Source organism: Streptomyces sp. SID10853 (assembly GCF_010548145.1).
Lineage (GTDB): Bacteria > Actinomycetota > Actinomycetes > Streptomycetales > Streptomycetaceae > Streptomyces.
The window spans coordinates 57,672-113,526 of record NZ_JAAGLN010000004.1 but is presented as its reverse complement, the minus strand read 5'-3'; the positions used below and the strand labels follow the sequence as shown (position 1 = coordinate 113,526).

48 protein-coding genes and 1 pseudogene (1 of these 49 running past the window's edge) are annotated in these 55,855 nt (G+C 68.4%); 30 read left to right on the top strand and 19 right to left on the bottom strand.

What is annotated here, in order from left to right:
• The first annotated feature begins 136 nt into the window (after nt 1–136).
• On the top strand, nt 137–349 hold the full coding sequence (locus tag G3I19_RS02570; protein ID WP_203599045.1) for a hypothetical protein: 213 nt from the start codon (nt 137–139) through the stop codon (nt 347–349).
• Nucleotides 350–421: 72 nt separating this feature from the next.
• Here the strand turns inward: G3I19_RS02570 and G3I19_RS02565 are convergent, their stop codons facing one another.
• Nucleotides 422–1,240: a GntR family transcriptional regulator gene (locus G3I19_RS02565; protein ID WP_164258971.1), complete on the bottom strand. Its 819-nt coding sequence runs from the start codon at nt 1,238–1,240 to the stop codon at nt 422–424.
• Between the two features lie 210 nt (nt 1,241–1,450).
• Here G3I19_RS02565 and G3I19_RS02560 point away from each other — a divergent pair, with 210 nt between their 5' ends.
• Together G3I19_RS02560 and G3I19_RS02555 are read left to right on the top strand one after the other, a co-directional pair.
• A complete protein-coding gene (locus G3I19_RS02560; RefSeq protein WP_203599044.1) occupies nt 1,451–2,800 on the top strand; it encodes an MFS transporter in 1,350 nt (449 codons plus the stop codon).
• A gap of 72 nt (nt 2,801–2,872) precedes the next feature.
• Nucleotides 2,873–3,826 carry a nucleoside hydrolase gene (locus tag G3I19_RS02555; RefSeq protein ID WP_164258967.1) on the top strand — a complete coding sequence of 318 codons (954 nt, stop codon included), beginning with the start codon at nt 2,873–2,875 and terminating at the stop codon, nt 3,824–3,826.
• Between the two features lie 27 nt (nt 3,827–3,853).
• Here G3I19_RS02555 and G3I19_RS02550 read toward each other — a convergent pair whose 3' ends face one another.
• Entirely contained in the window at nt 3,854–4,045 is a 192-nt protein-coding gene (locus tag G3I19_RS02550) for a DUF397 domain-containing protein (RefSeq protein WP_164258965.1), read from the bottom strand.
• Nucleotides 4,042–4,887 (bottom strand): helix-turn-helix transcriptional regulator, encoded by an 846-nt coding sequence (locus G3I19_RS02545; RefSeq protein ID WP_164258963.1) that lies wholly within the window; start codon nt 4,885–4,887, stop codon nt 4,042–4,044. Before G3I19_RS02545 ends, G3I19_RS02550 begins: the two co-directional genes overlap by 4 nt.
• A 158-nt stretch (nt 4,888–5,045) precedes the next feature.
• On the opposite strand from G3I19_RS02545, the gene G3I19_RS02540 reads away from it, so the two are divergent.
• The 3 genes from G3I19_RS02540 to G3I19_RS02530 all read left to right on the top strand — a co-directional run bounded on the left by G3I19_RS02540 (nt 5,046) and on the right by G3I19_RS02530 (nt 6,647).
• Entirely contained in the window at nt 5,046–5,498 is a 453-nt protein-coding gene (locus G3I19_RS02540) for an ATP-binding protein (RefSeq protein ID WP_164258961.1), read from the top strand.
• A 103-nt stretch (nt 5,499–5,601) separates the two neighbouring features.
• Entirely contained in the window at nt 5,602–6,207 is a 606-nt protein-coding gene (locus tag G3I19_RS02535; RefSeq protein ID WP_164258959.1) for a TetR/AcrR family transcriptional regulator, read from the top strand.
• Between the two features lie 26 nt (nt 6,208–6,233).
• Complete coding sequence (locus G3I19_RS02530; RefSeq protein ID WP_164258958.1) at nt 6,234–6,647, top strand: Dabb family protein; 414 nt, start codon at nt 6,234–6,236, stop codon at nt 6,645–6,647.
• A gap of 105 nt (nt 6,648–6,752) precedes the next feature.
• On the opposite strand, the gene G3I19_RS02525 is transcribed toward G3I19_RS02530, so the two are convergent.
• On the bottom strand, nt 6,753–7,205 hold the full coding sequence (locus G3I19_RS02525) for a DoxX family membrane protein (RefSeq protein ID WP_164258956.1): 453 nt from the start codon (nt 7,203–7,205) through the stop codon (nt 6,753–6,755).
• A 178-nt stretch (nt 7,206–7,383) separates the two neighbouring features.
• Between G3I19_RS02525 and G3I19_RS02520 the strand changes: the two genes are divergently transcribed.
• Both G3I19_RS02520 and G3I19_RS02515 read left to right on the top strand, forming a co-directional pair.
• Nucleotides 7,384–8,622 carry an amidohydrolase family protein gene (locus G3I19_RS02520; RefSeq protein ID WP_164258954.1) on the top strand — a complete coding sequence of 413 codons (1,239 nt, stop codon included), beginning with the start codon at nt 7,384–7,386 and terminating at the stop codon, nt 8,620–8,622.
• 107 nt (nt 8,623–8,729) lie between these two features.
• Nucleotides 8,730–9,668: an FkbM family methyltransferase gene (locus G3I19_RS02515; RefSeq protein ID WP_203599043.1), complete on the top strand. Its 939-nt coding sequence runs from the start codon at nt 8,730–8,732 to the stop codon at nt 9,666–9,668.
• 18 nt (nt 9,669–9,686) lie between these two features.
• On the opposite strand, the gene G3I19_RS02510 is transcribed toward G3I19_RS02515, so the two are convergent.
• The 4 genes from G3I19_RS02510 to G3I19_RS02495 all read right to left on the bottom strand — a co-directional run bounded on the left by G3I19_RS02510 (nt 9,687) and on the right by G3I19_RS02495 (nt 17,413).
• Nucleotides 9,687–10,439 (bottom strand): glycosyltransferase, encoded by a 753-nt coding sequence (locus tag G3I19_RS02510; protein ID WP_164258952.1) that lies wholly within the window; start codon nt 10,437–10,439, stop codon nt 9,687–9,689.
• A 5-nt stretch (nt 10,440–10,444) separates the two neighbouring features.
• Nucleotides 10,445–11,233, bottom strand: a complete 789-nt coding sequence (locus G3I19_RS02505) for a GntR family transcriptional regulator (protein WP_164258950.1) — start codon at nt 11,231–11,233, stop codon at nt 10,445–10,447.
• 285 nt (nt 11,234–11,518) lie between these two features.
• Complete coding sequence (locus tag G3I19_RS02500; RefSeq protein ID WP_164258948.1) at nt 11,519–15,775, bottom strand: hypothetical protein; 4,257 nt, start codon at nt 15,773–15,775, stop codon at nt 11,519–11,521.
• Between the two features lie 585 nt (nt 15,776–16,360).
• Nucleotides 16,361–17,413: an NADP-dependent oxidoreductase gene (locus tag G3I19_RS02495; RefSeq protein WP_203599042.1), complete on the bottom strand. Its 1,053-nt coding sequence runs from the start codon at nt 17,411–17,413 to the stop codon at nt 16,361–16,363.
• Between the two features lie 232 nt (nt 17,414–17,645).
• On the opposite strand from G3I19_RS02495, the gene G3I19_RS02490 reads away from it, so the two are divergent.
• The 5 genes from G3I19_RS02490 to G3I19_RS02470 all read left to right on the top strand — a co-directional run bounded on the left by G3I19_RS02490 (nt 17,646) and on the right by G3I19_RS02470 (nt 21,963).
• Nucleotides 17,646–18,221, top strand: a complete 576-nt coding sequence (locus tag G3I19_RS02490; protein ID WP_164258946.1) for a TetR/AcrR family transcriptional regulator — start codon at nt 17,646–17,648, stop codon at nt 18,219–18,221.
• Nucleotides 18,222–18,461: 240 nt separating this feature from the next.
• Entirely contained in the window at nt 18,462–18,983 is a 522-nt protein-coding gene (locus G3I19_RS02485) for a toxin-antitoxin system HicB family antitoxin (RefSeq protein ID WP_164258944.1), read from the top strand.
• Nucleotides 18,984–19,120: 137 nt separating this feature from the next.
• The gene (locus G3I19_RS02480; RefSeq protein WP_164258942.1) at nt 19,121–19,963 is read left to right on the top strand and encodes a DUF4097 family beta strand repeat-containing protein; all 843 of its coding nucleotides are present in this window, start codon (nt 19,121–19,123) and stop codon (nt 19,961–19,963) included.
• A 75-nt stretch (nt 19,964–20,038) separates the two neighbouring features.
• Nucleotides 20,039–21,175 carry an ATP-binding cassette domain-containing protein gene (locus tag G3I19_RS02475; protein WP_239073909.1) on the top strand — a complete coding sequence of 379 codons (1,137 nt, stop codon included), beginning with the start codon at nt 20,039–20,041 and terminating at the stop codon, nt 21,173–21,175.
• Nucleotides 21,172–21,963 (top strand): ABC transporter permease, encoded by a 792-nt coding sequence (locus G3I19_RS02470; RefSeq protein WP_164258936.1) that lies wholly within the window; start codon nt 21,172–21,174, stop codon nt 21,961–21,963. Before G3I19_RS02475 ends, G3I19_RS02470 begins: the two co-directional genes overlap by 4 nt.
• Before the next feature lie 73 nt (nt 21,964–22,036).
• Here the strand turns inward: G3I19_RS02470 and G3I19_RS02465 are convergent, their stop codons facing one another.
• The gene (locus G3I19_RS02465) at nt 22,037–22,684 is read right to left on the bottom strand and encodes a TetR/AcrR family transcriptional regulator (RefSeq protein ID WP_164258934.1); all 648 of its coding nucleotides are present in this window, start codon (nt 22,682–22,684) and stop codon (nt 22,037–22,039) included.
• A gap of 89 nt (nt 22,685–22,773) precedes the next feature.
• Between G3I19_RS02465 and G3I19_RS02460 the strand changes: the two genes are divergently transcribed.
• From G3I19_RS02460 to G3I19_RS37960, 9 genes and pseudogenes are all read left to right on the top strand, one after another.
• Nucleotides 22,774–23,553 (top strand): 3'(2'),5'-bisphosphate nucleotidase CysQ, encoded by a 780-nt coding sequence (locus tag G3I19_RS02460; RefSeq protein WP_164258932.1) that lies wholly within the window; start codon nt 22,774–22,776, stop codon nt 23,551–23,553.
• Nucleotides 23,550–24,455: a sulfate adenylyltransferase subunit CysD gene (cysD, locus tag G3I19_RS02455; RefSeq protein ID WP_164258930.1), complete on the top strand. Its 906-nt coding sequence runs from the start codon at nt 23,550–23,552 to the stop codon at nt 24,453–24,455. The genes G3I19_RS02460 and cysD overlap by 4 nt, the downstream gene beginning before the upstream one ends.
• Nucleotides 24,455–26,356 (top strand): sulfate adenylyltransferase subunit CysN, encoded by a 1,902-nt coding sequence (gene cysN / locus G3I19_RS02450; protein ID WP_164258928.1) that lies wholly within the window; start codon nt 24,455–24,457, stop codon nt 26,354–26,356. Before cysD ends, cysN begins: the two co-directional genes overlap by 1 nt.
• Nucleotides 26,357–26,596: 240 nt before the next feature.
• Nucleotides 26,597–26,980: a nuclear transport factor 2 family protein gene (locus G3I19_RS02445; protein WP_164258926.1), complete on the top strand. Its 384-nt coding sequence runs from the start codon at nt 26,597–26,599 to the stop codon at nt 26,978–26,980.
• Nucleotides 26,977–27,771 carry an SDR family oxidoreductase gene (locus G3I19_RS02440; RefSeq protein WP_164258924.1) on the top strand — a complete coding sequence of 265 codons (795 nt, stop codon included), beginning with the start codon at nt 26,977–26,979 and terminating at the stop codon, nt 27,769–27,771. The genes G3I19_RS02445 and G3I19_RS02440 overlap by 4 nt, the downstream gene beginning before the upstream one ends.
• 13 nt (nt 27,772–27,784) lie before the next feature.
• Nucleotides 27,785–28,933 carry a sulfotransferase gene (locus G3I19_RS02435; protein WP_164258922.1) on the top strand — a complete coding sequence of 383 codons (1,149 nt, stop codon included), beginning with the start codon at nt 27,785–27,787 and terminating at the stop codon, nt 28,931–28,933.
• 47 nt (nt 28,934–28,980) lie between these two features.
• The gene (locus G3I19_RS02430) at nt 28,981–30,051 is read left to right on the top strand and encodes a DUF1214 domain-containing protein (protein ID WP_164258920.1); all 1,071 of its coding nucleotides are present in this window, start codon (nt 28,981–28,983) and stop codon (nt 30,049–30,051) included.
• Between the two features lie 518 nt (nt 30,052–30,569).
• Nucleotides 30,570–31,151 (top strand): annotated as a pseudogene (locus tag G3I19_RS37965) (ABC transporter transmembrane domain-containing protein); the annotation flags it as partial.
• 30 nt (nt 31,152–31,181) lie between these two features.
• Nucleotides 31,182–32,081, top strand: a complete 900-nt coding sequence (locus tag G3I19_RS37960; RefSeq protein WP_343234959.1) for an ATP-binding cassette domain-containing protein — start codon at nt 31,182–31,184, stop codon at nt 32,079–32,081.
• Between the two features lie 1,117 nt (nt 32,082–33,198).
• Here the strand turns inward: G3I19_RS37960 and G3I19_RS02420 are convergent.
• Nucleotides 33,199–33,540: a hypothetical protein gene (locus G3I19_RS02420; protein ID WP_164258916.1), complete on the bottom strand. Its 342-nt coding sequence runs from the start codon at nt 33,538–33,540 to the stop codon at nt 33,199–33,201.
• A gap of 227 nt (nt 33,541–33,767) precedes the next feature.
• On the opposite strand from G3I19_RS02420, the gene G3I19_RS02415 reads away from it, so the two are divergent.
• From G3I19_RS02415 to G3I19_RS02400, 4 genes are all read left to right on the top strand, one after another.
• On the top strand, nt 33,768–35,243 hold the full coding sequence (locus tag G3I19_RS02415; RefSeq protein ID WP_164258914.1) for an ATP-binding protein: 1,476 nt from the start codon (nt 33,768–33,770) through the stop codon (nt 35,241–35,243).
• A 63-nt stretch (nt 35,244–35,306) separates the two neighbouring features.
• Complete coding sequence (locus tag G3I19_RS02410; protein WP_164258912.1) at nt 35,307–38,093, top strand: Z1 domain-containing protein; 2,787 nt, start codon at nt 35,307–35,309, stop codon at nt 38,091–38,093.
• On the top strand, nt 38,090–39,100 hold the full coding sequence (locus tag G3I19_RS02405) for a PD-(D/E)XK motif protein (protein WP_164258910.1): 1,011 nt from the start codon (nt 38,090–38,092) through the stop codon (nt 39,098–39,100). Before G3I19_RS02410 ends, G3I19_RS02405 begins: the two co-directional genes overlap by 4 nt.
• Nucleotides 39,093–41,102 carry an AIPR family protein gene (locus G3I19_RS02400; protein WP_164258908.1) on the top strand — a complete coding sequence of 670 codons (2,010 nt, stop codon included), beginning with the start codon at nt 39,093–39,095 and terminating at the stop codon, nt 41,100–41,102. The genes G3I19_RS02405 and G3I19_RS02400 overlap by 8 nt, the downstream gene beginning before the upstream one ends.
• Nucleotides 41,103–41,120: 18 nt before the next feature.
• Here the strand turns inward: G3I19_RS02400 and G3I19_RS37955 are convergent, their stop codons facing one another.
• Nucleotides 41,121–41,252, bottom strand: a complete 132-nt coding sequence (locus G3I19_RS37955) for a hypothetical protein (RefSeq protein ID WP_275402680.1) — start codon at nt 41,250–41,252, stop codon at nt 41,121–41,123.
• Nucleotides 41,253–41,365: 113 nt separating this feature from the next.
• Here G3I19_RS37955 and G3I19_RS02395 point away from each other — a divergent pair, with 113 nt between their 5' ends.
• The gene (locus G3I19_RS02395; RefSeq protein WP_164258906.1) at nt 41,366–41,812 is read left to right on the top strand and encodes a very short patch repair endonuclease; all 447 of its coding nucleotides are present in this window, start codon (nt 41,366–41,368) and stop codon (nt 41,810–41,812) included.
• A 22-nt stretch (nt 41,813–41,834) separates the two neighbouring features.
• Here G3I19_RS02395 and dcm read toward each other — a convergent pair whose 3' ends face one another.
• Nucleotides 41,835–43,799: a DNA (cytosine-5-)-methyltransferase gene (dcm, locus tag G3I19_RS02390; protein WP_343234958.1), complete on the bottom strand. Its 1,965-nt coding sequence runs from the start codon at nt 43,797–43,799 to the stop codon at nt 41,835–41,837.
• A 520-nt stretch (nt 43,800–44,319) separates the two neighbouring features.
• Here dcm and G3I19_RS02385 point away from each other — a divergent pair.
• The 3 genes from G3I19_RS02385 (at nt 44,320) to gltX (ending at nt 49,439) form a co-directional block, all read left to right on the top strand.
• Complete coding sequence (locus G3I19_RS02385) at nt 44,320–46,512, top strand: ATP-binding protein (RefSeq protein WP_239073917.1); 2,193 nt, start codon at nt 44,320–44,322, stop codon at nt 46,510–46,512.
• Nucleotides 46,509–47,744, top strand: a complete 1,236-nt coding sequence (locus G3I19_RS02380) for a hypothetical protein (protein ID WP_164258902.1) — start codon at nt 46,509–46,511, stop codon at nt 47,742–47,744. The genes G3I19_RS02385 and G3I19_RS02380 overlap by 4 nt, the downstream gene beginning before the upstream one ends.
• Before the next feature lie 321 nt (nt 47,745–48,065).
• The gene (gltX, locus tag G3I19_RS02375; RefSeq protein WP_239073916.1) at nt 48,066–49,439 is read left to right on the top strand and encodes a glutamate--tRNA ligase; all 1,374 of its coding nucleotides are present in this window, start codon (nt 48,066–48,068) and stop codon (nt 49,437–49,439) included.
• Between the two features lie 10 nt (nt 49,440–49,449).
• On the opposite strand, the gene G3I19_RS02370 is transcribed toward gltX, so the two are convergent.
• The 7 genes in view from G3I19_RS02370 to G3I19_RS02340 are tightly spaced (at most 23 nt apart) and all read right to left on the bottom strand, a layout consistent with a single transcriptional unit that may run on beyond the window.
• A complete protein-coding gene (locus tag G3I19_RS02370) occupies nt 49,450–50,439 on the bottom strand; it encodes a glycosyltransferase (RefSeq protein WP_164258898.1) in 990 nt (329 codons plus the stop codon).
• On the bottom strand, nt 50,436–51,050 hold the full coding sequence (locus tag G3I19_RS02365; protein WP_164258896.1) for an HD domain-containing protein: 615 nt from the start codon (nt 51,048–51,050) through the stop codon (nt 50,436–50,438). The genes G3I19_RS02370 and G3I19_RS02365 overlap by 4 nt, the downstream gene beginning before the upstream one ends.
• Nucleotides 51,051–51,055: 5 nt before the next feature.
• Complete coding sequence (locus G3I19_RS02360; protein ID WP_164258894.1) at nt 51,056–52,780, bottom strand: carbamoyltransferase C-terminal domain-containing protein; 1,725 nt, start codon at nt 52,778–52,780, stop codon at nt 51,056–51,058.
• Nucleotides 52,781–52,803: 23 nt separating this feature from the next.
• The gene (locus G3I19_RS02355; protein ID WP_164258892.1) at nt 52,804–53,601 is read right to left on the bottom strand and encodes a radical SAM protein; all 798 of its coding nucleotides are present in this window, start codon (nt 53,599–53,601) and stop codon (nt 52,804–52,806) included.
• A gap of 16 nt (nt 53,602–53,617) precedes the next feature.
• Nucleotides 53,618–54,736: a hypothetical protein gene (locus G3I19_RS02350; protein WP_164258890.1), complete on the bottom strand. Its 1,119-nt coding sequence runs from the start codon at nt 54,734–54,736 to the stop codon at nt 53,618–53,620.
• On the bottom strand, nt 54,736–55,848 hold the full coding sequence (locus G3I19_RS02345; RefSeq protein WP_164258888.1) for a radical SAM protein: 1,113 nt from the start codon (nt 55,846–55,848) through the stop codon (nt 54,736–54,738). The genes G3I19_RS02350 and G3I19_RS02345 overlap by 1 nt, the downstream gene beginning before the upstream one ends.
• Nucleotides 55,849–55,851: 3 nt before the next feature.
• Nucleotides 55,852–55,855: the final stretch of a D-2-hydroxyacid dehydrogenase gene (locus G3I19_RS02340; RefSeq protein WP_164258886.1), read on the bottom strand. Its footprint extends 995 nt past the window's final position; 4 of the gene's 999 nt are visible here — the last part of the coding sequence; its start codon lies off the right edge, out of view; the stop codon is at nt 55,852–55,854.

The following is a 55,855-nucleotide window of genomic DNA, read 5'->3' as shown; positions in this document are numbered from 1 at the left end:
GGGCGGCACGGGCGGCGGCGGGAGCGCCGGGAAGCCGACGGACGCACCGGCGTCGCCGAGTACGAAACCGTCCTCGGTGTCGAAGAGCTGCGGCGGCTGGAGCCACCAGGACCCGAACCCCGGCTCGTACGCGTCCATGGCGGGCAGCTACCACATCGAAACCGGGCCGTACCAGTCGTGCCCGGCCGTGGCACTGGCCGCGTCGGGCAAGAAGGTCTGGTTCCACTGCTACGTGACCAACGCGTACGGCAACCGGTGGACCTACATCCGGATCGCCGGTACGAACACCTCGGGCTGGATGTCCAACGACAACTTCACCCGGCAGAGCGGCCCTTCGACCCACTGCTGAGCGAGCCACTGCTGACCGGCCGGCCGCCGGGCGGCACGGCTGAGCGGCCGGCCCCGCTCCGTGGGGCTCGGTTCAGGGCCGCACGGGTGCCGCGCCCGGCTGGGGCGGCTGGAGGATGGAGAGCGGGTCGCTCGTGGGGGCGACCAGGTACTTGGCCAGGTAGGCGGGCCTGCCGCCCAGTTGTGCGGTCTGCGTGATGATGAGCAGCGGGTCGGTGGGGCGCAGCTTGAGGAGCCTGCCGCGGGTGGCTCCGGCGATGCCGGCGGTGATCGTGCACTCGCCGGGGCCGAAGACCGGGCCCAGCATGCCGATCATGGCGCCGAGCAGGGTGCGCGGACTGTCGTGCAGCTCCTGCACCCGGTCGGCCACCACGGGGGAGAGAGCGCGCAGCTCGGATCCGCACGCGATGTGCTCCTGGATCAGGGCCAGTTGCTCGGTGCCGCGGGTCAGCCGGGTCTCGCAGAACCAGGCGTTGCTGCCCTCTTCGAGCCCGAGGCCGTGCAGGACGAAGTCGGTGGTGCGCTGGAGGTTCATCTCCAGGCGCTCGGTGCGTACCGGCTGATCGGGCGTGGTGAGCGTCTCCTCGAAGGGCTGCAGCTGCTCCAGGCCCTGGCGCGGGAGGGTCTGGCTGACGAACCGTCCCACCCCCCGGCGGGTGCGGATGAGGCCGTCCTCCTCCAGCAGCATGAGGGCCTCGCGCACCACCGTGCGGCTCACTCCCAGCCGGGCGCCGAGGTCGGCCTCCTTGGGCAGGGCCGAGCCGAGCGGGAAGACCTGGTCCCTGATGCCGTGCGCGAGGCGTGAGTAGACCGCCACCCGCAGTGGCTGCCCTACGGCGACGGTCATGGGTTCGGCCAGAAACCCGTCGACGGTGGGGACGGTGACAGCCACGGCGCACCTCGCTTCGCTACTGGTGGTCCGGTCCATCTAACCAGAAAACCGTCGGCACTAGACGCATGTCGGACCGAGAGGTATAACATCTCACATCAGCCAAGAGTGTGACTCACTGTAACAATGAGGTTCCTTGTGAACACAGGCAGTCCGGGCACCAGCCCAGGAATCAGCGAAGCAAAACCACTGGAAGCCGCAGAAAAGGGCCTCTTGCACGGCAGGAAGGCGGCCACGCTCGTCGCGACGCTGTTGCTGAGCGTCATCGCCTACCAGTTGAACGCCAGCATGATCACCCCGGCGCTGCCGGAGATGGCGCGCCGGCTCCACGGAAGCGTGGACGGCATAGCCCAGGTCTCCTCGCTGTTCTTCCTCGCCGGGGCGATCACCGGCGTCGTACTGAGCCGCCTCAGCGACTTCTGGGGGCGCCGCAGGATCCTCATCGTGGTCCTGCTCGTGACCACGGTGGGCACGGTCCTCTGCCTCGTCGCCCCGAACCTGCCGGTCCTGCTGACCGGCCGGGTGCTGCAGGGTGCGTCGAGTGCCGCCTTCCAGATCGCGTACGTCGTCCTCAACGAGCGGCTCAGCAAGAAGGTCTTCGCCACCGCCCTCGGTGTGATCACCGCGATCAACGGCGGTGTCGGCGGCGTGGACGGCCTTCTGGGCGGGCGGCTCTCCGACGCCTTCGGCTACCGGTCCATCTTCGCCGTGATCCTGGTGATCGGCGTCGCGGCCGCTGTCTGTGTGGCGTTCGTCCTGCCCAAGGACGGGCGGCCGGACAAGGGCCGGATGGACTGGTGGGGCGCCGCCACCCTGTCGGTCGCGCTGTACTGCGTCACGTACCTCGTCTCGCACGGCTTCGCCGACGGCTGGCACAGCGCGAGCACCCTCGGCTATCTGGCCGGAACCGTCGTCTCCGCCGTCGCCTTCGGCATGGTCGAGCGCCGGAAGGCCACCCCGCTGATCGCGCTCAAGCACCTCAAGTCCCGCGAGGTGTGGCCGGTCATCGCGACGACCGTGATCGCCCTGTCCGGAATCTTCGCGGTCATCAACTTCACCGTGGTCGTCATCAGCCAGAGCCCGAAAATCGGCTTCGGTATGAACGCCACCGAGTCGTCGCTGCTCTTCCTCACCCCCGCGGCGCTGATCGGGCTGGCCGCAGCCCCGATGGCCGGCCGGCTGGCGGACCGGCGGGGCTGGCTGATCACCCTCCGCGTCGGTCTCGTCCTGAGCATCGTGGCCCTGTGCGTCATCGCCTCGTACCCGCTGGAGAAGTGGACCGTCTTCGCGGCGGTCGCCTTCCTCGGCATCACGTACAACGGCCTCGTCCTGACCACGGTGAACGGCCTCGGCGTGCTGAACTCGCCCAAGGACGCGCCCGCCGCGCTGCCCGGCCTCAACAGCGCCGCCTTCGGGATCGGCGCGAGTACCGGCATCGGCATCGTCGCCCCGTACGCGGCCCGCGCCACCCACGCCGGCTACAGCACCGCCCTGTGGATCTCGGTGGGCATCACCGTCCTGGCCCTGGTGGCCAGCCTGTTCATCACCCGCCGAGCGGACTGACAGCCTGTACGCACCACAACCGCCCACCCCCTCCCGGGCCTTCACACGCCCCGAACCCCAAGGAGCCCCCCCATGACGCCCCAGCCGCTCTACTTCGACTGCGACACCGGCATCGACGACTCGATGGCGCTCGCCTATCTGCTGGCCTCCCCGGAGATAGAGATAGTCGGCATCGGCACCGTCAGCGGCAACGTCAACTCCGCGCAGGCGGCCCGCAACACCCTGGCGCTCACCCAGCTCGCGGGCCGCGCGACCATCCCTGTCGCCGTCGGTGCGGCCGACCCCCAGGCCGGTACGTACGCGGGCTCCGTGCCGCACATCCACGGCCACAACGGCATCGGTGACATCACGGTGCCCGACTCGGCCCAGTCGGCCGTCGCACAGGACGCCGCCGACATGATCATCGAGCTGGCCCGTGCCCACCGGGGCACGCTGCGGCTGCTCACCACCGGCCCGCTCACCAATGTGGCCGAGGCCCTGCGCCGTGAGCCCGAACTCACCTCGCTGGTCGCGGACATCACCATCATGGGCGGCGCCGCCCACCAGAGCGGGAACGTCACCCCGGTCGCCGAGGCGAACATCCACAACGACCCCGAGGCCGCCGCCGAGGTCATGGCCGCGCCGTGGGACATCACGCTCGTCCCGCTGGACGTCACCCTCGCCCACACCCTGGAGGAGGAGGACCGTCAGCGCCTGCTGGACTCGGGCCGCCCGCTGCCCACCGCACTGGGCGAGATGATGGACCTCTACTACGACTTCTACCTGGAGACCTTCGGCCGCCGCTGCTGCGCGGTGCACGACCCGCTGGCCGCGGCCATCGCCGTCGGAGGCGTGGTGCCCACGCTGGCGCCGAACGTCGATGTGGTGGTCGACGCGACCCAGGGTCCCGGCCGCGGCCAGACCGTCTGCGATCTGCGCGGCCAGTTCCTCGACTACCCGCCGCAGGAAGGCGCCCACTGCCGGGTCGTGCTCGAAGCGGGCCCGGACTCGGCCGCCCACCTCGTCCAGCGGCTCCTGACGCTCTGACGTCCCGGACCGCTCCGCCCGCCCCCGTCAGCCCTGGCCGGCACCCGCTCCGGCGGCGAAGGCCGCCCAGGCGGCGGGGGAGAGGGTGAGCGCGGGGCGCCGGATGTCCTTGGAGTCACGGACGCGGATCGCGTCGGGGAGGATGGCGACCTCGACGCAGTTGTCGCCCTCGCTGCCGCTGTAACTGCTCCTGAACCAGTCCAGCCTCACGCCGCTCATAGCGCTCCTCGCATTCGTTTCAGCAGGTCCACCGTGGCCCGGCAATCATGCGCCTGAGCACGCAGCTTCCCATAGCGCTGGAGCAGCACGCTCACATCCTTCGGAGCCGAGATCAGATTGCTGGATCGCTGTCCTTCCGTGTATCCGATCCACCGGTGGTCCGCCGTCTCTGCCAGATACATGTGACCGTCGACGCCCACGTGGTCTTCCTGACGGAGCGGCATCATCTGGATCTCCACGTTGCGCCAGGTCCCCATGTGCAAGAGATGGTCGATGACATCGGCGGTAACGCTGTCCCCTCCCATCCGGCGTTCCAGAAGCGCTTGTTCGAGGACGAAGCTGAAGGCGGTCTCCGGCCTCTCGGTGAAGATTCGCTGCCGGTCGAGCCGTGCGGCCACCTGGCGCTCAAGCTGTTCTTCCGTAACGGGCGGAAGCCGCCGGTCATAGATGGCGCGAATGTATGTCTCCGGCTGCAGCAACCCGGGAATGCTGCGGGTCTCGTATGTGTACAGCGAGATCGCGTCCTGCTCGACCCCCGCCCACTTCAGGAACCACGAGGCCAGCCCCGCCCGGCGCGTGAGGCTCCGCGCGGCGGCCGCCAGCACGCGCCCCGCGAGAGGCCCGAGCGCCGCCTCGCTCCGCTCGATCAGCACGCCCGGCGGGAAGCGTTTGCCCTGCTCGATCTTGGCGACATAGTGCGCCGAGTACCCCACACGTGGCCCGAACTCCTCCTGTGTGAGGCGTGCTTCCTCCCGCAGGGCCTTCAGCACCACACCGAAGGTCTTGAGACTGTCCGACATCTCGGGTTCGCTGTTCGTGCCGCCGCTGCTGTCCGCCGCCATCGCCGTCCGCCTTTCGGTCCCGTACTCCGGGAACGCGCTTCGCAGGGGCATCGTTACGCGCAGTGACCCGCCCAGTCCAGGGCGCCCACCCATACAGATCCGGTTGTACGGGTGCCGGGCCTGTCGGGTGCCGCTGTGATCTGGCAACTCTGGGACCCATGACCCTCCCTGCGGCCCAAGTGCCCTCCCCTGTCCGCACGTTCGCCCAGCGCTTCTCCGCCACCCGGCGTGGCGCCCGGCTGGCCCGGCGTCTCGCCGCCCATCAGCTGGACGCCTGGGGTGTCCCGTACGGCAGTGCGGCGTCGGATTCGGTGGCCCTGCTCGTCGCGGAGCTGGCGGCCAACGCGGTGCTGCACGGCCGTGTCCCCGGCCGGGACTTCGCGCTCCGGCTCAGGTACGACGCCGGTACGGGAGTGATCCGGATCGAGATCTCTGACACGCATCCCGGACTGCCGGTCCGCCTCTGTCCTCCGGGTGACGCGGACGGCGGGCGCGGACTGCTCCTCGTCGAGGCAGTGGCGGCGCGGTGGGGCGTACGAGAGCGACTGGGGCCGGGCAAGACCGTGTTCGCCGAAGTGGAGATGGAGGGGGCGGGGGCGGGTTCCCGCTGACGCGGACGGGGCCCCCGCCTCAGGCCCGGGCGAGCGCTTGACAGATCCGCCGCCCCGCAAAATACTAACGGCGTTAGAAGTCCTAACGCTGTAAGGAGTTCGGGTGGGAAAGCGGGAAGAGGTACGCCGGCGGACCTTCGCCGAAATCCTGGACACCGCGGAACGGATGGCGGAAGGGGAGGGCTGGCAGGCCGTCACGATCCGGCGGATCGCCGCCGAGATCGGCTACAGCGCGCCAGTGATCTACCAGCACTTCCCGGGCAAGGACGCCGTCCTGCGGAAGCTGCTGGAGCGGGTCAACGCCGACCTGCTGGAGCGGATGCGGGCCGCGGTGGCCGGTGAACCGCCGTCGCGTGGGCCGCATGTGGCGGCCGCCGCGTACCTGGAGTTCGCCCGGTCGCGGCCGGGGCTCTACCAGCTCATGTCGGGCGGGCCCGGCACGGACGTCGACGCCTCCACCCGCCGGGCGGCCGCCACCGACGTGCTCGTGTTCACACAGGAGATCATCCGCGGGTGGGCGGCCGGTGCCGGAGCGGAAGTCGGACCCGCCGGTATCGAGGACGCCTGCGACCTGCTGTGGGGCTCGCTGCACGGCCTGGCCGGTATCGGTGCGATCGAGGACGTCGGATTCGACCGCGCCCTGCACCTGGCCGACCAGGCGGTGTCGGCCTTTCTCCGCTTCTGGGCCGACCCGCCCGCGCAGCCATGAATGTGATGACCCATCAGGAGCCAGAAATGATCTACCACCACAATCGTTTCGCCTTCAAGGAGACAGTCGGCGCCGAACAGCGCGAGGAGGCCCTGGCCGCCCTGCGGAACCAGGGCGAGTCGATCGACTCGGTCGTGCGGTACGTCGTCGGCCGGGATGTCGGCGGCGCGTTCGAGTACGGCGCCGTCTTCGTCATCGAGGACCTCGACGGGTACGGGGAGTACCTGATGGCGCCCTCGCACGCGCACACCGACCGGATCGGCCTGCCCCTGCTCGAAACGTTCGTCTCCTACGACACCACCGACAGCGACGACCCCGAGATCGCCGAGAAGATCGCCGATCTCCACGCGCGCCGCTACGCGGGCGACCCCGCCCTCACCCGGCTGGTGGCCGATCTGCCCTCGTACACCGGCAGCAGCGCCCCGGGCGGCCACGCGTAGCGCCACGCCCGGCGCCCGCTCGCTCCCCGGCGCTCCCGGACGGATGTCCACCGGGGGACGGCCCGCCGGGGGGTGGCCCGGCGCTCTCCTGCCGGGCTGCGTCGGCTACCGCAGAAACAGCCCCAGGGCGCCGTCCACCGACCAGCTCTGCCAGCACATGGCGAACAGTCCCACGGCTGAGATCAGCATCATCATCAGGTTCTGTCCCTGCTCGGCCCAGTCGTGGATCATCAGGACCAGGTAGATCAGGTTCAGCAGCAGGCCGGCCACGAGGGCGATCGGTGTCAGGAAGCCGAGGATCAGGCCGAGGCCGAGTGCCAGTTCCGCGTAGGCGACCACGTACGCCATCAGGCGGGGGTTCGGTTTCACGGTGCGCTCGAAGCCGCTCCGTACGAACGTCCAGCGGTGCTTCGCGGCTATGCCGGCCGCCCAGGTGACGCCGCCCCCGCCGAACCAGGTCTTCTTGTCCTTGTGGCGCCAGCTCTCCAGCCACCACAGCCCGAGCCCGATCCGCAGTACGGCGATCCATTCGGCCCCGCTGAGCCACATCGTCTGCATGAGGCGCTCCTGCCGGTCGACATAACCTGATGGGTCGTCAGTTCAGCGGAAGGTGAGCGATCGCGCAAGGGGTGAGTTCGGTGCTACCGCTTGTCGGTACCGGAGTGCGTCCGTACCCTTAAACTGACGGATCGTCAGCTCAGGTTCGACAAACCGGCAGGTAGCTGAGGGGAAGCGAATGATTAGCAGTCAGAACGGTGCCACCGAACTGCCCAGGATCATCAGCGTGGACGATCACGTGATCGAGCCTGCGCACCTCTTCGAGACGTGGTTGCCCAGCAAGTACCGGGACTTGGGGCCCAAGCCCTTCACCGCCGGGATCGGGGAACTCGCGTACGTCGGCGGGAAGTACCGGTTCACCACCGATCCGGAAGGGCAGATCACCGACTGGTGGCGGTACGAGGGGGAGATCTTCCCGTACAAGCGGATCATCGCTGCCGTGGGCTTCTCGCGGGACGAGATGACCCTGGACGGCATCACCCGCGAGCAGATGCGGCGCGGCTGCTGGGATCCGGCCGAGCGGCTCAAGGACATGGACCTCAACCATGTCGAGGCGTCGCTCTGCTTCCCGACGTTCCCGCGGTTCTGCGGGCAGACCTTCGCCGAGGCCAAGGACAAGGAAGTGGGCCTGGCCTGCGTCCGGGCGTACAACGACTGGATGGTCGAGGAGTGGTGCGGTGACAGCGGTGGCCGGCTCATCCCGCTCTGCCTGATCCCGCTGTGGGACGTCGACCTGGCGGTCGCCGAGATCAAGCGGAACGCGGCGCGCGGGGTCCGGGCTGTGACGTTCAGCGAGATCCCGACCCATCTGGGGCTGCCGTCGATCCACTCCGGGTACTGGGATCCGTTCTTCGCCGCCTGCGAGGAGACGGGCACGGTGGTGAACATGCACATCGGGTCGTCGTCGCAGATGCCCGCCGCGTCCCCGGACGCCCCGCCCGCCGTGCAGGCGTCGCTCTCCTTCAACAACGCGATGGCGTCGATGATGGACTTCCTCTTCTCCGGGGTGCTGGTGAAGTTCCCCCGGCTCAAACTGGCCTACAGCGAGGGCCAGATGGGCTGGGTGCCGTACGCCCTGGAACGCGCCGACGACGTCTGGGAGGAGCACCGGGCGTGGGGCGGGGTCAAGGACCTGATCCCCGAGCCGCCGTCGACGTACTACTACCGGCAGATCTACTGCTGCTTCTTCCGCGACAAGCACGGTGTCGATTCCATCGAGACGGTGGGCGTGAACAACGCGACGTTCGAGACCGACTATCCGCACGTCGACTCGACCTGGCCGAACACCAAGGAGGTGGCGACCGACCACATGGCCGGGCTCTCGGACGAGGTCACGTACAAGCTGGTGCGGGGCAACGCGATCCGCATGCTGGACCTGCCGTTCGACCGGGACCTGAGGACGACCACCACCGGCTGATCGCGGCCCGGCCGCGCCGGAGCGTTGAGGGCGGGCGGTCCCTCAACGCTACGGTTCAGGTGTCACCCTGACATCGTGACACCCTGGCCCTGCGGAGAGGCGATCGGATGCGGGACTCGACTGTGAGGGATACGGCATCGGAGGCGCTGGTCACCCTCGGCCGCTGGTATCTGCGCGACGCACCCGGGGCGCTCGGCAAGGAGTGGCTGGCGGGCCGGTATCTGAATCCGCGGCTGCGCGAGCACCCCAGGCGGCGGGTCTCCGAGGACCGGTCCGGTGCCCGGTTCGCCCTCGACACCCAGGATCTGATCCAGCGCTATCTGTACTTGTTCGGGGGCTGGGAGCCGAACCTGACCCACTGGCTGAGCAGCAGGCTCGGCCCCGGAGACACGTTCGTCGATGTCGGGGCCAATATCGGTTACTTCAGCGTGCTGGCCTCGCGCCTGGTGGGCGACCGGGGCCGGGTGGTGGCCGTCGAAGCGTCTCCCGCGTTCCACCAGCGGCTGCTGCAGCATGTCCGGCTCAATGAGTGCACCAACGTCCGTGCCGTGAACACGGCCGTCGCCGACGTCCGCAAGCAGCTGACCTTCGTCCTCGCCAGCTCGCACAACATGGGGGCGAACAGCATCGTCCCCTACGACGGGACCGCGGAGTCCACCTTCGACATCGAAGCCCTCCCGCTGGCGGAGCTGCTGCGGCCCGAGGAGATCGCGACGGCCCGGGTGATCAAGGTCGATGTGGAGGGAGCCGAGGGCAGCGTCATGCGGGGCCTGGCCCCTGTCCTGGACCGGCTGCGGCCCGATGCCGAGATCACCGTGGAGGTCACGCCCAGCCGGATGGCGCAGCTCGGGGACTCGGTCGGTGAGCTGCTGGACACGATGCGGGAACGCGGTTACCACGTCTACCGGCTGGCCAACGACTACACCCCGGAGAGCTACGCAGCGGCGCGGCGCCGGCCGCCGCCGGCCCCCGTGCGGTGGCGCGGACCGGTCACCGGCGAGAGCGACCTCGTCTTCTCCCGGGCCGACGCCGATGTGCTGCCGTAAGGGCTGTCCTCCGTCCGCTCAGGCCGGGTAGCCCCACCCGAGCTGCTCCAGCGCGCGCGACCTGGCTTCCACGACCGCCATCCGCGTATCGCGCTCGGCCGTGTTGGTGTGCGCCTCCTGGCTCGTGGCCTGCCCGGGCCACTTGCGGTACCTGAGGCCGACCTCGGCCGAGAACCAGCCCCGGCTGACCGCGTTCATGGCGAGCAGCAGCCCGGTGTCCTCCGAGGCGGGCAGGGCCATCCAGCCGCCGAGGGCGAGCAGCAGGTCCCGGCGGACGAAGAGCGTCGCCGGGTGGACCTGCGCCCGGTAGCCGTTCGCCTTCCAGTGGGCGAGCACGGCTCCGCGCTCGATCGGCCCGTTGGCGGGGTCACCGTCGAAGCCGACCGTGGAGCCGTCGGGGAGCAGGTCGAGTACGCGTGACGTCGCCCAGCCGATGTCCGGGTTGTCCTCCAGGGCGGCCAGGTCGCGGGCCAGTGTGCCCGGGGGCAACTGGTCGTCCGCGTCCAGGACTTTGACGTAGGCGCCGTCGGCGTGTGCGAGGGCCATGGTCCGGGCGGTACCAGGACCCCCGGCCCGGCCCTGCCGGAAGGTCACCCGCTCGTCGGCCGGTACATACGGAGCGACGTCCGTGCCCTTGCCGTCCTCCTGGATCACCCAGTGCCAGTCCCACCCCGCGGGCAGCTCCTGCTCGCAGAGCGACTTGTACGCCTCGGGCAGGAACGGGGCCGACGGGGCGTGGACGGCGGTGACGATGATGATGCGCCGGCGCACGGCACTCACCACCTTTCCAGGTGAGTGGTGAAGAGCAGTTCCGTGCGGTCGCCGGGCAGCGTGATGTACGACAGCTCCACCGCGCGGCCCTCGGTGTCGAACGACGTCTTGCGCAGGACGACGACAGCCGTCCCGGGCGGGAGGTCCAGCTCCTCCGCCTCCTCCGCCGTGGGCGGCCGGGCGGTGACCCGTTCCTCGATGCGGTCGATCTCGATGCCCACGGTGGAGAGCTGGTTCCACGTGCCCCCGGGCCAGGGCTCGTTGGTCTCGTCCAGCAGATCGGGGTTGCCCGCGATCATGGCACGGACGAGATGCGATGTGACCAGGCTGAAGGGCGCGTGCTCGGCGCTGTACCGCGTCCGGTAGGACCGCTCGACGATCTCGGTGCCGGGCGCGATCCCCAGGGACTCCGCGATGTCCGGGTCCGCCGTGATCTCCCGGTACGCGGCACGGAAGACGAGGTCGTCGACCGTGAGCCCGGTGTCGTGCTCGGTCGCCCCGGTGCTGGCGCGCCTCTCCTCGGGCTGGTGCGCCCGGTCCTTCTCCCACTGGTGCCGTGAGTTGCTCCGCTGTACGAGGGTGCGGGCGCGGCGTACGAAGTTCCCGCGGCCGTGCACCTTCTCGATCAGCCCCTCGGCCTGCAGCAGGCGCAGGGCGTCCCGCACGGTCGGCAGGCTCCGCCCGGACTGCTCAGCGAGCTTCGTCTCCGCGGGAAGCCGGTCGCCGGGCTTCAGCCGGCCGGTGCGGATGGACTGTCTGAGCTCGTCCGCGATCCGCTCGTACGCCTTCGCCATGGGTGGCCACCGCTCCCTCGATACGTGGCCCTCACCCTATGACTCCTCAAGAGGTCCTGACGAGTGAGGGAGTGTCAGCCGGCCGCGTGTCATGAAAGCGCCCGACCGCTGGCGACGGGGGATGCACCAGCGATCGGGCTGTATCCAACAGTAACAAGTGGCGGGGCGCGGCGAGAACTGCTCAGGCATATCAAGGAGTTGTGATTGAGGTCACCTGGTCAGCGGGGCACCGGGGCCCCCGTCCGGCCGTCCGCCCCCCGTCCCGGGGTCCACCCCCGGACCCGGTCACGTGCCGCAGGGCGGCCCGTACGACAGCCGGGGCAGATACTCGTGCCATTTCTCCGGTGTCAGTACGCCCCGGGTGGCCGCGCAGATGCGGCTGACCGCCTTGTCGGCGTCCAGGTCCCAGAGCCGGACGGTATCGGCGCCGCTCGACACCCCGAGCAGATGGCTGTTGGGGCTGAACGACAGGAAATTGCCCGTCTTGGCGTTCGGGCTGAGCGACTGGCCGATGGGGGCGGCCTTGGCGGGGTGCGCGACGTTCCAGAGCCTGACCGTGTCGTCGTTGCCGCCGCTCGCCAGGGTGCGGCCGTTACGGCTGAACGTCAGCGACACGACCGCTTCGGTGTGGCCGGTGAGCGTGGCGACCGGCCCGGCCGCCCCGCGCGGGGCCGCGACGTTCCACAGCCGGACCGTTCCGTCGTCGCTGCCGCTGGCCAGCGTGCGGCCGTGCGGACTGTAGGCGAGCGCGTTCACCGGACCCAGATGGCCCTTGAGCGGGGCGCCGAGCCGGGTCGCGTGCCGGGGGTCGGCCACGTCCCAGAGCCGGATGGTGCCGTCGGCGCTGCCACCGGCGAGCGTCCGTCCGTCCGGGCTGAACACGAAGGTGTTGACGTAGCCCTTGGGGCCGGTGAGCGGCGCACCGAGCGGTACGAGGTGCGAGGGATCGCTGACGTTCCACAACCGGATGGTGCGGTCGTCGAGAGCGGTGGCCAGGGTGTGCCCGTCCGGGCTGAACGCCAGCGCGTCGGGGCCCGCGAACCGTGTCCGCAGCCCGACGGGCGGACCGTAGGGGACAGGCCGGGCCGGGTCGTCGACGTTCCACAACTGCACCGCACGGCTGCCGGTCAGCACCGCGAGTGTGCGGCCGTCGGGGGAGAAGAGCAGCGAACGCGGGTCGCCCTTCCCCGGCCTGAACGCTCTGCCCAGCAGCGCGGGCCGGTTGGGGGACCTCACGTTCCACAGCCGGATCTTCTCGTCGCGTGCCGCCGTGGCGAGCACCTTGCCGTCCGGGCGGAACGCCCCTATCCGGCCCGTCATGTCCGCCGTGGGGATCGACCAGAGCCTGACCTTGTTGTCGCCGCTCCCGGTGGCCAGGGTCCGACCGTCGGGGCTGAAGCCGACGGCGTACATCTCGCCGCTGCTGCCGGCGAGCGGCTCGCCGACCTGCGACGGGTACGCGGGATTGCTGACGTTCCACAGGCTCGCCGTGCTGTCGGCGCTGCCCGCCGCGAGCATCGTCCCGTCGGGGCTGAAAGCCACCGACCAGATGGGTCCGGTGTGACCGGTCAGCGGCTGGCCGAGTTCGGTGGCGTGCCGGGGGTCGGACACGTCCCACAGCCGGATGGCGTCGTCCGCGCCGCCGCCGGCGAGTGTACGGCCGTCGGGGCTGAACGCCACGGAGTGCACCGTGCTGGTGTGGCCGGTCAGGACCCGGCCGACCGGTTCCGGACGGCCTGGACCGGCCATGTTCCACAGCCGGATCGTGCCGTCGTCGCCACCGGCCGCCAGCGTCCGCCCGTCGGGGCTGAACGCCACCGAGCGCACGGCGGCGGTGTGGCCGGTCAGCACACCGGCGGGCTTCGGCCGGCTCGGGTCGTCCACCGTCCACAGCCGTACGGTGTGGTCCTCGTTGGCCGAGGCCAGCGTGTGCCCGTCGGGGCTGAAGGCGAGGAGGTACGCCGTGCCGCCGTTGCCGGTCAGGGGCTTGCCGAGCGGCTTCGGATGGCGGGGATCCCGTACGTCCCACAGCCGGATCGTGCCGTCGTCCGACGTGCTGGCGAGGGTGTGCCCGTCCGGGCTGAAGACCGCGCTGCTCACCCAGCTCGTATGGCCGGTCAGCGGCCGGCCCAGCTTGTGCGGATGCGTCGGGTCGGTCACGTCCCACAGCCGGATGGTCCGGTCGTAGCTCGCCGTGGCCAGCGTCCGGCCGTCCGGGCTGAACGAGGTGAGGTAGACGGCGCCGGTGTGGCCGAGGAGCGGTGTGGCCAGCGGCGCGTTGACGATCGAGATCAGCCGGTTGCTGGTGGCCTCGTCGCCCGGCCGCAGATGGTGCGCCACCAGATCGAGCTGGGCGGCCAGCGAGGGATCCGTGTACTGGACGCGGTCGGCTTCGGCGACGACCTGCTCGAACACGGCGTCGTCCCGCTGCTGCCACGCGAGCACCGCCGAACCGACGGCCAGCATCGCCAGGACGACGAGCGCCGACACCGCACCACGGCTGATCCAGACGGTGCGTCTGCGCAGCCGGGCAGAGGCGGCCAGGAACTCCACCGCGCTCCGGGTCAGGAAGGTGTCACCCGCCGACTTCGCCCAGCTGCGGGTCTGTTCGAGCCGGGACCCCCGGTAGAGGAGCGACGGGTCGCGGTGGGTGGCCTCCCAGGCCCTGCCGTCCTCCTCCAGCTGCTGGCGGGAGAGGTTGTCGTTCCGGTCCTCGTCGATCCACTCCCGCAGGCGCGGCCACGCGTGCAGCAGCGCTTCATGGGTGATCTCCACGGTCTCCGAGTCGAGCGTCACCAGCCGGGCGTGCACCAGCGCTTCGAGCGATTCCTCCGTCCTGTCGGGGTCCGTCGACTCCTCCGCCAGCTGGCGCCGCGTCTCGCGCCGCCGGGTCGCCTGGGTGTCCTCGCCCAGCCGGACCAGCCTGAGGAGGAGCAGCCGGGCGGCGGTGCGGGCGGCCGGGCCGAGGCTGGACCAGGCGCGCTCCGCGGTCGCGGCGACCGCTCCCTGGATCCCGCCCGCAGCGGTGTACCCGGCCAGCGTCAGCCGTCCCGCGGTACGCCGCTGCCAGGTGGCGAGCAGGGCGTGCGAGAGGAGCGGCAGCACCCCGGCGTGCGTCCCGCTCCCGCGGGGGCTGTCGGCGCTCACCTCCCGGACGATCAGCTCCGCCAGCCCCGGTTCGAGCTCCAGGCCCACGGCCCTGGCCGGGCTTGTCACGGCTTCGCGCAACTCGGCGGTGGTCAGCGGCCCGAGCACCATGTGCCGGTGCTGGAGGGCGTCGGCCAGTTCGGGATAACCCAGGCACTGTTCGTAGAAATCGGCGCGTATGCCGAGGACGACGAGTGCGGGGGCTGGGGCGGGGGCTTGGGCGGAGGCGGGAGCTGGGGTGCGCGTGGCAGTGGCAGTGGCAGTGGCAGTGGCAGTGGGCGTGGCCGTGGCCGTGGGGGCGTCGGGGGCGTTGGTGTCCGGGGCGGCGGTGCCAGGGCCGGTGGTGTCCGGGGCGGCGGTGTCCGGGTCGGTGGTGTCCGGTCCTGGGGCGGGGACCGCCTGGTCGGTGGTCGTGCTGATGGCATGGAGCAGCTGGATGAAGGCCCGCCTGTTCCGCTCCTTGGAGCAGAGGGTGAACGCCTCCTCGAACTGGTCCACGATGATGACCGGACGAGCGGTGGCCGGGGACTCAGGGGGTGTCTCACGGCTCGCTGTCTCACGGCTCACTGTCTCGCGGTTCGCTGTCTCACGGTTCGCCCAGGTGGTGACGGCTTCCCTCGCGGCCCGGGCGAACCGGTGCGTACCGGAATCGTCCGCCGCGGCCGCTCTCGCGACCGGGACGACATGTGCGAGCTCGGGAATCAGACGGGTCAGCTCCGCCAGCGGGTCAGCTCCCGGTATCAGCTGGAGCACCGTCCCCGCCGGGCCGCGGCCTTCGCCCGGGGCGCCGTCCCGCAGCGCGGGCACCACGCCGGCGTTCAGCAGAGAGGACTTCCCCGACCCGGAGGCGCCCACGAGCATGACCAGGCCGCCCGTCCGCTCCGCTGACCGGAGCTGGACGAGGAGGGCGTCCCTGCTCCGCTCCCGGCCGAAGAACCACCGGGCGTCCTGCTGACGGTACGGAGCGAGCCCCCGGTAGGGACACACGCCACCGGGAACGGCCGCGGTTTCTCCCGGGGGGCGCCGCGGCTCCTCCGCCACGGGTGTGGCGGGATGGTCGCCGACCGGGTCCGCCACCGCCTGCTCCCACAGGCGCTGCCACTGGGCGATGTCGTACAGGCCGGCGGAGACGGGCGCGGGCTGCGAGCGCCGCGCCTGGGGGATCAGTACGTGCAGCACCGCCGCGAGGGCGACGAACTGGGCGGGGACGTTCCTGGCCCGCCGCCAGTCGCTGATCCGCTGGGCGGAGACCCGGACGGGCCGGCTGCGCTCGTCGACCCGCTGCAGCCGGACGACCGCCTCGGACACACTCTTGAGGGGAGGGTTGCCGGCCTCCCGGTAGAGCAGCGCGAGACGTTCCGCCAGGGCTGTGCGCGCCCCTGAGTCGAAACTCAAGGTCCCCACCCCTCACTTCCCCGCAGCGGACGTCCGCAGCTGACGTCCGCTGACGTCCGGACCGGAAAACTCAGCCTATCGGGCTGACCTGCGGTTAGTCGTGGGTGCGAGCTCCGGACCGCCCCTGGCGGAAGCCATAGCTGGCAGGATCACGACCCAGCAGCGCACCACCCGGGTGGCGCCCGGGCGGCCCACCAGCACAGCGCTCGGAGAGATACGTGATGACGCCGCATGTTCTCGGTCAACTTCCACCGTAGCTACGAGCAGGCACCCGGACACGAGCGGGCACCGCGTGACGGGCAGGCACCGCGTGATGAGAGGTACCGCGTGACGAGAGGTACCGGCTCTCCCGCCGGCTGAGCTCACGAGATCCGTGGAGCGGTCTCTTCCGGACTGCTGCTGTCCTACCGGCCACGGGCCACGGCCCACCCGTCCTCGGTCCACGCCGCCGCACCGGAACGGCGCGGATCGATGCAGCCCGCGTCCGGTACCGGTCCCCACAGGGGAGGGACCGGTACCGGACGGTGCGGCTATGTACCTGGATCCACCTGGGCCCAGCCGGGTCCGCCTGGATCGACACCTGGCCTACCTGGATCCGCCTGGACCGGAGTGTCCCAAGGACCTGTCCTGGGCGACCACGAGCACGATCTTGCCCCGGATGTGACCCTGCGCGGCGCGTTCGTGCGCTGCCCGGGCATCCGACAGCGCGAACGTGCTGTCGATCGCGACGCGCACCGTGCCCGCTTCGAGCAGGCGGCCCAGTTCGGCGAGTTGCGCGCCGTTCGAGCGGACCTGGGTGCCGGTGACGGTGACGCCCAGCTTCGCTGTCTCCTCTTCGTCGAATTCGCCGAAGAACACGGGGAACTGGGAGCCGCCGCGCTTGAGTGTGCGCAGGAAGCGGCTGCTGTGCGGGCCGCCGACGGTGTCGAGGACGACATCGGCGTCGCGTACGAGTTCCTCGGGACGACTGCTGGTGTAGTCGATGAACTCGTCGGCGCCGAGCTCGCGCAGGAACGGTTCGTGCGCGCCCGACGCCACCGCGATGACATGTGCGCCCTTCCACTTCGCCAGCTGTAGCGCCAGGTGTCCGACGCCGCCCGCGGCGCCGTTGATGAGCACCGTCGTGCCGGTGCCGAGCGGCACCGGACGGTGCTGCGCCTCCTGGAAGGGCGAGGGGTGATCGTGTCCGAGCTCGATCAGGAACTGCCACGCGGTGAGGCCGGCCATCGGCGCCCCGGCTGCGTGCACATGACTGATACCGGCCGGTTTGCGTGCGAGGTCCGCGGCGGGCGCCGCCACGTACTCGGCGTAGGTGCTGCCGTCGAAGCTGGGGAAGCGGAGCAGGCCGAAGACTTCATCGCCCACGGCGAGACCGTCCACATCGGCGGCGACGGCCTCGACCACGCCCGACACGTCCGTCCCCGGGATCACGGGCAGGTCGAACTTCGGCCTCGTCTCCGGGGGCAGGTTGGACATCCCGTCGCGCAGATACCAGTCCGGCGGGTTGACGCCGACCGCGTGTACGCGAACGAGCACCTCACCCGGTCCGGGCTCGGGAACCGGAACCTCGTCGTAACGCAGCACCTCAGGGCCGCCGTGCTCATGGAGCCGGACTGCCCTCATCGTGTGTGTCGGCATCGATTTCTCCTGTCCGCGCTGCGGGATAGACTTATCCGGACCAGCGATCCAGATAAACGGATCACTGGAACGAATATATGGATCACTGATCCGGATGGTCAAGCCCGGGTGGTCGAGCCCGGATGGTCACGGCCGGACGGTCGAAGCCGGGTGGTCACGGCCGGATGGCCGAAGCCGGACGGTCACGGCCGGATGGCCGAAGCCGGACGGTCAAGGGAAGGGAACTGGACGGATGCGGGCCGATGCCAGGAAGAACCGCGACCACCTGCTCGCGGTGGCGGGGGCGGCCATCGCTGAGCAGGGCGTGGACGTGTCTCTGCGCGACATCGCGCGCAGGGCGGAGGTCGGCCTGGCGACGCTGCTGCGTCACTTCCCGACACGGGAGGCACTGCTCGACGCCCTGCTCCGTACGAGCTTCGAGGAGCTGACGGCGCAGGCGGTCCAGCTCGAAACGTCGGGCTCGGCCGCCGACGCTCTCGTTTCGTGGCTGCGTGACTGTGTCGCGTGGACGACTGAATACCGGGGTGTGACCGTGCTGATGGCTGCTGCCATCGAGGACACCGAGTCCGCGCTCCACGCTTCGTGCGTCACGCTGCGCGCGGCGGGTGCACGGCTCCTCACCCGCGCCCAGGCCGATGGCTCGGCGCGGACCGATATCGATGGTGCCGATCTGTTCGCGCTGGTGGCGGCGCTCGCGTGGATCGGTGATCAATCCTCGCTCGCGCCGCGCGCCGACCACCTCTTCGATGTCGTCGCGAGCGCGATTCTGGCGAGCGCGGAGGGTGGGAGCGGGGGCGGGGCCGGCTGACGGGCGTCCTGTTGCGGTGTCGGGTGGCGCCTGCTGGCGCCGGGTGATGCCGGGTGGCGCCAGGTGGTGCCAGATGGCGTCACGGCGCGCCCCTCGAAGCGTGTGATCGCGCGTGAAGTCGGACTCGCTCAGGCTGTCGGTCCAGTGTTTCCGCAGGTTGCGGCGTTGACGTCCGGTCGGTGCCACGGTGGGAGCCATCGGGTCTTGCGTATGGCGCCAATGTGGTGCCATGATGGCGTCATGGATCTCACCCCGTATGTCGACACCCTCCGCCGTGAACTCGCGGTGGCCGCCGAAGCCGGCGGCGACGAAGCCCGCGAGCTGGCCGACAGGCTCACCGCTCCCCTGGAGTCGGCGACCCGGCTGACCATGCTCCACGTGCTCTCCGCCGCGATGGACGAGATCACCCGTGAACTCGCCCCCGGCTCGGTCGACGTACGGCTGCGCGGGCTCGACCCCGACTTCGTGGTGACGCTGCCGCCGGGCGGCGGCGCGCCCGCGGAGCCCGCCGCGCCCGTCGAACCGCTCACGGCCACGGCCACGGCCCCGGCCGATGCCGATGAGGGTGGCACCGCCCGCGTCAACCTGCGCCTGCCGGCCCACCTCAAGGCCCGGGCCGAAGAGGCCGCGACCCGCGAGGGCCTGTCGGTCAACGCGTGGCTGGTGCGCGCCGTGTCGGCCGCGGTCGACGGCGGCATCCGGTCGCGTACGACGGAGAAGACCCGGACCATCGGGCAGGGCTACACGGGCTGGGTGCGTTAGCCGAACTCTCCGCCCGACCGGGCCACTTCACCCGATCCACTGCACCCAAGCCACTTCACTCACGCCGCGAAGACCCACGCTGCGAAGACCCACGCAGCGAACGCCAAGCCGCGCACACCCAAGAGGACGGGACAGCCATGCCTTCTTTCGACACTCCCGAACCGATCTCGGTCACCGCCCACGTGGGCGCCGGTTCCCTCCACTTCACCGCGGACGACCGCCCCGACACGGTCGTCGAGGTGCGGCCCCACGACCCGAAGCGCGACAAGGACGTGCGGGCCGCCGAGCAGACCGAGGTCACGTACGCCGGCGGCGTCCTGACCGTCAGGACGAAGGAGCGTCGCATGATCGGGCCCTCCGGCTCCGTCGACGTGACGGTCGGACTGCCCACGGGCTCGCGCATCGAGGCGACCGGCTCGTGGACCCAGGTGCTGGGCGAGGGCCGGCTCGGCGAGGTGCGGGTCAAGACCTCGGGCGGCGACGTCCGCCTCGACGCGACCGGGCCACTCCAACTGACCGCGTCCCACGGCTCGATCACCGTCGACCGGATCGAGGGCACGGCCGAGATCACCACCAGCTCCGGCAGTATGCGCGTCGGCACCGTCCACGGTTCCGCCGTCCTGAAGAACTCGCACGGCACCACCACCGTCGGTGACGCGACCGGCGACCTGCGCGTGAGCGGAGCCAACGGCGACATCGACATCGCGCGCGCCGCGGGCTCGGTCGTCGCCACCACCGCCAACGGCACCCTGCGGGTCGGCGAAGTCAGCAGCGGATCCGTCCGGTTGGAGACCTCCTACGGCGCCATCGACCTGGGCGTGCGCGAGGGCACCGCCGCCTGGCTCGACGTCAGCTCAGGTCACGGCCAGGTGCGCAGCACGCTCGCCGCGTCCGAGGGGCCGGAGGAGTCCGAGGACACCGTCGAGGTCCATGCCCGTACGCGCTACGGAAACATCGACGTCCACCGCGCCCGGGTCTGAAGCACCGGGCGGCCGACTCACCCGCGAGCCAGCCACTCAAGCTCAGGCACTCAAGCCTTCGAAAGGGAGGGCTTCATGGCTTCACCTGTCATGCCCACATCCAAAACCGCCCGTGGTGAGGAACCGCCCGCCGCCATTTCCGCCGTCGGCCTGCGTAAGTCCTACGGTGACCAGCTCGTCCTCGACGGCATCGACCTGTGCATCCCGGCAGGAACCGTCTTCGCGCTGCTCGGCCCGAACGGCGCGGGCAAGACCACCGTCGTGCGGATCCTCTCCACCCTCGTCTCCGCCGACGCCGGATCCGGCGACATCCGCGTCAACGGCCACGACCTGGCCGCCGATCCGCAGGCCGTACGGGCCGCGATCGGCGTCACGGGGCAGTTCTCCGCCGTCGACGGCCTGATCACCGGCGAGGAGAACATGCTCCTCATGACCGACCTGCACCACCTCCCGCGCCGCGAGGGACGGCGGGTCGCCGCCGAACTGCTCACGCGATTCGACCTGGTGGAGGCCGCGAAGAAGCCCGCCTCCACCTACTCCGGCGGTATGAAGCGCCGCCTCGACATCGCCATGACACTGGTCGGCGACCCGCGGATCATCTTCCTCGACGAGCCGACCACCGGCCTCGACCCGCGCAGCCGCCACACCATGTGGGGCATCATCCGCGAGCTGGTCGCCGACGGCGTCACCGTCTTCCTCACCACCCAGTACCTGGACGAAGCCGACCAACTCGCCGACCGGATCGCCGTGCTCAACGACGGGCGGATCGCCGCCCAGGGCGCCGCCGATGAGCTCAAGCGGCTCATCCCCGGCGGGCACATCCGGCTCCGCTTCACCGACCCGGCCGCCTACAGGTCCGCGGCCATCGCCCTGAAAGCTGACCTGAATCCCGACCTGAACTCTGACCTGAAGCCGGCCACGAAGTCGGCCACGAAGGCTGACCTGATGTCCGCCCCCCAAGCACCCACCGCCCCACGGGCTTCATGCCTCGCCCGCCCCGGTGCTGTCGCCTCCGACGAGACGCTGTCGCTGCACATCCCCAGCGACGGCAGCCAGCGCGAGCTGCGCTCCCTCCTCGACCGGCTGGACGCGGCCGGCATCGAGGCGGACGAACTGACCGTGCACACCCCCGACCTCGACGACGTGTTCTTCGCGCTGACCGGATCCAGCGTGCCCGCCCGGAACAACCAGCCGAAGGAGCCTGCCCGATGAGCGCCCTCTCCCTCGCCGTACGAGACTCGAACACGATGCTGCGCCGCAATCTGCTGCACGCGCGCCGCTACCCGTCGATGACCCTGAACCTGCTGCTCACCCCGGTCATGCTCCTGCTGCTCTTCGTCTACCTCTTCGGCGACGTGATGAGTGCGGGCATCAGCGGCGCCGGAGCGGACCGTTCCGCCTACATCGCGTACATCGTCCCGGGCATCCTGCTGATGACCATCGGCAGCACCGTGGTCGGGACCGCGGTGTCCGTCTCCAACGACATGACCGAGGGCATCATCGCCCGCTTCCGCACCATGGCGATCCACCGCGGCTCGGTGCTCGTCGGGCATGTGGCGGGCAGCGTGCTGCAAGCGGTCATGAGCGTGGTCCTGGTGGGCGCCGTCGCCGTGGCCATCGGCTTCCGGTCCAGGGACGCCGGAGTCCTGGAGTGGCTTGCGGCCTTCGGTCTGCTCGTGCTCTTCGCCGTGGCACTCACCTGGATCGCCGTCGGCATGGGCCTGATCAGCCCGAACGCCGAGGCCGCAGGCAACAACGCGATGCCGATGATCCTGCTGCCGCTCCTCTCCAGCGCGTTCGTCCCGGTCGACGCGATGCCGGGCTGGTTCCAGCCGGTCGCCGAGTACCAGCCGTTCACCCCGGCCATCGAGACACTGCGGGGGCTGCTGCTCGGCAGCGGGATCGGCGACAACGGGTGGCTGGCGGTGGCCTGGTGCCTGGCTCTCTCCGTACTCGGCTACTTCTGGGCCACATCGACCTTCGACCGCGACCCCGACTAGGCCCGGGAACGGCAGGGTGCCCGGCCGGGGTCGGACGGTCGCCCGGCCGGGACAGCCGGTCGGCCCGGCCGGGTCAGGCGGTCGCCGGGCCGGACTGTCCCGCTGTGCCCGGCGCCGTGATGCCCCGGGTGATCGCCTCGGCGGCGAAGGCGATGAGGTCCGACGGGTCCACGTCCGTGGGCCAGTTGTTGACCAGGGTGTCGGAGATGCCCATCAGCCCGGACAGGACGAACGGCAGGACCGCGGGATCCTCCCGGAGGCAACGGCCCTCCTTCGAGGCCGCCTCGATGAGAGCGGAACGGAGCGCCTCGTTGTACAGGCGCGTCGTCTCGCGCACCTCGGTCACCGATTCGCGCTCGTAGCGGGCATCCCCTTCGACCGTGCGCCAGGTCGCGATCAGCCGGCCCACCCGGACCCACTGACGGGCGGTCTGGGGGATCACCGACGCGATCAGCGCTGCGACGCCCTGGTCCCTGGGGAGGGCCTCGACGAAGGCGGCGGACTCGGTCTGGCTCTCGCCGAGCAGGGCGATGAAGATCTCCTGCTTGTCGGCGAAGTACTGGTAGATCAGCCCGGTACTGGTGCCTGAACGCTGGGCCACCGACCGGATCGTGAGCGCCGCGTACCCGCCCTCGTCCAGCAGTTCGGCGGCCGCGTCCAGGGTCATCCGGCGCCGCGCCTCCGCATCGCCGTACGCGGACTTCCTGCTCGATTCGGTCATGCCCTCACGGTATCCGGTGGCGACAGCGCAGAATGAACGTTGTTCATCATGCATTGAACAACGTTCATTCTGTCGTTACAGTCCTCTCCATGACGCTCTCCGAGGTTCCTCAGGGCGCTTGGCGCCACGTTGCCGACGGGCGGGCCGCAGCGGATATCGCCACTGCGGCCGGCGCCCTGCTGCTCGCACATCGGACGGATCAGGAAGAGGCGGGCGCCGACCCGGCGGACGTACGCAAGGCGGGGGACCGGCTCTCGCACGAGTTCCTGGCTGCCACTCTCGGCCGGCAGTTCCCCGGCGACGCGGTGCTCTCCGAGGAGGGCGCCGACGATCTGGCCCGGCTCGCGGCCCGGCGGGTGTGGATCGTCGACCCGCTCGACGGCACCCGCGAGTTCGGTGAGCCCGGCCGTGCCGACTGGGCCGTCCATGTGGCAGTGGTCGAGGAAGGCCGGCTGGTCGCGGGTGCGGTCGCGATGCCCGCGCTGGCTGCCACCTTCTCGACTGCGGACCCATTCCCCCCGCTCCCGCCGCTGCCCGCCGCCCCCCGCGTGGTCGTCAGCCGCACCCGCCGGCCCGAGCCGGTGACGGCCATGGCCGGCGCACTCGGCGCCGAACTGATCGAGATGGGCTCGGCCGGCGCCAAGGCGATGGCCGTGGTGCGCGGCGAGGCCGACATCTACGCCCACACCGGCGGGCAGTACGAGTGGGACTCGGCCGCCCCCGTCGCCGTCGCCCGCGCCGCCGGGCTCCACGTGTCCCGGATCGACGGGTCCGCACTGCACTACAACCAGGAGAACCCCTGGCTGCCCGACCTGCTGATCTGCCGCCCCGAACTGGCAGACCGGGCCCTGGGGGTGCTCGGACGATGACACTCACCCTGACCCATCTCGAACGGCTCGAAGCCGAGAGCATCCACATCATGCGGGAGGCGGTCGCCGAGAGCGAGAACCCCGTGATGCTCTACTCCGTCGGCAAGGACAGCGCGGTGATGCTGCACCTCGCGCGGAAGGCGTTCTACCCGTCGAAGCTGCCGTTCCCGCTGCTGCACGTGGACACCACGTGGAAGTTCCGCGCGATGTACGAGCTGCGCGACCGCACCGCCGCCGCCGGGGATCTGGAACTCCTCGTCCACAAGAACCCCGAGTGTGTGGAGAAGTCGATCAACCCGTTCACCCACGGGTCGGCCACCCACACCGACATGTGGAAGACGGAAGGGCTCAAACAGGCCCTCGACCTCCACAAGTTCGACGCCGCCTTCGGCGGTGCGCGCCGGGACGAGGAGAAGTCCCGCGCCAAGGAACGCATCTTCTCGGTCCGCTCGGCCGAGCACCGGTGGGACCCGAAGCAGCAGCGCCCCGAACTGTGGCGGATGTACAACGTGCGCAAGTCGCCCGGTGAGAGCCTGCGCGTCTTTCCGCTGTCCAACTGGACCGAACTCGATGTCTGGGAGTACATCCGGCAGGAGCGGATCCCGATCGTGCCGCTCTACTTCGCGGCGAGGCGACCGGTGGTCGAACGCGACGGGGCGCTGATCATGGTCGACGACGAACGGATGCCCCTGCTGCCCGGTGAGGAACCCCAGCTCAGGAGCGTGCGCTTCCGCACGCTCGGCTGCTACCCGCTCACCGGAGCCGTCGAGAGCACCGCCGACTCCCTGACCGCCATCATCCAGGAAATGCTGCTGACCTCCACCTCCGAGCGCCAGGGCCGCGTCATCGACCACGACAGCAGCGCGTCGATGGAGAAGAAGAAGCAGGAGGGTTACTTCTGATGACCGGATCCCACGACCTGATCGCGGACGACATCGAGCAGTACCTCGAACGGCACGCGAACAAGAGCATGCTCCGCTTCATCACCTGCGGCAGCGTCGACGACGGCAAGTCCACCCTCATCGGCCGGCTGCTCTACGAGTCGAAGCTGGTCTTCGAGGACCAGCTCACCGCCCTGGAGGCCGACTCCCGCAAGGTGGGCACCCAGGGCGAAGGACTCGACTTCGCGCTGCTGGTCGACGGGCTGGCCGCCGAGCGCGAGCAGGGCATCACGATCGACGTCGCCTACCGCTACTTCTCCACCGAGCACCGCAAGTTCGTCGTCGCCGACACCCCCGGCCATGAGCAGTACACCCGGAACATGGTCACCGGGGCCTCCACGGCGGACCTCGCGGTGATCCTGGTCGACGCGCGCAAGGGCGTACTCACCCAGACCCGCCGGCACTCCTATCTGGTGTCGCTGCTGGGCATCCGCCATGTGGTGCTCGCCGTCAACAAGCTGGACCTGGTCGGCTACGCGCAGGAGGTCTTCGAGCGGATAGCCGGCGAGTACACCAGGTTCGCGGAGGAGATCGGCCTGGGTGACGTCGTGGCCGTCCCGATCTCGGCGTACGCCGGGGACAACCTGACCGAGAACAGCAGTGAAACCCCCTGGTACCAGGGCCCGACGCTCATGAAGCACCTGGAGACCGTCGAGATCGACGAGGACGTCGCCGCCCGCCCGTTCCGGCTGCCCGTGCAGTGGGTGAACCGGCCGGACCTGGACTTCCGCGGGTTCTCCGGGCAGATCGTGAGCGGGGTGGTGCGGCCCGGCGACCGGGTGCGGGCCCTGCCGAGCGGCAGCGAGTCATCGGTCGCCCGCATCGTCACCATGGACGGCGACCTGACGGAGGCGACCGCGGGGCAGTCCGTCACCGTCACGCTGGCCGACGAGATCGACGTCAGCCGCGGTGACGTGCTCGCCGCCGCGGCCGCCCTGCCCGGTGTCGCCGACCAGTTCGAGGTACGTCTGGTGTGGATGGGCGAGGACGAGATGCTGCCCGAGCGGCCGTACCTCTGCCAGATCGGGACCATGACGGTGCAGGCGCGGATCACCAAACCCAAGTACAAGGTCAACGTCAACACCCTGGAGAAGACGGCGACCGACACTCTGGCGCTCAACGAGATCGGCGTCTGCACCATCAGCTTCGACCGCCCGGTGCCGTACGACGCGTACACCGCCAACCGCGACACCGGCGGCTTCATCCTGATCGACCGGCTGACCAACAGCACGGTGGGCGCCGGCCTGATCGCGCACCGGCTGCGGCGTTCGGACAACATCCACTGGCAGACGGTCGACGTCGACGCACGCGCGCGCCAGAAGCTGATGGGCCACCGCCCGCAGGTGCTGTGGCTGACCGGGCTGTCCGGCTCCGGGAAATCGACCATCGCGAACGAGGTCGAGCGCCGGCTGCACGCCATCGGCGCGCACACCTATCTCCTGGACGGCGACAACGTACGCCACGGCCTGAACCGGGACCTCGGGTTCACCGACGCCGACCGTGTGGAGAACATCCGGCGCGTCACCGAGGTCGCCCGGCTGATGGCCGACGCCGGCCTGATCGTCATCGCGTCGTTCATCTCGCCCTTCCGCGCGGAACGGGAGGCGGCCAGGGAACTGGCCGGGCCCGAGCGGTTCTGCGAGATCCATGTGGACACGCCGCTCGCTGTCGCGGAGGAGCGGGACCCGAAGGGGCTCTACCGGAAGGCGCGCTCCGGCGAACTGGCCCACTTCACCGGCATCGACTCGCCCTACGAGCCGCCGCGTTCGCCCGAGATACGGATCGACACCACGACCGACTCGCCCGAGCAGGCGGCCGACCGGATCGTCGGCTTCCTGCGCTCACGCGGCGCCATCACCTGACGGGGCGCGCCGCCCCGCACCGCCTGACCGTGCGCACCCCGACCCCGACCGATCATGCGCATCCCGACCCCGACCGTGCGCACCCCGGCCCCAACCGACCGTGCGCACCCCGACCCCAACCGTGCGCACCCCGACCCCAACCGACCGTGCGCATCCCTTGACCCAGCGCATCGTCTGCGTATCGCCTGACCGAGCACATCACCCGCACCGTGGCATCCACCCGCGAGAAGGAGTTCCTTCATGCCCCCCAGCCGGGACGACATCTGCTCTGCCATCAAGTCCTACGTGAAGCACCTCGGGAACCACGAAGTCGACGCACTGGTCGCGCTGTTCGCCGAGGACGCCGTCCAGCACGAACCGCTCGGTGTCACCAGTTACCGGGGCGCCGACGAGATCCGGGCGTTCGACACCGAGAACGCGAAGGTCGACTTCACGGTCAGCCTGCTCTCACCGATCACCGTGAGCGGGAGGTACGCCGCGACGCAACTGCGCGTGGAGCGAGCCGGCATGGCCGCCTTCGCTGCCACCGACCTGTTCGAGTTCGACGAGGCCTGCCGGATCGTCTCGCTCAGCGTGGTCATCGATCCCCGGGCGCCGGCCGGCCCGTCGGGGGCGCCGGCATGACAGAGACACGGATCCCACTGCTGGAGGGGAAGACCGTGCTGGTGTCGGGGGTGGGCCCGGGCCTCGGCAGGTCACTCGCCGTACGCAGCGCCCTCGCCGGGGCCCGGGTGGTGCTCGCGGCCCGCACCCGTTCCAGGCTCGAAGCGGTGGCCGACGAGATCCGCGGCCTCGGTGGCCTGGCGGCCGTGGTGACGGCCGATCTCACCGACGACGCATCGGTCGCCAACCTTGCGGAGAAGGCGTACGAAGCGTTCGGCCGGCTCGATTCGGTGATCCACAACGCGTTCGTCCAGCCCGCCCCGGTCCGGCTGCTCGACGCCGAGCCGGACGACATACGGCAGGGGCTCGACATCAACCTGATGGCCGCGCTGAACCTCACCCGCAAGCTGGTGCCCGCGCTCGTCGAGGCGCAGGGCTCGGTCGTGATGATCAACTCGATGGTGCTCCGGAACCAGCTGCCGGGCTTCGGCGCCTACCGGATCATGAAAGCGGGCCTGCTGGCCCTCGCCCGGAGCCTGTCCGTGGAGCTCGGGCCGCAAGGAGTACGCGTCAACTCGGTGGCACCCGGCTACATCTGGGCGGACTCGGTCAAGGCGTGGTTCGAACGCCGGGCGGCCGAGCGCGGCGTCGACCCGGGCGTGCTCTACGACGAGATCGCGTCCGGAACGGACCTGCGCCGGCTGCCCGAACCCGACGACATCGCGAACAGCGTGGTCTTCCTCGTCTCCGACCACGCGCGGGCCATCACAGGGCAGTGCCTGGACGTCAACTGCGGGCACAGCCACCACTGAACAGGAGAGGGACATGACCGCAAAGGACACCCGCACCGTCGGTACGGCCGACGAACTCCTCGCCCTCGCGGCCGAGACGACCGGACTCACCGACTTCGGTGACGACGACTACCGCGAGGGTCTGGAGGTACTGATCTCCAGTTTCGACGCCGACTCGCGGCTCACCCCGCACGGCGTGACGATCGCGCGCGCCATGATGACGAAGGCCCTGGCCGGCCGGGCCCGCAGCGAGGCCGCGTTCGCCCGGCACCCCGAGCACACCGAGGTCGGCGTCGAACGCCCGGTCTTCGTCTGCGGCCTCATGCGCACGGGCAGTACCGCGCTGCACCGGCTGCTGTCCGCCGACCCGGCCCACCAGGGCATCGAGACCTGGCTCGCCGAGGCCCCGCAGCCGCGGCCCGCCCGTGAGGACTGGCCCTCGCATCCCGAATTCCAGCGCTCACAGGCTCACTTCGCGGCCCGTCAGCGTGCGGAGGCCGAGCTGATGAAGGTGCACTTCATGGACGCGGACGAAGTCGAGGAGTGCTGGCAGCTGTTGCAGCAGTCGATGAGGTCGGTGGCCTTCGAGTGCGTCTCGTACCTCCCCACGTACTCGAAGTGGCTGGCCGGACAGGACTGGACCGGCACTTACGCCCGGCACAAGAAGAACCTGCAGCTCATCGGCGCCAACGACCCCGGGAAGCGCTGGGTGCTCAAGAACCCCAGCCATGTCTTCGCGATCGACGAGATCATGAGTGTCTACCCGGACGCCTTGATCATCCGGACGCACCGCGCCCCCAGGACGGCGATGGCCTCGACCTGCAGCCTGGTCGAGCAGGGCAAGCACGACATGTCAGCGGCGCTGGACCGGGAGACCATCGGCCGCACCCAGCTCGGCCTGTGGGCGCGGGGAATCGAGCACTTCGACGCGGCCCGGCGCCGCTACGACCCGCGGCAGTTCCTCGACGTCGACTACCAGGGCTTCGTCACCGATCCGCTGGGCACCGTCGAGAGCATCTACGCCCACTTCGGCCTGGAGTTCACGGCGGAGGCACGCGGGGCGATCGAGGCCGCGCACCGCAAGAGCCTGGGCGCCCACCGCCGCCCCGACCACCGGTACTCCCTGGAGGACTTCGGCCTGACCGGCACCGAGGTCGACGAGCGCTTCCCCGCTCACGCCTGAAGCGACACCGCCACGTCCACCCACACACACCGAGCAAGGGAATCGCCATGACTGCCGCAAGCGCTGTATGGGAGAAGTTCTGCGCGGATCTCCGGGACGTCGGAGACCTGCTGCAGGACGACATCGTGCCGCAGGACTCGCTGACGCAGGCCGAGGGCGTCCGCTACCTGAGCCGCCTGCTCAGGTACGCGACGATCAACTGCGTCGAATACACCGACCCGCGCTGGCCGAGCTTCACCTCGGCGCCCAACCCGAACATGAGGACGAAGATCGGGGCCGACAACCCCGACAACGTCTATATGCGCGCCAACATCTCCGGCAGGTACACCTACCGGATCACCGGCACTCGCGGCACCGTCCCGTTGGTGACGTTCGGCTCACGCGTCAACCGCTACCACATCGACGGCACCATGCTGCAGACCGGCGATCTGCACGCCCACGACCTCGCGGTCGACGAGCACGGCCGGTTCTCGTTCATCGCGAGCGTCGACGAGCCGGCGGAGGGCGCCTGGCTGCCGCTCGCCCAGGACAGCAACCTCATCTCCGTACGCCAGACCCACCAGGACCGTGTCAACGAGATCCCCGCCGAGCTGTCCATCGAATGCCTCGACCCGGACGGCGAGTTCACCCCGCTCACCCCGGAGCAGATCGGCGAACGCCTCACCGCGGCCGTCGGCAACCTGCGCGGCACCACGAAGACCTTCCTGGAGTGGTGCCGCAAGTTCATGCCGCGGACCAACGAAATCGTGGACTGGGGCCAGGACTTCTTCCAGAAGGCGGGCGGCGACCCGACGATCTTCTACTTCCACGGGTACTGGAAGCTGGCGGAGGACGAGGCGTGGGTGATCGAGACCGAGGTGCCGAACTGTGAGTACTTCAACTTCGTCCTGCAGAACTTCTGGATGGAGTCCCTCGACTACCACCGCACCAACATCTACATCAACAACCACACGGCCAAGCTCAACGACGACGGCAGCCTGACCATCGTGGTGGCGTCGAAGGATCCGGGCTACGGCAACTGGATCAACACCGACGCCCACCGCGAGGGCACTTTCGCGATGCGCTGGATCAAGGCCGACTCGCACCCGATCCCGACTTCGAAGGTGGTGAAGCACTAGGGGGTGGGAGCGGCCCCCAGGGCGGACGGCGGGCGGCAGACGGCCGTCCGCCCCAGGGTACGACGCCTATGCCCCCAGAAGCTGTCAACCGGGGGGCTCGGTGCGGCCGCGGTGTGCCGCCCGCAGCCGTCATCTCCGGGATGCTGCGGCCCGGATGGGGCCGGTCCGGCGGTTCAGGGTCGACAGTTCTCGTGACACCTGGACCAGCCACGCGGCTTCTTCGCGCAGATCGCCGCTGCCGAGGATCGGCTCTCCGGGTCTGGCGTTGCCGGGGTCCGGCGTGGGCTCAGCGGGTCTCTGGTCCAGCGCGGCCCTGATCCGGCTCGCCTCGGCCTTGGCCCGTCGCTCTTCGTCCCGTGGGCCGGTGCCGCTACCTGGTGCCGGTCTGCAGTCGGACCTGTCGTGATGACTGCGCAGAGTCAGCTGAGCGTCGCGGATCTCGATGACTCTGCGGTAGAGCCGGAAGCGGATGTTCCGGGTGTCCAGGCGGTCAGCCAGGGCCGGCGCGGGGGCGGCTCAGGTGCCGGATCATGACCCACGTCCTGCGGCTGCCCATGCCAGTCGTACGGCATCACGGCACCGGAAACCTCGTCGCGCGTGTCACTGCCGACGCGACCCGTCTGCGATCCGTGATCGACGTAGGGGTGGTCCAACTGCCGCTGGCGGCGCTGACGGTCTGCGCCACCGTCGTCGCGATGGCGCTGCTGGATGGTGTCCTCGTCCTGCTGACCCTCGCTTCGTTCGCCGTCGCGGCAACCGGTATCGCCCTGATCCTCAAACACGTACGACGCAACGCCATCGCCCAGCAGAACGCGACGGGAACCCTCGCCCACCGGTTCACGGCGCACTTGGCCGCCCTTGTGACGGTCAAGGCGTACAGGGCGGAAGCCCGCATCGGCCTGCACCTGGGCAACGACGCGGCGCAGGTGACCCGCACCTCGATGGCCGGCGCCCGGCTGCTGTCACTCATCACGCCCGTGATGGGCCTCGGCCAGCAGACCGCCATGGTGGTGGTGATCCTCGGCGGCGGGGCCCGACTGGTCGACGGGACGCTCTCCACCGGCTCCTTCGCGGCCTTCCTGCTCTACCTGCTGCAGCTGGTCGGGCCCGTCACCCTGATCGCCACGGGCGTGGGGCGACTCCAGTCCGGCATCGCGGCCAGGGCCAGGTCCGACGCATTGCTGGCGATTCCGACGGAGCCCTACCTCGGCCCGTCCGATACCGGCGCGGAGGCCGTTCCCGTCCCAGCTCCCGCAGCTCCCGCAGCTCCCGCTCCCGTCCCCGTTCCCGGGGCACCGGCCGTTTCCTTCCGACTGGTCTCGGTCCACCACGCGGGGTCAGCGTCGCCGGCCCTGAAGGATGTCTCCTTCACGCTGCCCAGGACAGGGCTGACAGCGATGGTCGGCCCCTCCGGCGCCGGAAAGTCCACCGCTCTCGCTCTCGTGGAGGGGTTCATGTACGCCGACACCGGGGAGGTCCGTGTCCTCGGCCGGAACGTCCGCGACTGGCCCCTGTCCGAACTGCGCCGCCACATCGCCTATGTCGACCAGCAGTTCACCCTGGTCGAGGACACCGTCCGCGAGAACCTGCTCCTCGGCCACGACGGCCCCATGGCCACTCCGCGGCTGCGCGACGCTCTGGAGTCCGTCGGACTTCTGGGCGACATCGACGCTCTCCCCCAGGGACTGGAGACCGTACTCGGCCGGGAGCACGACCTGTCCGGCGGACAACGACAGCGCCTCGCGACGGCACGGGCACTCCTCACCGACGCACCGGTGGTCCTCCTCGACGAACCCACGTCCCAGCAGGACGGCCTCAACGAGCAGCGCTTCCGGGCGATCCTGGACGACCTGGCCGCCACCCGCTCGGTGCTCGTCGTCGCCCACCGCCTGTCCACGGTCCGGGACGCGCAACAGGTGCTGCTGCTCGACGGCGGTGTCCTCGACGCCCCCGGCACCCACAACGACCTCCTCGCGCGGAGCATCCGCTATCGGGAGTTGGTCCGGGGACAGACCGGCAGACCTGCGTAGGACCGTCCAGCGGCGCCCGCTGACCGGACACGCGCCGGGGTGCACTGAACCCACAGGCACCGCCTGCCCGCGTCGTGGGGGCGGCCCTCCCGGGTGCCGGTGACGGCGGCGGTCTCCCCGCCCGGCGCGAACACACTCCAGAGCCGATCTGCAGGTCCGGGTCGGCGCCGAGTGGCTGATCCTCCGGGTGCTCCCGCCAAACGGGTCAGGGGCCTGATCCACTGAGTGGATCAGGCCCCTGACCTGGTGTTTCAGCTGTCGGGGTGGCGGGATTTGAACCCACGACCTCTTCGTCCCGAATGAGGGTCGATCAAGTACGACACCGAGCAGTTTAGTGTTTTGCCTGCTCAGGAGGTTGGATTGGAGTGGTCTCGGGCTGTCTGGACGAGGCTTCGGGAGCGGGCTGGCTCCCAGATGGCTCCCAACGGGCATCGTCTGTTGTCGAGCTTGCGCATCAGGTCGGTGACCAGCGCTTGATCGCGAGCAGCGTCGGAACACCTGGGCGGATCCCGCAGGATCCGGCGCCTCTGGAGCCGTGTGTTCCGTTCTGCTTCCCGGAGCGCGAACACGAGCTCGGCTCTGCCGTACAGTCCCGGCCGCGCGGGAAGATCTCCAGCGGGATGACAGGGAGATTGCTGAACGACTCTCGGCAGACCACCTAGAAGTCATGGTCCGGCAGCCTCCCGAACTCAATAAAGTCCATGCCAGATTCGCCCAGTGAATGCCGCCGCCCGACCTCGATTCTCCGGCTACTCCAGCACGGAGAGGAGTCCGCCCCACTTGCCCATATCTGGGGCGGGGAGCCCCCAGTCAAGGTACGGGCACCCGTCGCCGCCGCACGTGCCCCCGAGGAGAGGTTGGACTCCGGCGGCAAGGAGCTCGGCCGCCAAACCCTGGGGCGGGAGCAGGGCCATAGGGGGCCCGGCGAGCTCCGCACGTTCCAAGACAAGCCGGTCACGGGTGAGGAAAACGTGAGCGCCAACGGCCTGAGCCTCAAGTACCAAGTCGCGGTCAGCGCCATCAGGAAGGCCGGTCACTTCACCAACGGGAGTGGGCGACGGTCCGTGCGACGGCGCAGGCACAGACCAGTTTCCCACCTGGAATGCCAAGCTGTCTGCTAACGCGTTGATCGACGGAAGCCTGTGTTCCAGGAAGCGCTCGGTGACCTTCTTGGCGTCGGTCTTTGAGCGGGGGTTACCACGAATCGAATGTCGCGCAACAGCCACAGGTTGAGAAGGTCCGCGAGGCCGTACAGCTCGTTGGTGTAGGCGATGTCCGCCGCAACTCGATCGGGCAGCGACTCATCGTTCATGAGCGCGGCCCCATGCTGCTGGAGGTCGATCAGGACGTTCGAGTCGACGGCGACGACCAACGGACCGTGGTAGCCGGGTGGCAGCAGACCCGGAAGGACGTGATGGCAGAAGCCCAGCCCGCCATCCTCGGCGACTTCGTGGAGCACCCCCGCAGACTACGCCGGTGCGGGAAAGCGATGTAGACCAGCCGAGGCACCGACCTTGCTGGCCAAGCTCAACTACCATCCTGCGTAGGTGGGGATTTGGCCCGGGGGATGAGAACAGAGCTACTTACGAGGCGTCCAGAGGAACGTCTCGGTTCTCAGCTCCATGGATCGCTCGGACACCACGCGTCGGCAAGGGGTTGCAACGGGGAGCAGGACTGGAACTGGGCATGAAATACGACATTGCAGCCCCTGAACCTGCAGGCATGGTCGCCTCGCTCAGCTCTCTCGGCTATTCACTGCCCGCCGCCATCGCGGATCTCGTGGACAACAGCATCTCCGCGAAGGCAGCCAACATCGACATCGAGTTCACATGGGCTGGACAGGAGTCGTGGATCGCTGTCGTCGACAACGGCGAAGGGATGAGCGCGGACGATCTCGTGACCGCCATGACCGTGGCTGCGCGCGGTCCCGCCACACCGCGTACCGCCACGGACCTGGGGCGCTTCGGCGTCGGACTCAAGTCCGCGTCGTTCTCCCAGGCCCGTCAGCTCACCGTCGCGACCGCTGTCTCCGGAGAGTGGCACGTACGTACGTGGGATCTCGACGTCGTTGAGAAGTTCGGTGAGTGGAGGCTGTTGCACGGCGTGGACGAGGCGACGGCGGACCTGCTCGACAGGATCCGCGGCAGGGCTGACCATGGCACGGTCGTTTTGTGGCGGCGGCTAAACGGATACCACGTCGACGGCGTGACCGAGGACGACGAGCGGACCCAGAAGCAGTTCTACGCAGAGGCTGCCCGCGCGGAGTCGCACTTGGGCATGGTCTTCGCCCGGTTCCTGACGGGCAGTCGTCGCCGCACGATGCGTGTCTCCGGTAGCCCGGTCGAGCCCTGGGACCCCTTCCTCTCCGGTCACCCTTCTGTTCAGCCCCTCCCTGTGGAGCAACTTCCGCTCGGCACCGGCTTCGTACGAGTGGAGGCGTTCGTCCTCCCCAGCGCGCAGCGGCTCACGCCTGCCGAGTACGACAAGGCCAGCGGCCCACGCGGTTGGCTCGACCAGCAGGGGTTCTACGTGTACCGGCGGGACCGTCTGATCCTGGCCGGCGACTGGCTTGGCCAGCGCGGTGTACGCCGCGAGGAGAAGTACAATTTGGCACGGATCGCCGTGGACATCCCCGCCGGGACGGACGTCGAGTGGGGCGTCGACGTCCGTAAGTCCAGCGTTGTGCCGCCCGTCGGCCTGCGTCCCCACCTCCGCCGGATCGCTCTGCAGGCTCGGAGGAGAGCCGCCGACGTGCTGCGCCACCGCGGGCAGATCGCGGCGCGAACGCACGGTGACCCACTCCTCTACGCGTGGAACGTCCGCCGTGCGAGTGACCAGGTCACCTGCAGGATCAACCGTGGTCACCCCTTGGTGAGGGCGGCGCTACGCCCCGGCGGCGCCAGTACAGACGACGTGCGAGCCCTGATCCGCCTGTTGGAGGAGACCGTGCCGGTTACGGCCCTCCGTGTGATGCATGAGACGGACACCAGTGACGACCCCGAGCCCTTCGGCGGTCCGGGACCTGCCGACGCCGGCGCGACGGAGGTCGCACAACGGATCTACGAGGCGATGGTCTCCGACGGTCGTTCGCCCGCAGCCGCCCGGGAGCGACTCCGGACCATGCCCCCCTTCGATCAAATGCAGGGCTTCTGGAGCGGGTGAGCCCGTTCTCAGTAGTCGCCCCTACCTTGCCCGTTACCGTCCCCGTTCAGCTGGAGGTCAGCTGTGAGTTCCACCCCTGAGGACTCCTTCGAGTCCCTTGCCAAAGCCAGGCGCCTGGTTCTCGCACTGCTGTCCCAGGACCGTCACCCGACTCCGGAAGAGGTGCAGAACGCCGTCACCGTCATCTTCGGGATGCTGGCCGGCCAAGGGGAGGTTGTCGATCGAGACCAGCTGGCCAAGGAGATCGAGGCCATAACCGCCGTTTTCCAGGAGGGCTCCTCCGGTCTCGAGAGCGACAGGGGACACGAGCCGTGGCTGCCGGAGGCGAAGAACGACCGCGAATGGGACTTCTGGGAGCGCTACCGTCGCTACCTCGAGGACGTCCGTAGCCTGCCCCCGGTAGTCGTGCGTCGGCTGGACCAGAGCACGGACGAGGTCCTGAGCCAGCTGGAGGACCCGCGCCGCATCGGATCCTGGCGCCGTACCGGCCTTGTGATCGGTCAGGTTCAGTCGGGCAAGACAGGGCAGTACATCGGGCTCGCCGCAAAGGCCGTGGACGCGGGATACCAGTTCGTGGTGGTCCTGGCCGGAATCCACAACGACCTCCGCAGCCAGACGCAGCTGCGTGTCGACGAGGGCCTCCTGGGTTTCGACACACAGCACCAGCAGCGGTCCAACCAGAACGGGAAGTCCCGTCTCATGGGTGCTGGGCGGATGCCCGGCGCCAAGAGGCTCGACATCGCGTCGCCCACGAACAGCTCCGAGAAGGGCGACTTCGGTCGTCAGGCGGCCAACGCGGTCAACTTCCCCCTCGGCCGGTTCCCGGTCGTCCTCGTCGTGAAGAAGCACTGGAAGATCCTCGAGTACCTCCGTACGTGGGTGACGGAGGTACAAGGCGCCGAGGATGAGACCGGCCGCAAGGTCGTGCGTGACATCCCGCTCTTCGTCATCGACGACGAGGCCGACAACGCCTCCATCAACACCAAGCGGGACCCTGACGCGGATCCGACGAAGACCAACGCCGCGATCCGAGACCTCATGCAGAGTTTCGAGAAGTCGGCCTACGTCGGGTACACCGCGACGCCGTACGCCAACATCTACATCGATCCCGATGTGGACCACGCCGCCCTCGGCGCCGACCTCTTCCCCGACAGCTTCATCCGAACGCTGCCCTCACCGTCCAACTACCTTGGTCCGGAGCGGGTCTTCGGACTCCAGGTCGACAACGACGACGAGGACGACGTGCCCCCGTTGCCGCTCGTGCGTCCCGTGGACGACGCCGAGAGCTGGGTTCCGAGCAAGCACAAGTCCGCCTTTGTCCCGTCCGACGACCTACCCCAGTCTCTGCGTGAGGCGATCGCCTCGTTCGTGCTCTCGTGTGCCGCTCGCAGGGGGCGGGGGCAAACGAAGGTGCACAACTCCATGCTGGTGCACGTCACCCGCTTCACCGCGGTCCAAGGGACCGTTCGTGACCAAGTGGCCGACCATCTGGGCCTTCTCGTGGACTCGCTCCGTGACCGGTACGGGCAGGCTCCGGAGCGGATGGCAGAGCTCCAAGCCCTGTGGGAGCGCGACTTCGTCCCCACCACGGACCACTTCCCCGCGGACGAGGCCGAGCCATTGACCTGGGAGGAGGTGGCCCCACAGGTCATGCCGGCTCTGCGCAAGATCGTGGTCAAGACGGTGAACGGCGCCTCACGTGACGCGCTCGACTACTACGAACACCGTAGGACCGGTCTCTCCGTCATCGCCATCGGAGGTCAGAAACTCTCCCGAGGACTCACCCTGGAAGGGCTGACCGTCAGCTACTACCTGCGTACGTCCAACACCTACGACACCCTGCTGCAGATGGGCCGGTGGTTCGGATTCCGCCCGGGGTACGAGGACCTGTGCCGTCTCTACACGACGTCCGACCTCCAGGCCAAGTACGTCGAGGTGACCGCCGCGACCGACGAACTTCGCCGTGAGGTGGAGGAAATGGCCGCGCTCAACCTCACCCCAAGGAACTTCGGGCTGAAGGTACGTGCCTCCTCGCTCGGCCTCGCGATCACAGCCACCAACAAGATGCGCCAGGGTACGAAGGTCATGCTCAGTTACTCCGGCGAGGGCCCGGAGACCGTGATCTTCAACCTTGCTCAGAAGACCGTTGACCAAAACCTCAAGGCACTTGAGGACTTCGTCCAGCGGCTCGACGGCGTCGCGGCGGCCGAGTCGAAGGTTCCGGGCGGCAATGTCGCGTGGAAGTCGGTGCCTTCCGAGGTGATCGCCGACTTCCTCTCCAGCTACGAGACCGACCGCATGGCGCAGCGCGTCCGTCCCAGGTTCATCGCGAAGTACATCGACCAGTGCGTGGCGGTGGGCGAACTACACGAGTGGACGGTGCACCTGGTCGGCAAGTCCGCGGCAAAGGATCCGCAGAACGTCGCCGGACACACCATCGGGCCGGTGACCCGCGCGGCGATCAATCCCGGTTTCAGGACGGAGGGGCGCTACACGATCCGCCGGGTACTCAGCCCGCCTGACGAGTACCTCGACCTCGAACCGGCCCAGGTGAAGGCCGCTCTCCACGCCACGCAGATGGCCGCGGCGATGAAGAAGAAGGAGAAGGTTCCCCAGACGCCCTCGGGCGAGCACCTGCGCTGGCAGAGGAGGCCCGACCAGGCCCTGCTGCTGATCTACCTGATCGAGCGGCCGGCGGCCTCTCCGGACGGTGAGGCAGAGCCGCCTCTGGTGGGCTTCAAGGTGAGCTTCCCCCGCTCCGAGCACCAGTCCGACACGGAGTACGTCGTCAACACCATCTGGCAGCAGGAGGGCCTCGACGCCTTCGACGACGAGGAGGGCGGGGAGTGACCGTCACCGAGGCCGAGTGGCGGGGCCTGGAGACCCCCCAGAGCACGCCCGGTAGGTCCCGGCTTCGGCTACACCCGAACGCTCCTCTGGGCGTCTTCCTGTCCGTCACCCACCCTGGTCACCAACGCATGTTGGTCCTCAGGACCGACGCCCGCTCCGCGGACCACATCGTGCGCTCGGTGGGGCGGCTGCCGCGTGCGGCCGGACTGGAGATGAACCTGAGCGCGGTGTCGCGGCTCGAGTACGAACTCCAGGTGGTCCTGACCGCGAACGAACTGCGTGAGGTTTTCAACCCGCTCGTCACCGACGTTGCCGACACCGTCAGGGACGCCCCCGAGGCCGCTGCCGCCCTGACCGCCGCCGTGGACAGGTTCGAGCGGTGGCAGGACCTCCTTCGCTCCGTAAGTAGGGACGGCCTGGCTCCCGAGGCGCGCCGCGGCCTTGTGGGCGAGCTCCTTGTACTCCGAGAGCACGTCCTGCCCGCCGTCGACCCGGCTGATGCCGTGGAGGCGTGGACTGGTCCGAGCGGAGCCAACCAGGACTTCCAGCTATCCGAGGTGGCGATCGAGGCGAAGGCCAGCACCGCCAGGCGTCCGCGTAGCATCCGTATCGCCAGCGAGCGGCAGCTGGACGGCACCGGCACGCCCGCGCTGCTGCTGGCACTGGCGATGCTCGACGAACGGCGTGGTGGATCGGGCGAGAGTCTGAACCGGCTGGTCGAACGGATACGCGAGCGGCTCACCAGCTCCGCTGACCGGGCTCAGTTCGACGGGCGTCTCGTCCAAGCCGGATACCTTCCCGGACAGCGAGACATGTACGACGAGCCCCGCTACACCCTTCGCGACCTGCACTTCTGGCATGTGCGGGGGGATTTTCCGAGAATTGTTGAAGCGGATCTCGCCGCAGGTGTCGGCGACTGCACTTACCACGTGAGTACCTCGGGGCTGGATCAGTACCGCGCCACGACCGACGAGGTGACCGAACTGATCGGGGGCTTGCATGCCTGAGCTCGACCTGTCCGAGTACTCCCGCGATCTCGTGGCAGATGTCCAGGCGACCGCCGACGCTGAGGGAACCAACCCCTCGGAGGCGTTCACCCGACGGGTCTTCGAAGACCTGGAGCAGGCGGGCATCGCTTCCAACACCTTCACCGCTTACCATAAGGCGCAAGGGCATCTGGTCCACGGATATGGCATCGGGGAGTCCGGGGAGTGCCTCGACCTGTTCGTCACGGACTTCACCCTGGGCCCCTCGGAGTCCAAGCTCACGAAGAGCCAGACCGAGACGGCCTTCAAGCGGCTGCTGACGTTCGTAAAACGGTGCCGGGACGGGCTGCGTCAGCACATCGACGAGTCGTTCGATGTCTACGACATGTGCGCGGCGGTCGAGAAGGCCCTCACCGAGGTACAGAGGATCCGGCTCTTCCTCCTCAGCAACCGTGTCGGCACCAGCACCGTGGTTCCGCCCACCGACTTCGACGGTCTCCCCGTGACCCACGAGGTGTGGGACTTGGCGCGGCTGCACCGCCATGCGACGTCCGGCAGCATCAGCGAGCCCATCGTGGTCTCCTTCGAACCTCCGCTGCCGTGCGTCTCCGCGCCCAGCAGCGAGTCGGACCACTCGGTGGCCATGGCGGTCATCCCGGGGCGGAGACTGGCCGAGCTGTACGGGGAGTACGGCACCCGACTCCTCGAACTCAACGTCCGGTCGTTCCTGCAGGCCCGTGGCTCGGTGAACCGGGGAATCAGGGAGACGCTCCTGAGTGCGCCCGGCAGGTTCCTGGCGTACAACAACGGCATCACGGCGACCGCCTCGCAGGTCGACTTCGTGCACGGCCCGGACGGACAGCCGACAGGCATTTCCCGTGTTCACGGAATCCAAGTGGTGAACGGTGGCCAGACGACGGCGTCACTGCACTACGCGCAGAGCCGCGACAAGGCAGATCTCTCGCATGTGTCGGTACAGATGAAACTGACGGAGGTGTCCCCCGAGCGGCTCGCGGAGATCGTCCCGATGATCTCCGAGTACTCGAACACACAGAACCGGGTGACGCTGGTCGACTTCAGTTCGAACCACGAGTACCACGTGGCCGTCCAGCGGATCACGCGATCCCTTTGGGCGTCGGCGACCGACGGGAGCGGTCAGGAGACTCACTGGTTTTACGAGCGTGCACGCGGCCAGTACACCGACGAGGTGGCCAAGGCCCGGACCCCTGCGAAGCAGCGCACCTTCAAGAAGCTCAACCCTACGAGGCAGAAGTTCACGAAGGCGGACCTCGCCAAGTACGTCAACTCTTGGAACCACCTTCCGTTCCAGGTCAGTCGTGGAGCGCAGAAGAATTTTGCGGCGTTCATGGTCCGCATCGACGAGGCACCCCCTCACGTCGACGTGCAGTACTGCCAACGCGTGATCGCGATGGCTGTTCTGTTCAAAGCGGTCGACCGCATCGCGGCGACCCACGAGGCAGGCAGTTACAAGAGCATGATCACGACCTACACGGTGGCACGCCTGTCCCTCGCCACGGACCGGCGCATCGACCTCGACCGGATCTGGCGTGAACAGCGGATCTCGCCGGCTCTCGAAGACGCGATCGACGATCTGTGTCCCCGGGTCATGGCGGTGGTGACCAATCCACGCGAAGGTAACCACGTCGGCGAATGGGCCAAGAAGCCCAGCTGTTGGGACGCGGTCTCCAGGGTTCGCTGGACCGTCCCCCGCGACCTGCAGTCGGAGCTCCGCGAGCATCCCTTGGACGAGGAGACGCTGGCGGGCGGCACCGAGGGAGACGAGGGGGCCAGGGATGAGGTGACGATGGTCCCCGCGGACGAGTGGTACGCGCTCGAGCAGTGGGCCAAGGAGACCCACAACCTCGTACCCGCACAGCGTCAGTTGGCCCAGTACGTTGGAAGGCGTCTCGAACTCGACCAAGAGGTCCCCGAGCCGCAGGCGGTGCAGGCCCTGCACGCTCGCAGCGAGGCCCTGTCCCTCGGGTTCACCCCCGGGGCGTAGACGACACCCCACCGACGGTCAGAGCTGCCCCCGCTCGATCAGGTCCCTCATCGCGTCCTCGGCGCGGCGGAGCACGATCCGTCCGTCTCCGTCACTGAACGCGATGAGCGCGGCCTCCGGCGCGATGCCTGCCTCCGCGAACAGGCTCATGTGGAGTTCGATCCGGCCTGGCTGTCGATCCGGAGTTCAGATGGTTCCCTAAGCATGGGAAGAGTGTGGCACCCCTCCCTTCGCCCAGATTGGCCGACGGCGGGACAACGAACATGGCAACGGGAGACGACACGGCGGGCACCGGTTGGGTCAGTACCGAGAAGAGCGGTCACCTGCGCGGGCGGCGCTTACGTGACACCGCTCCGGAGGTCGCTCTGCGCCGCGCCGTGCATCGGCTCGGGCTGAGGTTCCGACTTCAGCGCCGGGTGGCGGCCCGCTGCAGAGCGGACTTCGTCCTGCCCAGGTACCGCGTTGCCGTCTTCGTCGACGGATGCTTCTGGCACGGCTGCCCTGTACACGGGCCCAAGGACTTCCGAGGCCCGAACGCCTCGCTGTGGAGGGAGAAGATCGAGATCAACAGAGAGCGGGACCGCCGCAACACAATGGCGGCCGAGTCAGAGGAGTGGACCGTCGTCCGCGTCTGGGAGTGCGAGATCCGTACCGATGTCGAGCAGGCCGCGCGCAGGGTGTACACAGCTTGCATCGGGCAGTCCTCCTGAACGCCCTCTTCCAGCGTGCCCCCTACGCCGAAGGGCGCTTCCTATCTCCGCGTTCTTTGACCTCTGATGCCCTGTTGCCGTTTGTGGTCACTGAGACGTCTGAGGCATCGGACTTCCGCTTGCAGTGTTTACTCAGCGGGCATTCGGCGCACATCGGTTCACGCGCGCTGCAGACGGTGCTGCTGATGAGACGCAACGCAGCCATGCGGAGCGGTGCATCCTCGCCCCCGGCGCCCACGAGCCTCACCAGGTTGACCCGGCCGTCACTGAGTCTGTTCGTACGGTCCGCGTCGCTGTCGTTCAGACGTGCGGCAACCCGCAGCGCCCCTTGGCCCACCCAGAGGAGGTCCTCGCCCACCAGCAGGCGATAGAGAGATGCTTCCGCCGGCTTGAGAGCGAGGCGCTTGGGAATCTCAAGACGCCTGCTCTCCTGCCAGGCAGCTGTGTCACCGACGAGGGGAGCAAGCCGTTCCAGTCGTGTCCTGACCTTCTCGGAGGGGGCTGCTTCCAAGAGGTTATGGAACGCCTTGGACGTGAGGGTCTTGCGCCATCTCACGTCCTTCAGGATCTCGTCCAGTTGGGCTGCCGACGGTTTGGCGCCGGAGAGAAGCGCAATCACGGCCGCCGAGAGCTGTGACATCTGCTCGCCGGGGAGGTGGCACCAGTCGTCGCCGTTCCGCCTCTCCCGGGCCCAGGCCACTAGCTCCTCTCTGACCTGCCGCCAATGCGGCTGTAGTCCTCCGAGCTGTGCCTGTACGCCTTCCACGGGTGCCAGTGCTTCGGCTGCCGCCTTGCCCAACAGTGGTGGTACCGCGTTCCCGATCTGCCGAAAGGCGTCGCTACGGGTGCCGGCGAACCGGAACCAGTCTGGGAAGGTCTGCACCCTGGCCGCCTCACGCACAGTGAGTGTTCGGGGTTCGTCCGGATGGATGTACCAGTAGCCGTCCTTGGCGATATGCGCAGTGATGGAACGGCTGCGCTCGCCCCAGGCCAGCTTCTTGTACTTGTCCGTGAAGTTCTCGGCACTGTAGCGACGGAACTCCTCCGGAATATCCGAGTACAGGGTCTTGGAGTCCATGTGCTCGGAGAAGATCTTCCAGTCGTCGTCTCGGACCCGGCGCGTCATGTGGTCCCAGACAAGCCCCTCCGGGGCGCCCTTACGCATCATCTCCACAAAGGCTGAGGGAGCCTCTGGCATGCGGTAGGCCATCTCTCGTTCGCCGACGCGTTTCCTGGGCTGCGGATCGAGGCCGGGAAGGTCACCGATCGCCTCACGGAGGTTGGTGAAGCCGTCCTGCTTCGGCTGCCAGTCGAAGCGCTCGACGTCGTTCCTCGCGAGCAGGATCAGGCGCTTCCGGTGCTGGGGAACACCGTAGTGCCAGGCGTCGACAAGGCGGACCTGTGTGGCGTACCCAAGATCCTCCAAGTGCTGCTCGATTGTGCGCACCACGAAGAAGTCGTCTCCAAGCCCCATGTCTGGCACGTTCTCCATGAGGATGGCCCGGGGCCTGACACGCGTGACAACGTCCACGTAGGCGCGCCACAGTTCCTTGCGAAGATCCTCCGGGTCCCGCTTGTGGTTCGTCACAAGATCCCGGATCTTGCTGCGTCCGGCGCGGCTGAAGGGCTGGCAGGGAGGCCCGCCTGCGATCAGGTCGATGTCAGCAGTCTTCAGGAGCTCAACCAAGTGGTCACGCTCGTCAGGGTTACCGAGGTCCATGTGGAGACTCATGCCGGGAAAGTTCGCCGCATGGGTCTCCAGAGCGCGCTCGTCGAAGTCGACGGCAGCCGCGACCGTCCAACCCGCCTGCTTCACGCCGTAGCTCAGACCACCGGCTCCGGAGAATAGGTCGACGGCGAGCCGCTGGCCCTTACCGTGGGTCTTCAGCCATTTCCGGAAGTCCTCCGGAGAGCAGCTCTCTTCGTGCCGTTCGAGCGGAAGGTAGTCGCTCCGCTCCAGGGGTACGCCGTACTTCCCCTTCTCCACAGCACAACCTCCAACAGGCACGAGACGAACGAGCACCAGGAGATCACGGACACGCTCGCGGAAGCAACAACTTCGACGAGGTCGAGCCACCCGAACACCCAGCATCCACCTGGCTTGATTCACCAGTGGGCTTCATGATCGGTGAGGTCCGCACTCTGTGTCTTCGAGGTGATGTTCCTGGGACACCCCTCGAAATGATCGATCGTACGGGATGCCACCGACAGCTCGATCACGGGCCTCGCGGACAAGCGCCCCGTTCCACCCCCTACGCCTCAATGGGTCGGCTCACCAGAGGGAACATCCGAGTGACCTTCTTCCTGGTCGGAGCCACTCAGGGGCGGGATTCGGCCACTTCCGAGTAACGGGACCTCGGTCGCACGGCCACACACGGGCAGTCATCCGCAACGTCGATACAATCTACCTCTCTGGCTACGCTGAGGCTGGACCGTGACGGACCGAAAGTGAGGCCCAGTTGGATTCGGAGGGTACGGAAGCGTATCTCCGGCCGCGCGCGCGGCTGATGAGCACCTTGGGTGAGGAGCTGATCAGCAACGAGCGGGTGGCACTCACCGAACTTGTGAAGAACTCCTACGACGCCGATGCCAGCCTCGTGCTGATCCGCTTTAACCCGCCGCTCGTGGAGGGGCATGGCTCGATCGAAGTATGGGACGACGGGCACGGCATGTCCCCGGACACAGTGCGTGGCACCTGGATGGAGATCGCTACTCCGCATAGGCACCGGAACCGCCGCAGCGAGTCGGGTGTGCGGCGTGTGCTTGGGGCCAAGGGCATCGGTCGGTTCGCAGCCGCCCGCTTGGCCAACGTCACCACCATCACGACGCGACGGGTCAGCGACCCAGAAGTCACCCTCCGTATCAACTGGGGAAACTTCACGCAGGGTGACGCCTACCTGGACGAGGTTCCGGTCACTTGGTCCACCGCCTTGCCGTCCGTCTTCGCGGTGGGTGGCGAGGCGGCGCGGAACTTCGCTGACGTGGTCACGGGGTTCCAGACCGCATCGATCGACGCGTCGGTTGGCCACGGAACCGTAGTCCGACTTGAGAAGCTGCGGATGCCCTGGGGGCCTGACGCCGTTGAGGCCCTCAAGCGCTCCCTGTCACGGCTCCTGCCTCCGCCGCCTCCCGCTGAGTTGTCGGTGCCGGACCAGCCTGAGTTTGCCATCTACATAGACACCCCTGATGGTCCCCTTCGTCACCACCATGGCTTTGTCGCCGCGAGCGAAACGCTGGCACACCCGCTCTATCGGCTCGTCGGCACAGTGGATGCCGACGGTAATGCCCACTTGGCCATCTACTCCAGCGGGAGCGAACCCGCGGTGGTCGTCGAGGAGAACATCCGGAAGGATTCGGACAGACCTTCCTGCGGACCATTGAAGCTGGACTTTCGCGTATGGGACCTGGAGAAGTCGGCGCTGGACCCGCTCTTCCATATTGATACCGGGTCGAAGAACCTCACCGAGGTGCGGAAACTGATCCGGGACAACAGCGGCGTAGCGCTGTACCGGGACGGGTTCCGAGTCCAGCCTTTCGGCGAACCGGGCTACGACTGGCTTGGTTTCGACCAGCGACGCGTCAATAACCCGACCATGCGGCTGTCCAATAACCAGGTTGCCGGATTCGTCTATATCTCGGCGGACGAGAACCCGGGCCTCCAGGACCGGTCGCACCGGGAAGGGCTGATTGATAGTCCGGAGTACGAGGAACTGAAGATGGTGATAGTGCAGGCGATCTCGAAACTCGAGATCCTGCGCTACAAGTTGCGCCGTCCGGAGTCCACCGTGGAAGTGGCCGACGAACCCCTGGTCAGTCCTCCCGAAGGGCGAGGTCACGGAGTCTTCCGGAGTTTCAACCTGGATCCTCTTCGGCAAGTCGCCAGCGAGCGGTATCCAGATGATGTCGTCCTGGGGCGAGCCATCGAGGAAGCCACGGAGACGATCAACGAAGGTGTGCGAAAAGTCCAGGAGATCATCTCCCAGTTCTCCCGGCTCGCGACACTAGGCACCCTTGTCGACGTTGTCCTCCACGAGGGTAGGACCGCCCTGGCCCGCATCGCATTCGACCTTCGTCGACTTAGGAAGATCACGGGAAAGGTCGAGGTCCATGACACCGACCTGTCCGACGCGCTCGGGGAACTGCACATGGATTTCACTGCGCAGGAGAGGGCTATCGACCGACTCTTCACTCGCATCGAACCTCTCAGTGGTCGGCAGCGTGGGCGGCCACGAGAACTCTCGCTTCACCAGAGCATCTCTGCAGCTGTATCCGTACTGGAATCTGAGATCGCCAAGTACGGTGTGACCGTCACAATCGGCGGAGAGGACGTAACGGTCACGGCCGAGCCGGGTGATATCAGGACACTCGTGCTAAATCTCGTCAATAACGCGGTCTACTGGTTGTCAACGATGCCCAGCGAGGCAGACCGCGAGATCTTGATCGAAACTGAGCGCAACCAAGAGGGCAAAGCCGACGTGGTGGATATCACGGTCAGCGACAGTGGGCCCGGAGTGCGTGCGGAGATCAAAGATCTGATCTTCGACACCTATTTCAGTGACAAGCCGGATGGTATCGGCCTCGGCCTCAGTATCGCAGGCAGCGTCGTGAAGGACTTCTACGATGGTGACCTGTCGCTGGTAAGCCCCGGCGCCCTCTCCGGCGCGAGTTTCCGGGCACGACTGCGAAGGAGAGTTGGGTGACGACGGCGGACGCCGCGTATCGCGTGCTCATCGTTGACGACGACGCCAAGATGACCGAGGACCTTCGGGGGCTCCTCACGGAAGAGCTCGCGGATCTGGGAGTCATCCAGTTCGAAGTCGAGCAGGACTTTGCCACCGCCGAGGAGCGGCTGAGCCAAGAAGACTTCGACTTGGTCATTCTCGATGTCCGGGATGTTACTGAAGGTAGCCCGTCCGCAGACGCCGAGGGGCGCGGACGTGAGCTGTACAAGAAGATCGCCAGCGTCAGGTGGGTGCCAGTGGTCTTCTTCACGGGCGTCCCCCAGCAAGTACGCGGCTTGGAGGAGCCTCCCCTCATTCGAGTGGTGACGAAGAACGCTTTGGACGATATCGCCCCTGCGGTCAGGGAGGGGTTGCTCTCAGGAGTGCCGGCGTTGACACGTCGCATTTCCGGCCTCGTGGAGCGCCAGGTTCGCGACTTTATGCGCGACGTGGTTGCTCCGCACTGGACCGAGATGGCAGCTGCCGACCCGAACGAGATCGCTCCTGTCATCGTCAATCGCCTCGCAGCCTGGCTCAAGGAGAACGGTCTCCATGAGCTGGATCGCGTCGTGGAGGGTGACCTCGTCGCAACAGCACGGCGGTCCGAGGCGGCACGGGTCTATCTGATGCCCCCTGTGACCCATCACCTCACGGCGACAGACCTCCTTATCGACCCACAAGGCGGATGGTGGCTGGTCCTTACGCCGGCCTGCGACCTCTACGAGGACCGTCCTGAATCAAGGGTTTCGAAGCCTCGTGTGGCGAAGGTCCAGTACGTGCACCTGGCCAAAGCAGACCGGGTGTTTACCGATGAGGGGAACAGCTCCGAGTCCCCGCCCATTGTTTCGTGGCAGTCGAGCGCCAAGAGTAATAGGGACAAGGGCCTAGCGCAGCGCGCGTTCAGAGTCGATGACAATCGTTACCGTGCTCTCCCTCGCTATCTGGATGTTCCGGATCTAGTGATCGACTTCGAGAACGTAAGCTCCGTCGCGCTCGATGAGGCACGGGGTTGGAAGCGGGTTGCCACCCTCGATAGCCCCTTCTCCGAAGCAATGCTGATCGCATATAGCCGATCCGTCGGCCGTATCGGCACGCCGGACCTCAGCTTCGACGAGGTGCAGATGCGGCTTGGGCTCACGAAGCCGAAATCCGGGAGCTTCCCAGAGCAGCTGTCCTCCGCCCCGCAGAACGGTGCGGTGATCAGCCCCTGAGTTCTGCACTGTTGGTGTCGGCTGTGGTCCGTACCCGTCGCCGACGACGCGACCCGCAGGAAATTGGGGTGCATTGCGCAGCCGAAGTGGTGGAGCGGCGAACAGACCCATCTTTATCGCTCGGCGCACTGGACGGTCTGGGGCAGGGGCCGGCCGCAGCGGGAGCTGTGGAAGCCGACGTACGAGTAGATGACGAGAGCCGCCGGAAAACGAGGGCGCGGGGATAGCCGGAGTGGTCGGGGGCGGGCCCCCAGCGTCGGTACCCTTGAGCGCATGTCTACTGCCCCGGTTCGCGTTCGTTTCGCCCCGTCTCCGACCGGCATGTTCCATGTCGGTGGCGCACGGTCCGCTCTCTACAACTGGGCCGTGGCACGACAGTCCGGCGGCACGTTCGTCCTGCGGATCGAGGACACCGACGCGGCCCGGAACAAGCCGGAGTGGATCGACGGCATCATCAACGCGCTCGCGGCGATCGGCATCCACGGCGAGGACGCTGCCTTCGAGGGGCCGTACTTCCAGTCGCACAACGCGGCCCGGCACAGCGAGGCCGCCCAGCAGCTGTACGCGGCGGGCAAGGCGTACTACTGCGACTGCACCCGGGAGCAGCTGAAGGAGCGCACCGGGTCGGAGCACCTCGGATACGACGGGTTCTGTCGGGAGCGAGGACTGGCCTTCGAGGCGGGGCGGGCGCTGCGCTTCCAGACACCGGACAAGGGCGAGACCGTCGTGGTCGACCTGATCCGCGGGGAGCCGGGGTTCCCGAACAGTGCGATCGAGGACTTCGTGATCGCCCGCGGTGACGGGTCCCCCGTCTTCCTGATCGCGAACGTGGTCGATGACCTGGATGAGGGCATTACTCAGGTCATCCGCGGCGAGGAGCACCTCTCGAACACGCCGAAGCAGCAGCTGCTGTGGGAGGCGCTCGGTGCCCAGCCGCCGGTGTGGGCGCACCTGCCCGTGATCGTGAACGAGAAGCGGCAGAAGCTGTCCAAGCGTCGCGACAAGGTCGCGCTGGAGGACTACCTCGCCGAGGGCTTCCTTCCCGAGGCGATGGTGAACTACCTGATGCTCCTCGGCTGGGGCCCCGGCGGTGACCGGGAGCTCATGCCGTACGACGAGCTGGAGCAGCTCTTCCGAATTGAGGATGTCAACACCGCCCCGGCGTTCTTCGACGTGAAGAAGCTGACGGCGTTCAACGGCGACTACATCCGTGCCCTGGCGCCCGCACAGTTCGCAGCTGCCTGCGCGCCGTGGCTCGTCGCTCCGTACGCGCCGTGGCAGCCGGAGGCGTTCGACCAGGCCGTCTTCGAGACGGTCGCACCGCTGGCCCAGACCCGGCTGGCGTTGCTGTCCGAGATCACCAACAACGTGGACTTCCTGTTCCTCGACTCGCCTGTCGAGGACGAGGCGTCGTGGAACAAGGCGATGAAGGCGGGCGCCGACGGCATCCTGGCCGATGTCCGCGCCGAGTTCGCCACCGTCGCGGACTGGGAAGCGGACGGCCTGAAGGCCGTCACGCTCGCCGTGGGAGAGAAGCACGGGCTGAAGCTGGGCAAGGCCCAGGCGCCCATCCGGGTCGCGGTCACCGGCCGAACGATCGGACTCCCGCTGTTCGAGTCCATGGAGCTGCTCGGCCGGGACCGCGTGCTGGCCCGTCTGGACGCCGCGGCCGAGAAGTTGGCCGTGCAGGCGTAAGCGGCCCCGGTCAGGCGACCTGCGCGAGAAGGTCGCCCCAGGCGTTTCCGAAGTAGTGCAGGTCGAACCGGGCCAGGGCCTCGTACGCGGCCTTGGCTTCGGTTCGGCGCGCCGTAGCGTGTTCCCGGACCTGCGTCGACAGACGGTCGAGGTCTGGCGCCGGCTGGCCCGTCAGGGCCGCGAGATCGCCGAGGCCCGCGACCGGTCGGATCAGGCAGGGCAGGCCGAGCAGCAGTGCCTCGGCTGCGCAGCGGCTCCAGCCCTCCCGCATCCGGGGCAGGAAGACGCCGACGTCGCATGCCCGAAGCAGCCGCAGGTATCGCTCGCGCTCCACGTCGTAGTGCGTACCGCCGAAGCCGATGGTGTTGCTGCCGCTGGTGATCACTTGAAGCCCGGGTGCGCCGGCCAGGGCCTCCGCGACCTCCGCGGTGCCCTTCCAGTGGACGGCCTTGCCCGCGTACACGCCGATCGTGTCCGCGGCCAGGTCGAATTCGGCGCGGCACTCGGCCCGGTCGAGGTCGCGTGCCCGTTCGATCTCGGTCATGTCGAAGGCGTTGTAGATCACCCGTACGTTGTGGACACCGCGGGACCGGAGGAAGTCAGCCCAGTACGGGGATACGCACACCACGGCCGCACACTGGGGCAGCACCCGGAACAGCCGTTCCCAGAGCATGGCCTCCACGGGAGTGGAGTCGTGCTGCAACGGCTCGTAGTGGTGCAGGAGGAACACCGTGCGGGCCCGCATCTCCGGTGTGAAGAGCAGCAGGCTGAGGTCGTCCCACACGAAGGTGCCGGTGGCGGCGGAACTCAGCGCCCGGACGGTCGGGACCAGTCGGGCGAGGTGGCGGATTTTCCGCCAGCGACGGACGCGGTACGTGCGCTTGTGGTCCGGAACCGTCCGCCACTCGACATCGTCGGCGGTCGCCTTGTGAAGCATCCGGAGGTAGACCCGGCCGCCGGTCCGACCGACCGGCTCCATCGAGTACACGATCCGTCTCACGGGCGTATCTCCTGTTGGTGGTGGATGTACTCGGCGTTGAGCAGCGTGTGCGCGGCTTCCAGGTGAGGGTTGAGGCGGCGTGCGGCGGCGGCCAGGGGGAGGTGGAAGTCCGTGAGGTTCCGTACGAACTTCCGCCGGCGTTCGTGGTTCGGCGAGGCGGCCAGGTCGCGCAGGTTGTGGATACGGTCGGCCAGCCGTACCAGGAGCTCCTCCGCGGGGAGGGCCCCTGTCTTCACGCGCCATCGGTTCTCGTCGCCTGGAACCTTGGGCCGGCGTTCGAGCCGATGGTCGGGCGTCATCGCGCGTAGGCGTTCAGCGAAGGGTGCCCCCAGCTGGTGGGTGACGAGAGCCTCTGAGCCCGGATCGACCTCCAGGGCGTCGTGCAAAAGGCCGAGGAGGAGGGTTTCGGGCTGTGTGACGCCGAGCTCGGACCGCAGAACCGTGACGACGGCGAGCGGATGCTGGACGTACGGGGTGCCCTGATCTCGGGTGTGCCCGGCGTAGATCGCGAGGGCCAGACCGGCAGCCACACGGGCGCGGGAACGGTCCCCGACGGCCCATGTGCTGGTGGCGAGTGTGGTCAGGATGTGAGGCAGATTGGCAACGGCCATTTCCGTCACCCCTCTCGTAAGGATGGCTGGGGTAGAGCCCGGGGGTCGAGGACGTGGTCGGCGATCAGGAGGGTGTCTCCGACGGCGAGGGCGTCGAGCCCGAGGCCGGCTGCCGCCTGTACGGCCTGCTCGGCGGATCGCAGGATCGGCGTGCCTTTGAGGTTGAAGGAGGTGTTCAACAGCAGCGGCAGGCCGGTGTGCTCGTGGAACCGCTGGAGGAGTTCGTGCAGGCCCTGGTGGTCTGTGGCCACGGATTGGACGCGCGCGGTGCCGTCGTGGTGGGTGACCGCGGCTATGCGGTCGGCTCGGCACCGGCGGACGTGGGCGACGCGGTTCATGAAGGGGTCGCCCGTCGACATGAACCACTCCGTGGCGTGCTCGGCGAGGACGGCCGGGGCGAACGGGCGGTACGTAGCTCGTTGCTTGATCGCGTTGAGTCGATCCCGCGTGGCGGCGTGGCCCGGGTGGGCGAGGACCGAGCGGTGCCCGAGGGCCCTGGGCCCGAATTCGAGCGCTCCCTGCACCCAGCCGACAATGCGGTGCTGAGCGAGCAGCGCTGCCGCCGCCGGTGCCAGGTCCGCCCCCAGGCCGGTCAGAGCGCGGTACCCGGATGGCATCGCACCCGCTTTGAGAGTGCCCGGGTTAGGGCCCCAGGCCGCGTCGGTCGGCACCTGGAGACATTCCTGCCCGAGCTGGTAGTGCCAGGCGTACAAGGCGGCGCCCACAGCGGTCCCCGCGTCGTGTGGTGCCGGTGCCACGAAGAGGGTGTCGAAGCCGCTGTCATCGGCCAGCCGGCAGTTGAGGTGGGAGTTCAGGGCGCACCCACCCGAGAACACCAGCGCCGAGGCTCTCGTGAGCCGTTGCAGATGGCGTGCGATGTGGATGACCGACTCGGAGAAGACATCCTGAACTGCGGCGGCCAGGTCGGCCCGTTCCGCGTCGGTTTGCTCTGCGACGTTGTCAGCGGTCCAGACGCGGCCACGGAGCAGCAGCGGTGTGCTGCTGTCCGCCGAGCCCCAGGGATGGCCGATCCGGACCTCGCCGTCGTCGCCGAGCCGTACGAGCTCGCGGATCTGCGAACCGTAACGCTGGGGGTCGCCGAACGCGGCAAGCGCCATCATGCTGCCCTCGGGTTCGTCGCCCGGCGGGATCACTCGGCGGGCCAGGTTTCGGTAGAAGTGCCCGAGGGAGGAGTGAACGCGCCGAGGTCCGACAGGGCCGGGAACCACGGTCGGCATGCTCTGGTGGACGCGGTCGATGCGATCCGGCCGCAGGTCGTAGCCGGTGATGCGTTCCCGCCCCGGACCGAAGTCGGAGCCGAGGGAGGAGCCGCCGGCGTCAATGACGAGGCCCGCCGCGTGGTCGTGTCCGGAGAGCAGGTACCCGGAGAGCACATGGGCGGTGTGGTGGGAGAGAAGGCGGAGATGGTTACCGAGCGGGGCAGGTAAGAGAGCGGCGAGTTCGTCCCGCTCCTCGGTGAGCCACCAGCCGGCTGCGGGGTTGGGGCGCATGGAGGCGGCCCAGACGGCGTCGACGTCTTGCGGTTCGATGCCGGCGGCCTCCAGGCACCACTGAAGGGCACGGACCGGTGCGGCGAGCGTGCCCTTGCGGGTGGGGTGGTTGTGCTTGACGCCGCTCCAGCGTTCCTCTTCTGCCGCGTAGAGGCGGCCGTCGACGATCAAGGCGGCGGCGGTGTCGTGGTGGAAGTTCAGCCCGAGGACTGCGGGCATGGTCGTGTACCTCCGGTCTGGAGTCATGCGGTCGGAATGCGGGCAGGCAGGAGAGCGGCGCCCGAGTCGGTGTACTCGTGGCAGCGAAGGCAGAACCGGAAGTGATGGCCTCGGGGGGCGAACACCTTGGCCGCGAGGTCCTCGTCCCAGATGCTGAACTCGCTGTCGTCCTTCGCCATGGCGTTGAAGCAGCGGTAGCAGGAGCCGTCCATCTCGATCATCAGGTGCTGGTCGAGATAGCGGTCGCAGATGCCGCGCAGCTCGTTCGCCGGCTGGCCGACGTCGACGTGGTGCACGTGGTTGGTGACGTGGATTGCGCCGTACGTGTCGCACAGCCTCGCGAGCTCCACGAGACGGGAGGAACTGATGCCTTCCAGCACGCTGTTGACGACCACGGTCTTGCCGGCTTCGCGGAGACGGGGCACGACGGCGTGCACTTCGGCGTAGTTCTCGTGCTCGTCGTCGCAGCCGATGAGGATCTGGTCGTACGAGCGGAGCGTGGCCTCCATGATCCGCTGGTTGCGGGCCAGCGTGATGGCGTTCGTGCCCAGAACCATGACCTTGTCCGGCAGGCGTGTCCGGGCGGCTTCGCTGAGAGCGGGGAAGTCCCGGTGCACGGTGGGTTCGCCGCCGTTGATGTGCAACTGCTGGAAAGGGATGGTCTCCAGCCGGGTCAGGATGGTGGAGAACAGCTCTGGGGCCATGTTCTCGCCTTGGGCGCCGTCGGCGAAGATACAGAAGTCGCAGGAACGGTTGCATTTCGTCGTGATCTTGATCTTCGCCGTCTTCAGGGCGCGGGGCTGGGACGCACGCGCGGGCATGGCGGGGCTCCTTGTGTCAGGGGTGGATGGCACTGGGCGGGAGGCTCAGGAATTCCTGCACCGTGGACTTCTGCCGGTGCCAGAGCGCGAGGGTGGTGCGCAGGGTGTCGGGAGTCGTCGGTCCGGCGGGGATCAGCCCGGCCATTCGGGCGGCCAGGCGTTGGGCGGGAGTTGCCCCGTCCTCCGCGAGCGCGTTCAGGGTCTGTGCGGCGGAACGAAGTTCCTTTGCCTCCCGCCGTATCAGGTACTCGGTCGCGACACCGGGCGGCGGATCGAGGTAGTACAGCCAGCGGGCGACACGTACGCGGAGCATTCCGGCGGTCATTGCCCAGTCGGTTGCAGCGGAATCCTTGCCCTGGTCAGGAGGGTGGCTTGCCTGCGGAATGCGGCGCATGGCCGCTTCCAGGGAGACGTGTGCCGCGCGGAGCAGGTGGCGCGGGCTGCGGAGTCGCCCGTTGGGTCCGTCTTCGGAGTGCCGGAGAAACAGCTCGGCGTACGCGTCCAGCCCGTCCGGGCGCCACTGGGTGAGCGCGGCGGTCTTGCCGGGACAGCGCGTCCGTGTCGCGAGTGCGGCGGCGGCGAACCAGCAGGGGGCGAGGTAGTGCCAGGCCACGCAGTGACGCCGGTACGCAGTGATGTCCTCGACCACGTTGTCCGTACTGTCCGCCGCGAGCTGGTACCGGCCTCCGAGCCGCGACTGGAGAATTGCCCGGTAGAAGCGTTCGTCGATCTCGCACCAGGGGGCCATCTGGGCCCGGGACCTCCAGCGTTGGAAGTCCCGGGCGCTACCGCTGATCAGCGACCAGGTCGCGAGCTCAGGTGCGCAGACGAGCCGTCCGTCCGCTTCGGGCACGGTGAATGCGAACCCGGGAGGATGCTCCAGAAGCCGCCCGTGGGAGACCTCCCGGCGGACCGCGGACTTGTGCGCGGCGGCCAGACGGTGATTCCACTCCTCCCAGTTCGCGGGTGCCTCGGGAAGGAGGACACGCACGTCGATGTCGGAGTGGGGAGCCAGCAGATCGGCCGGCTGCCACTTGTGCGTGAGCATCACGGCCCCGACCCCGTGGGCGTCCAGCTCGTGTTCGTACAGCGTTCCGAGACCCGGGTAGAGAGGCGGTGCTTCGGCCGCGACCATCACCGCTCCCCGGTGGAGGATCGGGTGCACGACGGCTGGGCCGCGTCCGAGGGGAGGACGGGGAGGAGAGGCAGCAGGACCGGGGTGCCCTCGGGACGCTCCATCCGGTCCCAGCGAAGGTCGTAGTCGACGTAATGGAAGCCCTGCCAGGCGTCGTTCGTGTTGCGGTCGAGCATGGCCTGGAAGAGATGGGCGAAGGCATCTCCGAGGGTGCTGTCGGCGAGGTGGGGCTTCAGGGGGATGTCACGGTTGTGGAGGATGCAGGGGCGGGCCACACCAGTGGGCGTGATCTTGATGCGATTGGCGTCGGAGCATGTGGCACAGCTGGAGTTGGAGATGAAGCCGATCGAGCCTGCCCAGCCGTCGGGACGGAGGTACTGCCCGGGGCTACGGACCCCGAGCTGTTCACGAGAGACCTCCCCCGCACCCGCGAACCATTCGTGGAGACGATTGCGGACGTCCGCCTCGTTGATGAACTCGGTGTCGAACAGCGCCTGTGCGGGCCCGATGTTCTGGAGTTCGATCAGACGGACGGCGACAGGTAGGTCGCGGGCCAGCTCGGCCACGGCGAAGGCGTCGTCGAGGTAGGTGCGCTGGAGGACGCAGTTGATCTTCACCCGCATTCCGAGGGAGAGGGCGTTGTCGAGGGTGCGCATAGTCGTGCGCGGGTCGCCGCCGCCCATGATCGTGGCGGATCGCTTCGGGTCGAGGCTGTGGAGGCTGAGGTTGAGGTACGTCAGTCCGGCGCGGTGCAGCTTCTCCACGCTCAGGCCGCGGCGTAGGTTGCCGTGGCTCGTCATGCCGATCGCGGCGTCGGGGCCGAGGCCGTCGGCGAGGCCCTCGATCACGTCGAGGATGTCCGCCCGCAGGGTCGGTTCGCCGCCGGAGCAGTGCGCCTTCCGGATGTTCCAAATCCCGGCCTCGGCGGCGATGGCCGCGTAGTCGGCGGTGGTCAGGGGGCGGTCTTTGTGCCCGTAGTCCGGCATGCAGCGGGGCTTGCAGAACACGCAGTCCAGGTTGCACAACGAGTTCAGGGTGAAGGCCAGGTAGGGGTGGTTGCGGCCGGTGGCCGCGAAGGCTGCGGTCAGGTCACGGTGGCGGGTGGTGGGCATGGGTCAG

What these genes read in the sequence shown, in the direction of transcription:
- G3I19_RS02570 (WP_203599045.1), top strand. Translation starts at nt 137, where the DNA reads ATGGCGGGCAGCTACCACATCGAAACCGGGCCGTACCAGTCGTGCCCG.
- G3I19_RS02555 (WP_164258967.1), top strand. Translation starts at nt 2,873, where the DNA reads ATGACGCCCCAGCCGCTCTACTTCGACTGCGACACCGGCATCGACGAC.
- G3I19_RS02550 (WP_164258965.1), bottom strand. Translation starts at nt 4,045, where the DNA reads ATGAGCGGCGTGAGGCTGGACTGGTTCAGGAGCAGTTACAGCGGCAGC.
- G3I19_RS02545 (WP_164258963.1), bottom strand. Translation starts at nt 4,887, where the DNA reads ATGGCGGCGGACAGCAGCGGCGGCACGAACAGCGAACCCGAGATGTCG.
- G3I19_RS02540 (WP_164258961.1), top strand. Translation starts at nt 5,046, where the DNA reads ATGACCCTCCCTGCGGCCCAAGTGCCCTCCCCTGTCCGCACGTTCGCC.
- G3I19_RS02530 (WP_164258958.1), top strand. Translation starts at nt 6,234, where the DNA reads ATGATCTACCACCACAATCGTTTCGCCTTCAAGGAGACAGTCGGCGCC.
- G3I19_RS02525 (WP_164258956.1), bottom strand. Translation starts at nt 7,205, where the DNA reads ATGCAGACGATGTGGCTCAGCGGGGCCGAATGGATCGCCGTACTGCGG.
- G3I19_RS02520 (WP_164258954.1), top strand. Translation starts at nt 7,384, where the DNA reads ATGATTAGCAGTCAGAACGGTGCCACCGAACTGCCCAGGATCATCAGC.
- G3I19_RS02515 (WP_203599043.1), top strand. Translation starts at nt 8,730, where the DNA reads ATGCGGGACTCGACTGTGAGGGATACGGCATCGGAGGCGCTGGTCACC.
- G3I19_RS02505 (WP_164258950.1), bottom strand. Translation starts at nt 11,233, where the DNA reads ATGGCGAAGGCGTACGAGCGGATCGCGGACGAGCTCAGACAGTCCATC.
- G3I19_RS02495 (WP_203599042.1), bottom strand. Translation starts at nt 17,413, where the DNA reads ATGCCGACACACACGATGAGGGCAGTCCGGCTCCATGAGCACGGCGGC.
- G3I19_RS02490 (WP_164258946.1), top strand. Translation starts at nt 17,646, where the DNA reads ATGCGGGCCGATGCCAGGAAGAACCGCGACCACCTGCTCGCGGTGGCG.
- G3I19_RS02485 (WP_164258944.1), top strand. Translation starts at nt 18,462, where the DNA reads ATGGATCTCACCCCGTATGTCGACACCCTCCGCCGTGAACTCGCGGTG.
- G3I19_RS02480 (WP_164258942.1), top strand. Translation starts at nt 19,121, where the DNA reads ATGCCTTCTTTCGACACTCCCGAACCGATCTCGGTCACCGCCCACGTG.
- G3I19_RS02475 (WP_239073909.1), top strand. Translation starts at nt 20,039, where the DNA reads ATGGCTTCACCTGTCATGCCCACATCCAAAACCGCCCGTGGTGAGGAA.
- G3I19_RS02470 (WP_164258936.1), top strand. Translation starts at nt 21,172, where the DNA reads ATGAGCGCCCTCTCCCTCGCCGTACGAGACTCGAACACGATGCTGCGC.
- G3I19_RS02465 (WP_164258934.1), bottom strand. Translation starts at nt 22,684, where the DNA reads ATGACCGAATCGAGCAGGAAGTCCGCGTACGGCGATGCGGAGGCGCGG.
- G3I19_RS02460 (WP_164258932.1), top strand. Translation starts at nt 22,774, where the DNA reads ATGACGCTCTCCGAGGTTCCTCAGGGCGCTTGGCGCCACGTTGCCGAC.
- cysD (WP_164258930.1), top strand. Translation starts at nt 23,550, where the DNA reads ATGACACTCACCCTGACCCATCTCGAACGGCTCGAAGCCGAGAGCATC.
- cysN (WP_164258928.1), top strand. Translation starts at nt 24,455, where the DNA reads ATGACCGGATCCCACGACCTGATCGCGGACGACATCGAGCAGTACCTC.
- G3I19_RS02445 (WP_164258926.1), top strand. Translation starts at nt 26,597, where the DNA reads ATGCCCCCCAGCCGGGACGACATCTGCTCTGCCATCAAGTCCTACGTG.
- G3I19_RS02440 (WP_164258924.1), top strand. Translation starts at nt 26,977, where the DNA reads ATGACAGAGACACGGATCCCACTGCTGGAGGGGAAGACCGTGCTGGTG.
- G3I19_RS02435 (WP_164258922.1), top strand. Translation starts at nt 27,785, where the DNA reads ATGACCGCAAAGGACACCCGCACCGTCGGTACGGCCGACGAACTCCTC.
- G3I19_RS02430 (WP_164258920.1), top strand. Translation starts at nt 28,981, where the DNA reads ATGACTGCCGCAAGCGCTGTATGGGAGAAGTTCTGCGCGGATCTCCGG.
- G3I19_RS02415 (WP_164258914.1), top strand. Translation starts at nt 33,768, where the DNA reads ATGAAATACGACATTGCAGCCCCTGAACCTGCAGGCATGGTCGCCTCG.
- G3I19_RS02400 (WP_164258908.1), top strand. Translation starts at nt 39,093, where the DNA reads ATGCCTGAGCTCGACCTGTCCGAGTACTCCCGCGATCTCGTGGCAGAT.
- G3I19_RS37955 (WP_275402680.1), bottom strand. Translation starts at nt 41,252, where the DNA reads ATGAGCCTGTTCGCGGAGGCAGGCATCGCGCCGGAGGCCGCGCTCATC.
- G3I19_RS02395 (WP_164258906.1), top strand. Translation starts at nt 41,366, where the DNA reads ATGGCAACGGGAGACGACACGGCGGGCACCGGTTGGGTCAGTACCGAG.
- G3I19_RS02385 (WP_239073917.1), top strand. Translation starts at nt 44,320, where the DNA reads ATGAGCACCTTGGGTGAGGAGCTGATCAGCAACGAGCGGGTGGCACTC.
- gltX (WP_239073916.1), top strand. Translation starts at nt 48,066, where the DNA reads ATGTTCCATGTCGGTGGCGCACGGTCCGCTCTCTACAACTGGGCCGTG.
- G3I19_RS02365 (WP_164258896.1), bottom strand. Translation starts at nt 51,050, where the DNA reads ATGGCCGTTGCCAATCTGCCTCACATCCTGACCACACTCGCCACCAGC.
- G3I19_RS02360 (WP_164258894.1), bottom strand. Translation starts at nt 52,780, where the DNA reads ATGCCCGCAGTCCTCGGGCTGAACTTCCACCACGACACCGCCGCCGCC.
- G3I19_RS02355 (WP_164258892.1), bottom strand. Translation starts at nt 53,601, where the DNA reads ATGCCCGCGCGTGCGTCCCAGCCCCGCGCCCTGAAGACGGCGAAGATC.
- G3I19_RS02350 (WP_164258890.1), bottom strand. Translation starts at nt 54,736, where the DNA reads ATGGTCGCGGCCGAAGCACCGCCTCTCTACCCGGGTCTCGGAACGCTG.
- G3I19_RS02345 (WP_164258888.1), bottom strand. Translation starts at nt 55,848, where the DNA reads ATGCCCACCACCCGCCACCGTGACCTGACCGCAGCCTTCGCGGCCACC.